The organism is Maribacter sp. 4G9 (assembly GCF_002742265.1).
Lineage (GTDB): Bacteria > Bacteroidota > Bacteroidia > Flavobacteriales > Flavobacteriaceae > Maribacter.
Genome location: NZ_MDGL01000026.1, coordinates 1 through 54168 on the forward strand (window position 1 = coordinate 1; position 54168 = coordinate 54168).

Consider the following 54168-nt stretch of genomic DNA (forward strand, 5'->3'; position numbering starts at 1 on the left):
GACCTATACGATGAAAGATATGCCGTGGAAAGGGCGAATGCATGGATGGACAGCTACCGTTCCCTGCTCAACAGGTTCGATACGACCACCGAAAGCTGGAAAGGATTCAACTATTTGGCATTCATTGCGATAGCGTTGAAAAAATTCAAGAAAAAGAAAAAAATAAAAGTTTAAACCACTTCATATTGAAAAGTGATTTCCGAACCCTTAATCTGAATGATTTTTTTTGGCTGAAAAAAGTATAGTTCCGGAAAGTCCAACCCATCAAAGTTTTGGGAAACCAAATCTTCCACGTCATTCTTTAAATCGTATGAAAGATACCCGAATATCCAATCGTTTACCTGTGACTGATATTCTTTTAAATCATCAAAAGCATGATGATGGTCCGTTGAAATTCCCGTTAGTCCATCGACGGCCAGGAGTACATCAAAGGAAGCATATGAATGATTGTGTTGGTTCGAATCCAACCAGACAATTTCATCGAAGTCTTGTGTCCAACGGAGCAGGCTTTTTTTGAACGATGCGATGTCCTCAACGTTATGAACAATCTGTTTCCTCAACAATCTTAGTCCAAGGATTTTAGAAAATCATTAAGTACTGATCGATGGGTATCGTCCAATTCGGTATCCAGAATTCCCTTTTCCCTATCAAAATTTTCACCGAAACTGGGTAGGGAAAAAGTACCTGTAACATGGGCACCAAATCTGGTAAAAAGCTTTTCGGATACTTCCAAAGCTCCTATAGCCCCACGTTTTCCCTTGGAGGTTGACATGAGCATTAGCTTCTTTTCCCTAATAAAGTTCCTATCCAACCTCGATAGCCAATCCAAAAGATTTTTAAAATAGGCCGATGGATAGCTATTATGTTCATTTACGGAAACAATAACCCCCTTTGAATATTGAATGTCCCTTTTGATCTCATTAAGGGAATTGGAAAAACCATGTTCTTTTTCATGATCCTCACTATACATAGGAAACGGACAATTAGACATGTTCATGAGACGTACTTCTTCTCCTTCGATTAGGGAGCACGTATATTTTACCAATTCAAAATTTATGGAAGAGGAGGAATTACTTCCGGCAAAAGCCAAAATAAAAGACATAGTATACCTTATGAAGTTAAAGGACTAAAATAGTCCAAAAGCCATTTAGTTACCAGTAATTTATCTAATTTCGCAGCTTAAAAGATCCAATTCCCCTGTTAATTAAGTATATAGGGTATTTAAGATTCTTTATGGACAAACGCACCACAAGGTTATTCTTTATCGATGCCATACGGGCATGGGCCATTTTAATGATGCTCCAAGGGCATTTTATAGATGGGCTGCTGGACCCCATCTATCGGGATAGTTCCAATACCGTGTATGCCATATGGAAATATTTTAGGGGGATAACGGCACCGGTATTTTATACGGTTTCGGGATTTATCTTCACGTATCTGTTAATAAAGGTTCCACAGACAGGCTGGAATAACCCCAGGGTAAAAAAAGGCATCAAGAGGGGATTGCAATTATTGTTCTTTGGCTATCTATTACGATCGAACCTTTTTGGACTTTTTAAAGGGGAAATTTACAGCTCCTTCTATTTGGTAGATGTTCTGCATTGTATCGGTTTATCAATCTTAAGTATCATTGCTATATACCTCCTCACGATAAAATTAAACAAATGGTTATTTCCATTGGTTCTTCTGTCATGTACTCTAGTGCTCTTTATTTTTGAACCGATATACAAGGGATTTGATTATAATGGTCTCCCAATATGGCTTGCCAATTATTTCACAAAGGCCAATGGTTCCGTATTTACGATAATACCTTGGTTGGGCTATGCTACGGTAGGCGCATTTATATCAATTATTTTCTCAAGATTTAAGGAAAACAACTATTTATATCCTGTTGCCATACCCGTGTTTGCCGTAATCGGAACTGTATTGATGTGGCTTTCTTCCCCATTGTTTGACCTCTCTTACAGCATCACAGGCCTACAGTTATTCTTTGATATTTCATCCAATAATTATTTGTTCATCAGACTGGGGGATGTTTTGGTCGTATTCTCCATTTTCATGTTATTTAGGCACTTTTTAACCAATAAGACAGGACTACGTCTTGGGCAAAGTACATTATCTATTTATATCATCCACTTTATAATCCTCTATGGAAGTTTTACAGGGTTTGGACTCTACCGCTTTTTCCATCATTCCTTGGGCCCATGGCCGACAGTTATAGGAGCCCTAGGTTTCATGTTTGTCTGTTCCTATTTTGCCTTAAAGTATGAGGATCATAAACCGTGGATAAAGGAAGGTTTCAATCGATTTATCTGTATTCTTAGACTTCAAACCGAGCGATTTGCCGCTGTAAGTTTTAATATGCTTAGAACGTTGACCTATCGATTGATTCAGCTTTTTGGACTGCAAAAGAATTAGTGCATCCTTTTTGGAATTGCTTTTTTCCCTTACCTTAACAACAAAATTTCATAATTATGAGTGAGAAGTCCTATAGCCCCATTGCCGTAGATTTAGAGAAGGATAGAAAATATGCGTGGTGCACCTGTAGCCATAGTAGCAATCAGCCATTTTGTGATGGTTCCCATAGGGCCCATAACAAACCACCTTCCTTAGGCTTTAGTGTGGAAGAGGACAAAAAAGCTTATTTATGCACTTGCAAGAAAACCGGAAATCCTCCCTATTGCGATGGTAGCCATAAGGGTTAGGAGTTAGAGGTTAGAGGTTAGAAAAAACATCCTTTTGAATAGTCCACAAGGATTTTTTGAAAAAAAAAAGTTATTGATATTTAGCGAAACCTTGGGAAATAAAACCCTTTGTGGGTGCCAATAAAAAACAGCCGTTTCAAGTATTTTGAAACGGCTGTTTTTAATCCATAATACTTCAAATTATATGTGCAACGCACGGTCTTCCGTGGCCGCAAGGGCAGCCTCTTTCACCGCTTCCGCATAGGTTGGATGTGCATGGCTCATGCGGGAAATATCCTCGGCTGAAGCCCTAAATTCCATGGCCGTTACGGCTTCCGTTATCAAATCGGCACAACGGGCACCGATCATATGGACTCCCAAAACCTCATCGGTTTTCTTATCGGCCAGTATCTTTACAAATCCGTCTATATCCATACTTGCACGGGCACGTCCCAAGGCACGCATTGGGAACTGACCCACTTTGTATTCCACTCCAGCTTCCTTTAGTTCCTCTTCCGTTTTACCAACGGCAGCCACTTCCGGCCAAGTATATACCACGCCAGGGATCAGGTTATAATCGATATGCGGCTTCTGACCTGCCAACTGTTCGGCTACCAAAGTACCCTCTTCTTCAGCTTTGTGGGCAAGCATCGCTCCTTTGACCACGTCACCGATGGCATATATATTGTCCACGTTGGTTTTAAGATGTCCATCGACCTCTACTCGGCCCCTTTCGTCCATTTTTACACCTGCCGCTTCCAGATTCAATCCTTCCGTATACGGCTTTCTGCCCACGGATACCAAACAGTAATCCCCTTCAAAAACCACTTCCTCTCCTTTCTTATCATCCGCCTTAACCGTAACTGTATCTCCTTTACGCGCTACGGATTTTACCTTGTGAGACAAGGCAAACTTGATTTTCTGTTTTTTCAGGACCTTCATGAGTTCCTTGGAAAGCGCGCCGTCCATTCCTGGTATAATTCGGTCCATATACTCTACTACGGTAACATCGGCTCCTAATCTACTATAGACCTGTCCTAACTCCAACCCAATGACTCCACCGCCTATAACGATCATGTGTTTTGGAATTTCCTTTAATTTCAATGCCTCGGTAGAGGTAATAATCCTTTCTTTATCAATGTTGATGAAAGGCAAACTGGCGGGTTTGGAACCTGTAGCAATGATGATATTTTTTGCTTCGATGGTTTCGGTATTGCCATCATTCCTTTTGATGTTTACATGGGTAGCATCCTTAAAACTGCCGAGACCTTCGTACACATCGATTTTATTTTTGTCCATCAAAAACTGGATGCCTTTCGTAGTCTGATCTACCACACCTTGCTTTCTGGCAATCATCTGTTCCAGATTTACCTTGACCTCTCCCGGAATTTCAATGCCATGTTCCTCAAAATGATTGATGGCATCGGCATAGTGGTGCGATGAATCCAACAAGGCTTTTGAAGGGATACACCCTACATTTAGGCATGTACCTCCCAAGGTTGCATATTTTTCTATAATCGCCGTCTTCATTCCTAGTTGGGCACATCTAATGGCAGCTACATATCCCCCAGGACCGGAGCCAATAATGGCTACATCGTATTGATTCATAAATTTTAATTTTTACTCGCTTATCGAGATTTATTCTATTCCGACGCTAATGTCGATTTTCAGTTAAAGTTCTAAAAAATCCCATGGTCTTGTCCCATGGTATTTATTATCGTAAAATTACTGCTTTTTTGAATTTTAGAGCGATATAACGGTAGATTGCTTTACTTCTTTTATGGTAAAGGAACTCTGTGTACTCCCAATATGCGGAATTGCGGTTAATTTGGACACCATAAAATTTCGATAATCCTCCATATCCCTCACATGGATTTTGAGAATATAATCGAAATCGCCGCTCAAATGATGGCACTCCACCACTTCCTGAAGTTTGAGTATCTCCCGCTCAAAATGACGGATATTGTCCCGTGTATGCTGGACCAATTTTACATGGCAAAAAGCAGTAAAACCTTTATCGACCTTGAATCTATCGATTAAGGCAACATAGGAGGTAATCACCTTGGCACGTTCCAATCTTTTAATACGTTCATAAACTGCTGTGGTAGAGAGCCCTAGACTATCTGCGTATTCCTTGGTGGTCTTTTTACAATCGGCCTGTAAAAGTCCCAATAATTTTTCATCGATTTCATCAAACTTCATATCCGAATTTTATTCTAAATATTAACACTACTAACGTGCAATATAAATTTTTATTCTAAAATATGACCTATTTTAGTTTTTTATTCTATAAATATGTATATCAATTGACAATTCATCTAAACATGTATAAATTCGATGATAAATCATTACAACTATGAGCCATAAAGAAGCTAACGATTTACAGGATTTACAATACTTTGGGGAATTTGGCGGGGTCAATCCTTCCATATCAGATTCCTCCACCTATACTTTTCTCTCCGCCAAAACGATGTTCGATACGTTTGAGGGCAATACGGAAGGTTGCTATTTGTACAGTAGGCACTCCTCCCCTTCCAACCTATATTTAGGCGAAGCCTTGGCAGCACTGGAAGGCACGGAAACGGCGAACGTTACAGCCAGCGGCATGGGCGCTATTACGGCGGTCATCCTTCAACTATGTGATTCTGGTGACCACATCATAAGTAGCAGAACCATTTACGGTGGCACCTATGCGTTTATGAAGAACTTTTTAAAGAAATTCAATATCCATATTACCTTTTTGGATATCACGGATTTGGACGCCGTGGCAAATGCCATATCCTCCAAGACCAAAATGATCTATTGTGAGAGTGTCAGCAATCCCTTATTGGAAGTGGCGGATATATCGGCACTGGCCAAAATCGCCAAAAAAAATGAAATGCCCCTCGTGGTCGACAACACCTTTTCCCCGCTTTCCATTACCCCAGCCAAATTGGGAGCTGACATTATCATCCATAGTCTTACAAAATTTATCAACGGATCCAGTGATTGTGTGGCCGGGGCAATTTGTGGTACCAAAGAATTTTGCCTAAGTCTTAAAGATGTGAACAACGGGGCCGGTATGCTTTTGGGAAGTACATTGGACAGTCTGCGAGGAGCTTCCATTCTCAAGAATATGCGTACCCTACACATCAGGATTAAAAAGCATAGCGATAATGCACAATTTTTGGCCGAAAAGTTTGAAGCCGACGGTTTAAGAGTGGTATATCCGGGATTGTCCTCGCACCCAGGTCATTTGATCATGGAAGACCAAATGAATCCGCAATATGGATATGGCGGACTCATGACCATGGACGTTGGTTCTTTGGAAAATGCAAACGCCTTGATGGAAATGATGCAGGAAAGAAAGTTGGGCTATTTGGCCGTTAGCCTGGGATTCTACAAAACCTTGTTCAGTGCACCTGGAACTTCCACATCTTCTGAGATACCCTTGGAAGAACAAAAAGCCATGGGGCTTGGAGACGGACTTATCCGCTTTTCCATTGGTCTGGACAGTGATATCCAACGCACCTACAATTTGATGAAGCAATGCATGGTAGACCTGAACATACTTGAAGCCGATACGATGAAGCGAAAGTAAAAAAACACAGGGTTGCACATCTTTCCTTTAAATCGTAATATTACGGGATAACCAAACGGAAAATTGTTGATGGCGGATCAAAATACCAACAAACATAGGGAGAACGAGCATATTGTTGATAATAAGGAACTGAGCATTTTAGAAGCAACTATACCCGTAGTAGCGCTGGTTATTATGCTGGCATACAATGTATATGTGTTTGGGGATGACGCGTTAAGTGGTTCAAATCAATTTATCCTTCTCTTGGGTGGTGCGGTAGCGGCTATCGTGGGAATCTACAAAAAAGTTCCATACAAACAAATGTTGGCCGAAGTTGCCGAAAACATCAAATCCACTTCCGGTGCCTTGCTAATATTATTGATGGTTGGGGCCTTGGCAGGAACTTGGCTCGTCAGTGGTATTATTCCGGCCATGATTTATTATGGGCTCCAAATTTTAAATCCCACTATTTTTTTAGCAGCCTCTGTCATCATTTGTGCCGTTATTTCCATAGCTACGGGTAGTAGTTGGACCACAGCCGCGACTGTGGGCATCGCATTGATTGGAATTGGCGAGACCCTGGGAATTTCATTGGGTATGACAGCAGGAGCTATCCTTTCAGGTGCTTATTTTGGCGATAAATTGTCCCCACTAAGTGACACTACGAATCTTGCGCCAGCCATGGCCGGTGGTGAGTTGTTCACCCATATAAAGTATATGTTATGGACCACCGTGCCTACCATAACGGTTACGCTTATCGTGTTCATAATTATTGGTTTCAACCTTGAAACCAGTGGTGAGGCGGATGTAGATGCCATTCTTTCTTCCATAGATGCTTCATTCAATATAAACGGCTGGCTTTTTATAGTACCGATGGTCGTTGTGGCATTGATCGTGAAAAAAACCCCGCCTTTGGCCGCTCTACTAATAGGAACCTTATTAGGGGCGCTTTTCGCCCTAATATTTCAACCCGAAGTTGTGGCAGGTATTACAGGTGCCAAGGAATTGAATTTTCAATCTGGATACGAGGGTATTTTAAAGGCAATTACGGTAAGTACCGATGTTCCAACGGACAATGCGTCATTGAGCGATCTATTCTCCGCCAAGGGAATGGCAGGCATGTTGGGAACCATCTGGCTCATTGTTTGTGCCATGGTGTTTGGGGGTATCATGGATGGAATTGGGGCACTTTCAAGAATTACAAAAGCTTTGTTAGGTCTGGCCAAGTCAACCTTTGGCCTATTCTTTAGCACCGGGATAAGCTGTATCGTTTTAAACGGAACGGCCTCCGATCAATATCTAGCCATAGTAGTTCCGGGCAAAATGTTCTCCCAAGCTTTCAAGGATAGAGGTTTGGCCCCGGAAAATTTAAGTAGAACCTTGGAGGATACCGGTACGGTAACTTCCGTGTTAATTCCATACAATACTTGCGGTGCTTACCATAGCGGGGTCTTGGGCGTAGGCGTGGCCGAGTATTTTGTATATGCCATTTTTAATTGGCTTAGCCCCATTATGACCTTCATCTTTGCGGCCTTTAATATTAAAATCAAAAAGTTGGCCCAAACAGTAAGCAGTACCTAAAATTTAAAAGTGAAAATTTATCCTTTTTTTAAAGGTTTTGGCTTTTAGGTATGGGCTTATATTTATAATTTCACAATCCAAATAAAATGAAACACTATGGCTACCGTAACTCTAAAAGGAAATGAAATAAACACTATGGGTTCTTTGCCCACAACAGGAAGCAAAGCACCTGATTTTCAACTAACAAAAAATGATTTGTCATCCGTAAATCTCTCTGATTTTCAAGGCTCGAAATTGGTGCTGAACATTTTTCCAAGCGTGGATACGGGAACATGTGCGCAGTCCGTAAGGCAATTCAACGAAGAGGCAGCTGAACTTGACAACACGATAGTTTTGTGCATCTCCAAGGATTTACCTTTTGCTCAGGCACGTTTCTGTGGGGCGGAAGGAATTCAAAACGTAGAAATGTTATCCGATTTTAGGGACGGTAATTTTGGCAGGGCCTATAACTTGGAATTTACGGATGGTCCTTTGGTATCCCTTCATTCCAGGGCTGTGGTCGTTCTCGATGAAAATGGGACCGTTTTGTATACCGAGCAAGTTCCCGAGATTGTGGACGAACCCAACTACAAGGCAGCCCTTGAGGCATTGATGGATTCCTAAATTAGGCAATATGCCCAAAGAATCCTTTCTGGTAAATAGAATAAAAAGTATAGGTTTCGCCCTTCGCGGCGCACTCTTATTGATTCGTACGGAAGCTAGCATAAAAATCCAGGTCTTTATCACGTTGGTAATGACCGCCGCTGGTTTTTATTTTGAGATTTCCAATACGGAATGGATCCTACAGATATTCGCTATTGCCTTAGTTTTGGGTATTGAGGGATTGAACACTGCAGTGGAGAAAATTTCAGATTATGTACAACCTGAATATGACAAAAAAATCGGATTAATTAAGGATATCTCCGCAGGAGCTGTCATGTTGGTTTCCATAGCGGCAAGCATTGTAGGTTGCATAATCTATCTTCCTAAAATTTTTTAAAAAAAATTGCAAGAGGCCTTAGGGGGTAAATTTGTATTTTTGCCCCCAAAGTAAATTACCTCAGGGCAGGCCCATGAGGTATTCATTTGAAACTAATTTTTAATTTTGAGGCTAGCCTATGGGTATTATTCCTTTTGGCGGTGCCAATAAAAAGTACATGGCAAAAAAGGCATCCAAATCAAAGCCAAAGGCAACATCCACAAAAAAGAAGAATCCCTTCAAGATTTCCAAGAAGAACAAAATTATTTTGGGAAGTCTTCTCGTTCTTTTTAGTATTGCCCTGTTCTTTTCGTTTGTCTCTTTTTACTTTACCTGGGAGCACGATCAAAGTTTGTTGACCGAGTTCAAGAACAGGAACGAGGAGGCCAAAAACCTGCTCAATAAATTCGGTGCCAGCATAAGCCACTTCTTTGTGTACAAAGGATTTGGTATCGCCACGTTGATAATCCCCTTTTTGTTATGCCTAACGGGAATTTATATGTTCTTAGGATTGGATAAAAAAGGGTTGGCCAAAAAGTGGATCTGGGGACTCTTGTTCTTGGTCTGGTTTTCCATCGCTTTTGGTTTCTTTGCCGTTGAAAGTCCCTTGCTTGGGGGTCTTGTTGGATACGAAATGAACGATTTTCTTCAAGATTATACCGGTAAGATTGGCGTGCTGTTGCTATTGGTTTTTGGCTTGATATTTATTTTGGTACGTCTATTTGATGTAACTCCTGAGGGCGTGGCCGAATTTTTTAAGTCGAAACGAAATGAACTATCTGCCGACTTTAAACGTTCCAAACCCAGCGATAATCCTGAAAATATTGATGATGAAATAACGGTAAGCAATGAGGATGGGGCGCAAGTATTGGTCGATACCTATACCCACAAGGAAGAAATACCACACTTGGCCAAAGACGAGGACGAGTTTAAGGTAACGGTTCCCAAGGAAGAAGAAGAGGAACTGGCCATGGAAGTGGAGCAAATTGTTGAGGAACCTGAAGAAATCGATATACTGGCCAGTAAATTGGTAGATGATTTTGGTGAATTCGACCCTACCTTGGAGCTTGGTAATTACAAATTTCCCACCATCGATTTGTTGGATGCCCATGGTGTATCCGGAGGTATTACCATTAATCAGGAAGAACTTGAGGAAAACAAGGATAAAATTGTTGAAACCCTCAAGAACTATAAAATAGGGATTGCACAGATCAAGGCCACCATTGGCCCTACCGTAACCCTATATGAAATTGTTCCCGATGCAGGTATCCGAATTTCTAAAATCAAAAACCTTGAAGATGATATTGCCTTGTCCTTGGCAGCTCTGGGGATAAGGATCATTGCGCCCATTCCCGGTAAGGGAACCATCGGTATAGAAGTTCCCAATAAAAATGCAACGGTTGTCTCCATGCGATCCGTTATCGCTTCGAGCAAGTTTCAAAAAGCGGAAATGGAACTTCCTATTGCTTTTGGAAAAACCATCAGCAATGAAACCTTTGTAGTGGATTTGGCAAAAATGCCCCATTTGTTAATGGCGGGTGCTACGGGTCAGGGAAAATCCGTGGGATTGAACGCGGTTCTGACATCGCTCTTATATAAAAAACATCCGGCAGAGGTCAAGTTCATCTTGGTGGATCCCAAGAAGGTGGAGCTTACCCTGTACAATAAAATCGAACGTCATTTCTTGGCCAAACTCCCAGATTCCGAAGAAGCCATCATCACGGACAACACCAAGGTTATCAATACCCTTAATTCCTTATGTATCGAAATGGACAACCGTTACGAACTGCTGAAATTGGCCATGGTACGGAATCTAAAGGAATACAATACCAAATTCAAGGCCCGAAAATTGAACCCGAACGACGGTCATAAATATTTGCCCTACATCGTTTTGGTCATCGATGAGTTCGCAGACCTGATCATGACAGCGGGTAAGGAAGTGGAAACGCCCATTGCCAGATTGGCACAATTGGCTCGGGCCATAGGCATTCATCTCATCGTGGCCACGCAGAGACCGTCGGTAAACGTTATTACCGGTATCATCAAGGCGAACTTCCCTGCAAGGATCGCTTTCCGTGTAACGTCAAAGATAGATTCAAGAACCATTTTGGATGCCCAAGGAGCCGATCAATTGATCGGTCGTGGGGATATGCTGTATACACAAGGAAACGATGTTACCCGTATACAATGTGCTTTTGTAGACACCCCCGAAGTGGCTAAAATCACTGAATATATAGGCTCACAAAGGGCCTATCCTGAAGCCCATGAGTTACCGGAATATGTGGGTGAAGATTCTGGCACGAGTGTTGATTATGATATTGAGGACAGGGATAAAATGTTCCGGGAAGCGGCAGAAGTAATCGTTATAGCCCAACAAGGTTCCGCCTCGCTCATACAACGAAAGTTGAAGCTTGGCTACAACCGGGCCGGACGAATCATCGATCAATTGGAAGCTGCGGGCATTGTCGGCGCCTTTGAAGGAAGTAAGGCAAGGCAGGTACTCATTCCCGATATGGCATCCCTACAACAATTATTGGATAATGAAGGCCTGTAACAAGGCATAAAAAACGAAAATAAATATTCTACCCTTTTATACAATGAAAAAGTGGAATTTCAAAAACTTTAAACTGAATATAAAATGCGAAAAATAGTATTAGTATTGGCCCTTGCACTCACAACAAACCTTTTAAGTGCCCAAACGCCAGAAAAAGCCAAAGCATTGCTCGATGAAGTGTACAACAAAGTTAAAAGCTACGACAATATTTTTGTGGACTTCAAGTTCGACCTAAAAAACGCGGAGGCGGGCATCAATCAAGAAACGAGAGGTGATGTCACACTTGCAGGCGACAAATATGTCTTTAACTATCTGGGGTCAAAACAATTGTTCGATGGTAAAAAGGTATACACCATCGTTCCAGAAAATGAAGAAGTTACCATTGAGGACCAATCCAACGATGAAGATGCCATGACACCGTCCAAAATGTTGACCTTCTATAAAGAGGGACATAACTATGAATGGGATATCCTTCAAAATGTACAGGGAAGAAAAATCCAATATGTGAAGTTGACCCCTATTGACTCCAATACGGAAATAAAATCCCGACTACTTGGTATTGATATGGGAACAAAACACATCTATAGGCTAATAGAAACTGGCAAGAACGGTACCAAGACTACTATAACTGTTAATTCTTTTAAAACAAATCAGCCCTTATCGGCTACCTTGTTTACTTTTGACGAAGCCAAATACAAGGATGAAGGTTATTACATCTTAAGAAATTAAACCATTGAGAATATTAGACCGGTATATATTATCCAGGTTTACCTTTAATTTTGTCAGTTCGTTTGTAATATTGATGTTCATCTTCATATTTCAAACGATTTGGCTTTTTATAGATGATTTGGCCGGTAAAGGATTGGATATCATAATTATAGGAAAATTTCTCTTCTATTTGATGCCAGACCTAACAGAGAAAGTATTGCCATTGACGGTGTTACTTTCTTCCATTTTGACCTTTGGGGCATTTGCGGAAAATTATGAATTTGCGGCGATGAAAGCTTCGGGCATCTCGCTTCAAAGGGCCATGTTGAGCTTGATCGTTTTTGTGACCTTGTTAGGTGGACTAACCTTCTTTTTTGCAAATTCCGTTATCCCCTTATCCCAGCGTAAAATTTACAATCTTAGAAAAAACATCGCCAAGGTAAAACCTGCGGCGGTAGTCGCCGAAGGCGTATTTAGTGATTTTGAGGGCATGAACATCAAGGTCGATGAAAAATATGGCGACAACGACCGATACCTTAGAAATGTCATCATCCACAAAAAAAATGACAGAAGCCAAAACAACGTGGTCATAAAGTCAAAACAGGGGGAATTGGTGAGTAGTGAAGATTCTGATATTGTGCAGCTCATTCTAACCGATGGCCATTATTACGATGATATAGACTCCAAAAAGAACAAGCTTAAGTATCCCCATGCCAAAGCAGATTTCGATACTTATATCATGAATATTGAAATTCCAGAGTTGAACAATGAGGATTTAGAGGCGGAGCAGGATATTAGTACGGATAAAATGAAGAATATTTCCCGCTTAAAAAAGGATATAGATTCCCTTAGAAATGATAATTATAACATTGTAAGGGCCTTTTCAAAAAGTATTGGAAATAGAATGGGAATGTTTCAACCGTTAGATCCCAGTGATACTTCGAAAACAAAAACACCCTTACAGATAACCCAGGATTCCATACGGCAGATAAAGTTGGCGAAACTTAAAAACAATCCCGCGCGCCAAGATTCCATAAAGCAGGATATCTTCCATATATTCCCCTTCTATCTCCAAATGCAAATCGTGAACTCTGCTAAAAATGCCACGACCAATGTCCTAAATTCCGTTAAGGGAAAAAGGGAGGAAATGCAAAAACGATATAAAATATACAACATGCATATACTTTCCATGCATAACAAATATGCATTGGCATTTTCATGTATCATCCTATTTTTTGTAGGCGCTCCCTTAGGGGCCATTATCCGTAAAGGGGGATTGGGCCTTCCCATGGTAATTGCAATTGTATTATTTTTGGTCTATTATTTTATTGGGGTATTTGCCGGCAACTATGCCAAGGAAGGGAACATTCACCCAATGTTGGGCGCTTGGCTTTCCACGTTGATCATGTTACCCCTAAGTATCATCCTTACCAAAAGGGCTACGGAGGACAAAGGTTTGATGAGTTTTGGAGTGGTAACGGATTTCTTCAAAAACCTAATAAAGAAAATAAAGAAAAATGGAGGTCATGACAGCTAATCTTACGGATGAGGTAAAGTTAAATACGATAGAGGAAGCTATTGAGGATATCAGAAATGGCAAGGTAATCATCGTTGTGGATGATGAAAATCGTGAGAACGAGGGCGATTTTTTGGCGGCGGCCGAATTGGCAACCCCGGAGACCATAAACTTTATGGCCACACATGGAAGAGGCCTCATCTGTGCGCCATTGACCGAAGGCAGATGCGAGTATCTTGGACTCCATCGTATGGTAAACAATAATACCGATCCGCTGGAAACGGCATTTACGGTTTCCATTGATTTACGGGGGCAAGGGGTTACCACGGGTATTTCCGCATCCGATCGGGCTAAAACTGTATGCGCCCTAACCGATGACAGCATCAAGCCCCATGATTTTGCAAGACCCGGACATATATTTCCTTTAGTTGCCAAGGAAGGGGGAGTTCTTAGAAGAACCGGACATACGGAGGCGGCCATAGATTTTGCCCGCTTGGCAGGACTAAAACCCGCAGGGGTTATCGTTGAAATCATGAACGAAGATGGAAGTATGGCCAGACTCCCACAATTAATGGAGGTTGCCAAAAGGTTCGACTTAAAAATCGTTTCCATAGAAGATTTAGTGGCCTATAGAATGGAGCACGATAGCCTCATCCAAAAAGAACTTGATTTTCCAATTACCACAAGGTTTGGGAAATACAGGCTTAGGGCTTACAAACAAACTACCAACAATCACATTCATCTCGCCTTAACAAAAGGTTCCTGGGGTCTAGGGGACAAGGTACTTACCAGAATCAATTCCACCTTGGTGAACAATGACATTCTTGGAACGCTTACCAATAATGTGGATTCACAATTGGAGAATATGTTCAACGCCATTGACCAAGAAGGAAAAGGGGCCATTGTTTTTATCAATCAGGATGTTGAGTCCATGAATATTTTAAACCGACTTTCAGAATTAAAGGAACTTCAGAAACAAGGGATTTACAAAGCGCCAAAAATAGAAATGGACGCCAAGGATTTTGGAATAGGCGCACAGATTCTTCATGATCTCGAAATTTCAAAACTGCGATTGCTCACAAACAGCCAACAGACAAAGAGAGTGGGTATGGTGGGCTATGGATTGGAAATCGTGGAGTATGTAACCTACTGAGCTAGCTTTTAAGAACGTCTCTGATAATCATTGCCATTTTCTTTGCCCTTTCTTGAACCTCGGTTTCCGTCCAACTCAGTTTTATGAGACAGGATATCGTCCGGCCGATCCAAGAATCAGATGCTGAGAAATCAGATTTTGAATAATCGGGCAGGTTCTTTTGAACTTCATCGGGCAGTTTTCCCAAAGAAGTTAAACTGGTGAGATGCTCCCATTTTCTATAATAGTGCCAATTATTATCGTACCAGTAAAAACAGGCGTCTACGCCCCCCTCACCCAGTGCCTGGTGTGCTTTTCTAGTCACGTCTTCCTTCGGTAGGAAAAAATTCAAAAAAGAATAATTCTGAACGCCCCCCATGGGAATCCTGCTAAAGGTAACCCCATCAATATTTTTAAGGGCATCAAATAGAATGTTGTAATGTTTTTCCTGTAGATCCACAAATTCATCAAGACGTGCAATCTGGGCACAGCCTACGGCCGCATTCAGTTCAGAGATTCGGTAGTTATACCCCAAAAAAGGATGGGATTCCACACCCCTGTTGGAGCCCACATGGTCATGTCCGTGATCTGAATAATGGTCGGCATTTATATAAAAATCGGGATTATTGGTAATCAATGCCCCTCCTTCCCCGCAGGTAATCGTTTTTACATAATCAAAAGAAAAGCAACCTAAATCCCCGTAACTGCCCAAGGGTTTGCCTTCAAAACTACCGCCGATAGCCTGGCAGGCATCTTCCAATAAAATCAGCTTATGTGTATCACAAAGAGCCTTTAACGCCTTTAAATCGGCCATGGAACCGCACATGTGCACGGGCATAACCACCTTAGTTTTGGGGGTGATGGCATTTTCCACTGCCAATGGGCTTAAGGTCAATGTGTCGTCCACATCGGCCAATATAGGAACTGCACCAATAGCCAAGACCGACTCAAAACTAGCCACAAATGTGAATGTAGGTAGAATGACCTCATCCCCTGCTCCAACACCGGCACTTGCCAAGGCTACCGTAAGGGCAGCAGTACCACTACTAACTACCTGGGCATGTTTGACCTGCATTCTGTGACACAAAGCTGCTTCTAACTCTTTGGCCTTCCAATGTCCATTGCGGGCCCCATCAAATCCATAACGCATCAAGACCCCTGTTTCCAAGACGTCTTGCACACTTTGCTTTTCCTTTTCCCCAAATAGTTCAAAACCTGGCATAGTAAAAATTTAAATTGAGAAGATACTTATTTTCCTTTGGATGTAAACAGACGATAAATTTCCAGTTTGTCCTCATTGGTAAACTCGTGTTCCTTGAACCAATCATGGGCCGCAATTTTTTCATTCTCGATCTGGGCCTTTCTTATAGCGTCCAAAGATACCAAATGCCAGTGAGTGCCCTTTTTTCTGGATTCGGAATAGCCAATATCCTCGGTAATATATGAAGTCTTTGGCTGGTTTATTAACCGGACGCCATTTTTCAATATCGCCAAGGTCTTGGTCAAGGCAACTACCTCAGAAAATGAGTATCGCACAAAATCGGCAAATCCATTTTGCTTTGTATTGTACACCTTATCGCCCACTTTTAACTTTTCCATGCGTTTAAAAGTTTGCAAAAGTACTGGTTGAAAGTAGTTTTCAACTAGGGAACCCCGTTCGAATTATCAACATTGTTCGATTTTGCAGCCCAACTACTTTCTTAAATTTAGACTGATTCCATATAACAAGTTGGTACTCATATTTTTATGGTCTTTCATTACCTTTATATCCAGTGAGTAAAATATTTTCCATAGTACTGTCCTTTGTAATCCTATTGCAAAGTGTTGGACTCCATTCGGACGATTTAGCCCAAATTGATGAGTTCATCGAGCATGCCAAATTCCATAGTGAACAATATGGGGACAATGTCTTGGTCTTTATCTCAAAACATTATGGTGAATTGAAAGAGGCCCATGAACTGGAGCATCAGGAAGAGAAAAAAGACCATGAACAATTACCCTTTCAGCACCAATGTCACTTAAGTTCCATAGTAGCATTTACAAACAATCCATTGGATTCCGAATTGGAAACCCCAATAATCATGGAATATAAGGCTACACATTTCTTTTACCAAGCACCTTTTTCATCTTCACATACAAAAGGGTTGCTCCAGCCGCCCCGGCACTCATAAGATCAATCAAGTTAAACGCTCATTCCGGATTGCAAGATTCGGACAATTTCAATGTTGATTATTTTATGACATATGCTTTCACATATTATTAATTTCAGTATAAAGAACAAGTTTATAGTCCTACTATTTACATGTTTTATCATAGGTTTCGGAATTTATTCCCTTCCAAAAATTCCCATAGGTGCCGTTCCTGATGTAACGAATAACCAAGTTCAGGTCATTACGACCTCAAGAAATCTTTCCACCCAGGATATTGAACAGTTTATTACCTATCCTGTGGAGTTGGAAATGGCAAATTTACCCGGTGTAAAGGAAATAAGGTCCGTTTCCAAATTTGGGCTTTCAGTGGTTACCATAGTTTTTGAGGATGACCTGGGCACTTATTTGCCAAGACAGTTAATCGCTGAAAAAATAAAATCGGCCTCGGAAAAAATCCCCTCCAATTTTGGTTCTCCGGAAATGGGCCCAATTACTACGGGTTTGGGTGAAATATACCAGTACATTCTTGATGTAAAGCCCGAATACAAAGACCAATATACCGCAGAGGATCTAAGGACGATACAGGATTGGATAGTAAAAAGACAACTCTCTGGAATACCCGGTGTCGTTGAAGTAAATACTTGGGGAGGCTTTTTAAAACAGTATGAAGTGGCCATAAATACGGAGAAACTCAATGCCATGAACATTAGTTCCCAAGAGGTATTTAAGGCAGTGGAATCCAACAATAGCGTAGCCGGAGGCGGATATATCGAAAAGGTAAACCAAGCATTTTTCATTAGGGGCGAAGGTCTTGTCAGCTCCCTTAAGGATATAGAAAACATCGTCGTTAAAAATGATGGCGAGGTTCCTGTTTATATCAAGGATGTTGCCACGGTCGGCTTTGGAAACGCTATCCGTTTTGGTGCCATTACCGGAAATGGGGAAGGCGAAAAAGTTTTGGGCCAGGTAATGATGCTAAAGGATGCCAATTCCAAAAAGGTCATTGAAGCGGTAAAGGAACGTGTTGACAATATTTCAAAATCCTTACCTGAAGGAGTATATATCAATGCCTTTCTAGATCGAAGTGAACTCATTGCCAAAACTACCTTTACGGTTACGGAAAACCTGATACTGGGATGTTTGATCGTAATTTTCGTTGTGGTATTATTGCTCGGAAATTTCCGTTCCGGTCTTGTAGTGGCCTCCGTTATTCCCTTGTGCCTGCTTTTTGCCCTTTCGCTCATGTATATCTTTGGCGTAGATGCGAATTTGATGAGTTTGGGAGCCATTGATTTTGGAATCATTATTGACGGTGCCGTGATCATCGTGGAGTTTATCGCCTTCAATGTAACCAAGAAACGGGCTGAACTAGAAGGGCTGACCAAAAGCGAACAACAGGAGCTTAGGGATGGAATAACCTATACCGGGGCCACTAAAATGATGAACTCTGCCATATTTGGGCAGCTCATCATCCTCATCGTCTTCATTCCCATCCTATCCTTGAGTGGTGTTGAAGGTAAGATGTTCAAGCCCATGGCATTGACCTTTAGCTTTGCCTTGATCGGTGCCATGCTTTTGTGCTTTACCTATGTACCGGTGGTATCTTCTCTCTTTTTAAAACCCTCCAAGACCACGGACAAAAACATTTCCGTTCGCTTGATGAATTGGCTGACCAAAAAGTACGACCCTATAATTGACTGGGCATTGCGCAGTAAAAAATTGGTCCTGGGTATTGCCGCAGCGCTCTTAGCGATTGCCGTTTCACTTTATATGTCCATGGGAGGTGAATTTGTGCCCACTTTGGACGAGGGGGATTTTGTGATACAACCAGTACTAAAAACAGGTACTTCCCTAAGCAACACGGTCGAAATCACCACAGAGATAGAGCGTATTCTTTTGGACCAGTTTCCAGAAGTTGAACAAGTGGTTACAAGGATCGGTGCGGCAGAAGTTCCTACAGACCCTATGTCCATGGAGGAAAGTGATGTTATTATCGTATTAAATCCAAAAAGTGAATGGACCTCGGCGGAATCCAAGGATGAATTGGCCGATAAATTCAAAGAAGCCTTGTCCATAATACCGGGTATGGAGGTTGAATTTACACAACCCATTGAAATGCGTTTCAATGAACTGATTACGGGGGTACGTGCCGATATTGCCATCAAGATTTTCGGAGAAAACTTGGACATTCTTGCCAAAAAAGGAAAGGAAATAGGAGACCTGATTCAAAATGTCCCTGGTGCGGCCGATATTTCCGTAGAAAAAATAGCCGGACTTCCAGAAATGAACGTAAAATACAATCGATCTAAGATTGCCCGGTACGGTCTCAACATCCAAGAATTGAACGATATGATTTCCATGGGGTTTGCCGGTAAGACGGCAGGCAGTGTTTTTGAAGGCGAAAAGAGATTCGATTTGGTCGTTAGGCTAGACAGTAAAAAACGGCAGGATATCGATAACCTAAAGAATCTATATGTGGACCTACCCACTGGAGGCAAAATACCTTTGAGCGAATTGGCGGAAATTACCTATCAAAAAGGTGCGGCCAAGATATCAAGGGACGATACAAAAAGGCGAATCGTTGTAGGAATCAACGTGCGAAACAGGGATTTGCAATCCGTTGTGGACGATGTACGGAAACTGATCGATGATAACGTAAAACTTCCCGTGGGCTATTCCATTACCTATGGAGGACAGTTTGAAAATCTGCAAAGTGCCAAAGCAAGGTTGATGATTGCGGTACCTATTGCCTTGATCTTAATTTTCATTCTTCTTTACTTTGCTTTCAAATCCGTAAAAGAAGCTCTTATGATCTATTCAGCCATTCCATTGGCGGCCGTTGGAGGCGTATTGTTATTGTGGGTCAGAGGTTTGCCTTTTAGTATTTCTGCCGGGGTGGGTTTTATTGCCCTTTTTGGTATTGCCGTACTGAATGGAATTGTATTGATCGAACATTTTAAGGAATTGAAAGCATCTGGCAAATTCAAAGATATAAACGATTTGATCAAAGAAGGGGCCAAGGATAGGCTTAGGGCGGTTCTTTTGACGGCTTCGGCCGCGGCCTTAGGCTTTCTTCCCATGGCCATTTCTACCAATGCAGGGGCCGAGGTACAGCGTCCCCTGGCTACCGTTGTCATTGGCGGACTCATCACCGCGACCATTTTGACCCTTGTAGTGTTACCTGTTTTGTATTCCTACCTAAGCAGTCATATAGAGAGAAAAGGTATGGACCTTTCAAAACAGACCAATCTTATTATAGGTCTTTTGGTCCTTTTTGGGCCATTTCAGGTGAAAGCCCAGGAACCGCCCAAGAATTTGGAGACATTGATACCCATGGCGATTGAAAACAATGCGGGTCTAAAGGCACATCAATTGGGTATGGAAGCTTCGGATGCTTTTGTGAACAGTGCCTTTGATTTTGAAAAAACGGATGTGTACTACTCCTATGACGAAAATAATTTGGCCCTTAATAATTTGCCTTTGAAAGTCTTTGGCATTGCCCAAGGTTTTAGTTTCCCTACGGTTTATTTTTCAAAACGAAGGGTGAACAAGGGGTTATACAATGTTGCTAAAAGCACGTATGATATCCAAACCAAGAACTTGGAAAAACAGGTAGTGTCCGGATACTATGAATATCAGGTCGCGCGGGAAATGGCCAATGTTCTTAACCTATTGGACAGTCTTTATGGCAACTTTTCCCAAATGGCCAACAGACGTTTTGAACTGGGTGAGACCAATTACCTAGAAAAGATTACGGCGACCTCAAAGCAACGGCAAATCCAACTAAAATATGCCGAGGCGGAACGAAATGTGGAAATCAGCTATCAGAATTTGATGAAAATTATCCAGTCCCAGGACAGCATCGTTATTGCCGAAGCACCCCAATTAAAGGTTCCCATGAAGGATGTTGCCATTGCATCGATTCCAGAGATCTCCTTTTATCAAAATCAAATCGATTTAAAACAGGCCCAGAAGAATCTGGAAAACCAGCAATTGCTCCCTGATATTGGCGTGGAATATTTTCAAGGCACCAACGACGGACTCAGCGGAAACCTGCATGGTTACCAATTAGGTCTTAAGATTCCCTTGTTTTTTGGGGGAAAGGCCTCAAGGATAAAATCGGCAAAAATTGCCGAACAAAGTGCCGAGGCCGCCTATACGGATTATGAGATACAGCTTCAAACAAAATTGACCACTTTAAAAAAGCAACTTCAGGTGCTTTCCAAATCCTTGGAATACTATGAAAATGAGGGTAACCTTTTATCCGATGAAATTTTAAAAATGGCCAACGGTAGTTTTCAAAATGGGGAAATCGACTTTTATCAATACATACAAAGCCTGGAAAGCGCCTACGACTTAAAACTAGAATATCTAAATAAACTCAAAGAATATAATTCCACGGTAATTGCCATCAATTACTTAACCTTATAAACAGTACACCATGAAATCATATATATATTATTTTCTGATATTGGCGCTTCTAGCGGGCGTCACAGGATGTGGCGAAAAAAGCAGTACCAACGAAACTTCAGCAGCATCTGCAACATCCTCTTTTATAGAAGTAACGCAGGTACAATATGACCAACTGGGCATGAAAATGGGCGCTATAGAAGAAAAATCCTTTCCGATCAGGGTAAGTGTGAACGGCATGATAGACGTACCGCCAGAAAACAGGGCCGTTCTAACCGCGACCATGGGAGGGTATATTAGAACGACTCCCTTTTTGATCGGTGATAAAGTGAGCAAGGGACAAACGTTGGTGACCTTGGAGAATCCGGAATTCGTGAACCTGCAGCAACAGTATTTGGAGGTAAACGAGCAACTTACCTTTTTAAAGGCAGAGTATGAAAGACACAAAATTATGTCCGATGAAAATATTACCTCCCAAAAGAATTTTTTGAAATCGGAGAGTGATTATAAATCCGCCGTAGCCCGGCATACAGGCTTGGAAAAGCAATTGACCATGCTCAACATCTCACCGGAACAGGTGAAAAACGGCACTATTGTGTCATCGGTTTCCATTAAGGCACCTATTTCCGGTAGCATTACCAAAGTGAATGTTTCCAGGGGCTCGTATGTTTCGCCGGCGTCCTCCATTATGGAAATCATCAATAACGATCATGTGCACTTGGAGTTATCGGTTTTTGAAAAGGATATCATGAAAGTGAAAAAAGGTCAAAGAATTACCTTTAAGATACCGGAAGCCTCTGGCGATACTTTTAATGCGGAAGTACATTTGGTAGGCACTTCCATTGATGAAAATAGGACTATCAAAGTACATGGCCATTTGGAGGACGAGGACAAGGAAAATTTCTTAACTGGAATGTTCGTGGAAGCCCAAATCATTACCGATAATATCCAGGCAAAGGCTTTGCCCAGCGAGGCTATCGTAACTATTGATGATACGGCCAATGTATTGGTTCTCGAAAAAAAGGAAGGGGATACATATTATTTTTCACAAAAAGAAGTTACCATAAAAGAAGAGCATGACGGTTTTTCGATCCTACAGGAAACAGAAAGCTTTGCACCAAAATCACAATTTTTGACCAAAGGAACCTTTAACCTGATCGGAGTGTGATTTTTTAAGGTAGAAATTGAAAGCTTTTGGAATACTTATTGACAAAGGGATAAACAAAAAGAGTAATGAATAGTAAGATAAACTTGTTAGCCATCGTTTTCCTTTTAGGTATGGCCTCCACATGTGCCCAAGAATGGCATAAAGATTTTAAGGAAGCACAGCAGATTGCAAAAGATGGGCACAAGCCGATTATCTTGGTTTTTCAAGGTTCGGATTGGTGCGCTCCGTGTATTAAGTTGGACCGGGAAGTTTGGAGTACGGAGGAATTTAAATCCTATGCCAAGGACCATTATGTCATGTTACAGGTGGACTTTCCCAGAAAGAAGCAGAATGCCCTGCCTAAAGAACAAGCTGAGGCAAATGCCAAACTTGCCGAGAAATACAACAAAAACGGCATCTTCCCTTTTGTGGTCGTTCTGGACGAGCAGGGAAAGGTGAAGGGTGAGACCAGTTACAAAAAAATGAATCCCAAGGAATACATGCAGCTTTTGGATTCCTTTACCGAATAATTTGAGGAAGTACATATTCATAGGGGTTTTGATGATGTCCACCGTGATTTTTTCACAGCGGAACTATCAACGCACCCTTAAATTAATGGGAAGTAGGTTTGACCTTACGGTCGTTGCCAATGATTCCGCCACTGCCAATAGCTATATGGATCTGGCCGTCGATGAGATTACCCGCATTGAAAAGCTGATATCCTCCTGGGATCCCAATTCCAGAACATCGGAAATAAACAAAAATGCCGGTATCAAACCTGTTAAGGTGGAATCTGAGCTGTATGAATTGATCAAAAGGGCCATTGGTATTTCCAAATTAACGGATGGTGCCTTTGATATCAGTTATGCCTCTATGGATCGTATCTGGAAATTCGATGGAAGTATGAAAACAATGCCTTCCGAGGAGGAAATAAAATCCTCCGTTGCCAAGGTGGGTTTTCAGAACATCGTTCTAGATCCGGTGGCGCAAACCGTTTTTCTAAAACTTCCCGGAATGAAAATAGGTTTTGGGGCCATCGGCAAGGGATATGCGGCGGATAAAGCAAAACAACTGTTGATGGATAGAGGCGTTCCCGCAGGCATCATAAATGCCTCCGGAGATATGAATACCTGGGGAAAACAGCCTGATGGGGAATCTTGGAAAGTGGCCATTACCAATCCCATGAACAAAAACAAGGTCTTTGCTTTGTTGCCCATTACGGACGGTGCCGTGGTCACCTCTGGTGACTATGAACGTTATGTTACCTTTAATGGCAAACGGTATGCCCATATCATCGACCCCAGAACGGGGTACCCTTCTACGGGAATCATAAGCGTAACCGTTTTTGCGCCCAAAGCGGAATTGGCAGATGCCTTGGCCACCTCCGTTTTTGTGATGGGAAAGGAGATTGGATTGGATAGGATAAACCAACTGCCCAAAGTGGAATGTATCATCATCGATGAAAAAGGAAACATTTCAAAATCCGATAATATTGAAATAGACAAACTATGATAAAAAAATTGCTAGTATTGGCCATCATGGCCATTTCCTTTGGTAGTTGTACGGTGCTCAAGGAATACGACAAGGTCAACATCAACGACCCAGATATGATCTTGGCCGAAAAACCCTGTGACCGAAACGTCACGACCATGCATTCCTACAGGGAGGCCGCGGCAGGCGCCAACGGCGGAAAAACCGGCGGAGGCTGTGGCTGCAACTAACCTATTGAAAACAAGCACTTGTCCATGACATTTTACAGAAACTATTTTGCCCTATTCTTGGGATTACTTGGCAGCATCGCATTTGCCCAAGACAACCAAAACGATACCCAATATAAAAAAAGAGTATTGGAAACCACGGAGGTAGACTTCCTTACCAGCTACTACTCACAGGATGGCGACAACGCCGCCGTAAGTGGGGGTATTGGTACCGAACAACTTACGGATGCCACGGGAACTTTTGTGGTATCCATTCCTTTAAACGATGATGATGTACTCACCATAGATGCGGGGGTTTCTGCGTATACCTCGGCATCGTCTAGTAACATAGACCCTTTTGACGGAGGCCAGCGTGCTGATCCCTTTGTGGCAAGTTCCGGTGCCTCAAGCGGCGATGTATGGGTCAACCTTACGGGTTCCTATACGCATAGTTCGGATGACCGAAATAACATCGTTTCAGGTATGCTGTCCGTATCCTCGGAATATGATTATTTCTCCTTGGGATTCGGCGGAAGCTATTCCAGGCTTTTTAACGAAAAGAACACGGAAGTAAGCTTAAAGGCGAATGTATACCTGGATTCCTGGAATACCATTTATCCCTTTGAATTAAGGGCTTTTGGAGCCAATGGCATTGGTTTCTTTAGACCTACGGAGATTACGGGAAATGTCAATTACAATCCCAATTTCACCGAGTTCGATAAAACCAACAGGAATTCCTATTCCTTGGGGATGGGTTTCTCACAGATACTGCACAGGAACCTTCAAGGCTCTTTGGACTTGGATGTGGTTCAACAGCAGGGCCTATTGTCCACCCCGTTCCAGCGGGTCTACTTTAGTGATGTGGCCAATTCCTTTATAGAAGATTTTCAGTTGGCCGATGATGTGGAAAGACTTCCCGATACCCGTACCAAAATTGCCATGGGCGGAAGATTGAACTGGTTCGTAAACGAATTGATAACCGTTCGTACCTTTTACCGATACTATTTTGACGATTGGGGCATCAATTCCCATACGGCCAGCGTAGAAGTCCCCGTAAAGATTTCGGATAAATTCACCCTCTACCCGTCCTATCGTTTTTACAATCAAACGGCAGCGGACTACTTTGGCCCCTATGAAACCCATCTATCGACACAGGAATTTTATACTTCGGACTATGACCTGTCCGAATATAATGCAAACCAATTGGGCTTTGGGGCTTCCTACACCGATATTTTTACGCAACTGCACATTTGGGAATTCGGCCTAAAGGGTATAGACCTGAAATTTTACAAATACGATCGGGATACCACCTTTACCTCCTACATCATAACTGCAGGATTCAAGTTTGTGATGGATTAATCCTAAACCATATTAGGGGTTAGATCGACAGATTTCCGGCCAGTTGTTTAAGGATGATTTCGGAGAGTTTTGCCTGAAATTTGGCGTTGCTGAAGCGCACCTTGGCATTGATATAGTTCAACTGGGCCGTTCTGAACTCAATGGGAGGAATGATTCCAATCCTGTATTTCTCGACCGTGATATCCATATTTTCCTTGGCAATGGCCTCATTATTGCCTTCGAGTTCTATCAAACTTACATTGGTTAGGTACGTTTGGTAGGTAGTTCCCAAGGTGGCCAATAAATCCTGTTCCTGTTGCGCGATAGCAACTTCGGCATTCTCTATCTGCAACTTCCCTATCTTCTCGTCCCTATTTTGGTTGAACCCGTCAAATAAATTTAGCGTGGCACCAAAACCATAGCTAAAACCTTTGGAGTTTGAGGATGTAATGAATCCCAAACTTGATTCGGACTCACTAATGATATATCCCGTGGTAGCGGTTATGGTTGGTAGCCTTGCCGCCTTAATCTGTTTTAATTCCAGCTCGGAAATTCGTTTGCTAATTTGCGAGACCAATAATTGCGGGGTTTCGCTCAGGACCATGGTTTGAAGTTCATCCAAAAGCAAGGATTCGTCCACAAAAATTTCCGGGGCCACCTCAAAATCGGTTTCCAGGTCACGCGCCAGTTGTTGGTTTAGCCGAATCTTGGTATTGACATACAATTCCTTTTGGCGCTGCATCAAGGTTTCGTCCGTATTCAAATCCACTTGGGCATTCAATACTTCCAATTTGGAGGCTTTGCCTATGGTAAACCGATTCTGGGCCAGTTCCACCCTTTGTTTTGAAATAAGTATCGTACTGTCCAAAGCGGTAAGTTGCTGCTGCTGCTGTACCAGGTCGTAATAGGTAATCATCACGGCGCCTACCGTAGACAGTATGACCTGTTTCAGTTCTGCATCCCCCAACTTTCTGTTTTCCTTCAACTGCTCATAATTCGCGAACATCCTAAGTCCGTCAAAAAGGGTCCAATCCAAGGCTACACCATAGTTCAGGCTGTTGTTTACGGCGTTATCCAATTCCTGTACGGTACCGTCCAAACGTACTTGGGACAGGTTTGTGGTTCTATTATTGTCCGTAACACTGGCCTGCACGGAAGGTAGCATGCCCGCATATCTAGGACTCACCCCATATTCATCAATTTTCAAGTCGTTTGCGGCGGTGATGATCTGGAAATTGTTTTCCAAGGCCAACTTTACTGTTTCATCAATGGTCAACACCTCTTGTGCGGTAATCAAAAAAACGTTCAAAAAAATAACTAATGAACTTAAAAGTATTCGGTTTGGCATTTTAATAGGTTTCTAAAACTTTGAACTCTGGTCGCTCCACCCTATCCTTCGACCATAAATAATACAGGGCCGGAATCACGAACAAGGTAAGAACCAACGAAAATAGTGTTCCTCCAATGATGACGACCCCCATACCTATTCTACTGTTAGAGGCCGCTCCCAGGGACAAGGCGATGGGCAATGCCCCTAGGGCGATGGTCAAACTGGTCATTAAAATAGGTCTCAATCGAGATTCAGAAGCCTTAAAGATAGCTTCGTGTTTGGACATGCCCTGTTCCCTAAGTTGGTTGGCAAACTCCACGATCAATATCCCGTTTTTGGTAACCAATCCTATCAGCATAATGGTCCCTATTTGACTAAAAATGTTCCAAGACTGACCAAAAAGCCACAGGGAAAACATGGCACCGGCAACGGCCATGGGCACGGTGAGTATGATAATAAAGGGATCTATAAAACTTTCGAATTGTGCGGCCAAAATCAGAAATATTAGCAATAGGGCCAGGCCAAAGGCAAAAAGCGTATTGGAACTACTTTCTACAAAATCCCGGGACTCCCCACCCAAATCCGTGGTGAAGGTTTCATCCAAGACTTTGTCCTTGATGGCTTCCATGGCCTCGATACCGTCATTGATGGTTTTACCGGGTGCCAGGTTCGCCGAAACCGTGGCCGACATGTATCGGTTGTTGTGGTATAATTGTGGCGGACTACTATGCTCTACGGTTTCCACGAGATTATCCAATTGGATCAATAAGCCGGCGTCGTTCTTTACGAAAATAGAGGTCAAATCCACGGGCGCGTCGCGGTCCTTTTTGTCGAACTGACCAATGACCTGGTACTGCTTTCCGTTCATCAGAAAGTATCCAAAGCGTTGGCCGCTCAAGGACAATTGCAAGGTCTGGGCCACATCCCGTACCGAAACGCCCAAAGTCTCCGCCTTTTCCCGATCGATGTTCACATAAATCTCCGGCTTGTCGAACTTTAGGTTTACATCTACAAACGAAAAGGTTTCATCCTGCTCCGCCTGGGCCATAAACAAAGGGATTTTTTCCTCCAATTTTTCAAAATTCTGTGCCTGAATAATAAATTGTATGGGGGGACCGCCCCTTCTGTTCACAGAAATAGTGGGCCTTTCGGATACATTCGACTTTCCGCCTACATAGGCCTTGACCCATCTACCCAAATCCTCGGCAATTTCATGCTGGGAACGTTCCCTTTCACTAGGGTCCACAAGGGCGACATTGGCCCTGCCACTGTTGACCGAGGAAGATCCGAACCCCGGGGAAGTCAAAACCAGACTCACCTTTTTTTCCGGTATGGAATCGTTGATTAGTTCGGTGATATCGGTCATCAATCGGTCCATATATTCATAGGAAGAACCCTCCGGCGCGGTCACGTTCAAGCGTACAAAGCTACGATCGTCATAGGGGGCCGTTTCTTTTGGCAAAAGGATATAGAAGAGGGCTATGAGTCCCAAACATCCGATCAATATGGGAAAACTCAGCCATTTCCGTTTCATGAACCCTCGTAAGCTCTCCGCATAGGCTTCGTTCATTTTTATAAAATACTTTTCCGTAAAATGATAGAATTTGGACTGTTTCTGTTTTCCGGGTTTGATCAAATAGGCGTTCAACATAGGAGTCAAGGAAAGCGACACAAAGGCCGATACCAGTACCGCCGCACCCAGCACCACCCCAAATTCCCGAAACAATCTACCCACAAAACCTTCTAAAAATATCACTGGAAGAAAAACCGCCGCCAGGGTAATGGATATGGAAATAACCGCAAAGAAAATCTCGTTAGATCCTTTAATGGCTGCCTCAATGGGACTCATCCCCTCCTCCACTTTTTTATAAATATTCTCGGTGACCACAATACCATCATCCACCACAAGGCCGGTGGCCAGTACGATGGCCAACAGCGTAAGCACGTTGATGGAGAAGCCGAACAACCACATAATAAAGAATGTGGCAATCAGGGAGACCGGTATATCGATCAAGGGCCGCAGGGCCATGGACCAGTTCCTAAAGAATAGGTAAATGACCAGGATGACCAGGATAATGGAAATCAGCAAGGTTTCCCCCACTTCGGTGACCGCCCGCTTCACAAAAACGGTGTCGTCAATGACTACATTGAGCTTGAAACCTTCGGGCAGGTCCTTTTTCAGTTTTTCGTATTCCTGATAGAAAGCCTCGGCAATTTCCAAATAGTTGGTGCCCGGCTGGGGAATGACCGCTGTGGCGACCATAGGCTGGCCGGAATCGCTCATTTTGGTCTCCATGTTCTCACCTTCCAAGGTCGCCCTACCAATATCGCTAAGTCGGACCAATTTTTCGCCATCGGCCCTAATAATGATATTATTGAACTCTTCCTCCGTTTGCAGGTTGCCAATGGTCTTCACCGCGAGCTCCGTATTGGCACCGGTCAATTTTCCAGATGGCAATTCCACATTTTGCGCCAACAGGGCGTTGCGAACATCGGCCACCGTCAATCCATACGAGGCCAGTTTTAAGGGATCTATCCATAAACGCATGGCATACCTGCGCTGTCCCCAGATTTGCACACTGCTAACGCCCGGAATGGTCTCAATCCTTGGGGTAATGACATTTTCGGCATAGTCGGACAGCTCCAGAATATTCTTGTCATCACTTTGCACCGTCATGGAAAGGATACGTTGGGCATCGGCATCGGACTTGGAAACGACCGGCGGAGCGTCCAGATCGTCAGGCAGACTGCGTATGGCCTGAGAAACCTTGTCCCGCACATCATTTGCCGCATCCTCTAAATTCTTGTCGAGGTTAAATTCGATACTTATGGAACTAGAACCCTGTACACTGGAAGAGGTAATGTTCCTAATGCCATCGATAGAATTAATGGCCTTTTCCAAAGGTTCCGTGATCTGTGACTCGATGATATCCGCGTTGGCACCGGCATAATTGGTGCGCACGGATACCTGCGCGGGGTCTATGGACGGGAACTCCCGTATCCCCAAATAGGTATAACCAATGATACCGAACAAAACAATAGTAACGTTCATTACTATGGTAAGGACAGGTCTTTTTATGCTGAGGGTAGACAGGTTCATTATTCCGCTGGGTTTAATTCCGGTTCCTCTAGTTCAACGGTTACGGGGGCCCCATTCTTTAGGGCCATCACCCCATAGGTCAATACGGTATCGCCAACACGCAATCCGTTCAAAACACGAACCTCCGATCCCGTACGGGCACCTATCTCCACATCTACTTCCTTGGCCTTTCCATTTTCAGCCACAAAAATTTTCTTTCCGTTCTGTACGGGTATCAAGGCTTCGGAAGGGACCAAAAGCGCATCATTCACCGTCTGCAAAGGCAAGACCACATTGGCATAGGCCCCCGGATACAACGTACCGTCCAAGTTATCCGCAATGGCCCGCATTCTGAGCGTCCGCGTGGCAATCTCAACTTCGGGTTCTATGGCGTAGATGGTGGCGGTATAGTCCTTGGCGGCATCGGAAGTCTTGAAGGTAAGGTTGGAGCCTTCCCGGATCTGGGAGGCATATTTTTCCGGAATGGAAAAGGTAATTTTCAGTTTGCTCGTATTCACCAGTTTGGCCACAGGCGTGGTAGGCGTTACGTAGGTGCCCACCGAAATGGAACGTAGCCCTATCGTTCCCGAAAATGGGGCCCGAATAACGGTTTTGGAGAGTTGCGCGGAAATAAGGGATGTTTCTGCACTTGCCGATTTAAAATCCGCACTGGCGATGTCATATTCCTCCTGACTGATGGCCTGTTTGTCCAACAAAAGCTGGGCCCTTCGTTCATTTTCAGAAGCCAGCTTTTCAGCCGTTCTGGCTTTTGACAGTTGCGCCTGTAGTTATATATCGTCCACCCGAAACAGCACTTGGCCCTGGCCCACTTTACTGCCTTCCTGAAAGTTGATGCCCTTCACAATGCCCGAAACCTCGCTCCGGATTTCTATTTGTTCATTGGCCTCCAAGGTGCCGGAAAGCGAGATGTTATCATCGAATTTTCTGGGGGTCAGGACCATTCCCCGCACCTTGGTTTTAGTGGATTCTGGGGATGGTTTTGACGTTTTTCCAATAGTGGCATTGGCATCGATACGATACATAATAAGACCTCCCAACCCTACAGCGAGAAGTATATACATGACATATTTGAATTTCATGGTGTAACCCTGGTAGTTTGATTTTCTTGGTCTTTCAAAGCTAGGCCTAAAACCCTTTTTTTAAAAAAAGTTATGTTTTATTTAACATGTGTTAACATATGCGATTGAGGAATATTTAAGTAAACTACCTCGGGGCAAGCCCACGAGGCATTCGCAGGAAACAAATTTTTAATTTCGAAGCAAGCCTCGGAGTATTAAACCCTTTGGCGGTGCCAATAAAAAGCCCGAATTGGGTTATTAACTAAAATAAAAGGTGATAGCAAAAAGGAAGAAGTGGTATAATGGGCCATTCTCGCTACCTTCCTGTGCTGACTGTAGCCGGAGCATTACTGGTGGCTGTAAGTTGATCAATACCACTCGAAATGATGCGAAAGGTAGCGGGCGTATATTTGGGTTGGCATCTTATTCAATATTGATTTTGTCTATTTCTTTCATCAACCTGTCCGTTTCTGAAAGTGCCACAATGATTTTTTGATAGTGCAAAATGTCGTCAAACTCCAATTTGCGGTCTTTACGGTCTTTTAGCCATTTTTGGGCGGGTTGATAACCACCAATGTAAAACTCCCAAGCTGTTTGAGGAACATTGTCAAAATATTGCGTGTCGTTGATGTAAACTTTACCGTCTTTGTATTTGGGTTTGCCAACCACATTGTCGCCATCTATTGGATATTGTGTAATGTATTGATCCACTTTTGGACTTTCCAATAAATGGATTTGGCGTATTTCTCCGCCCAATTCCACCAATTGCCAAAAGGTATTTTTGTCTTTTGGGTAGGGAACTCTCGGAAAATCTATTTTTAAAAACTCTTTGTATTTCTCTCGGTAACTTGGCGAATGTAAAACCGCATAGATGTAATCTAAAATATCAATTGGGGCAAACGTACTATTTTCTTCGTTTATAGGCGCTACATTCCCCTCCTTTGGAGGGGTGCCCTTTAGGGCGGGGTGGTCAATAAGCATCTGTATTACCCCACTCATATTATTCATAACCTCTTTAACAGGAATATGAATAACCGTTAATCCTAAACCTTCTAAAAATGAGTCCCTTTCTGCATCATATTCAACTTTATTATCGTGGCTGCTACCATCAATCTCTATAACTACATTGCAATTGGTACAGAAAAAATCGACTATGTAGTTTCCAACTATTTTTTGACGGTCAAAATCGAAGCCTTTAAATTGTTTGTTTTTAACCTGATTCCAAAATAGAACTTCCGATAAATTACCTGCTTGGCGCAGCTCTCTTGCTCTACCTTTTAGTTTTGGGTTGTAGGGTAGGTTCATGTAGTTTTGGGTATTTCTACGACCTTTTTTACCACCCCGGCTTTCAGCCACCCCTCCACTGGAGGGGAATTTTTCGTTGGTAAATGTTAAGCCTAATTGCTCCGCTATTTCCTTTACAATATCAGGGTTTAGATTTGGTGTTCGCCCCTGCACTGAGCTTGGCGAAGTGTCTGATTGGTCAATGCTTTGTTGACCGTTGGTTTCTGGGTAGAGGTAAAGTGGAAAAATTGCCGATTGTGTAGTTCTCTCACCACATTTAGTTTCCATTATATTTTTTGAGATGTAAAAATGGTCACAAGTTTCAGACTTATTGCTTCTTGCACTTACTAAGCCAATATTATCACCGTTAATTAAGTGTTGCATAACCTTTCTTACTGTTCGCCAAACTAATTTATCTTCATAAAAAACATAACGATTATCAAAAGGTCTATAAGAAATAGGTTCGATATATTTACTTAAATCAGTTTCATTTTTGATATTATCATATCCTTGCAAAATATCCCAACCTGTTTTTTTTCTTACGTTAAATTCTTTATGTAAAAATTCATCATTTCTTGGTGACGCCTGAAATTTTTTATAAAAATCTAATAATTCTGTTTTACTTTCTCTAATTACAAACTCATCGTGTGCAGTGGTTAATCCAACACCATTTATTAAAAACAAATCGTTTACCGAAAAACCTTTATCATAAGTTACTTTTGCTTCAAAATCCTTTAACACCATCAAATACATGGGTGCTACATTTGGTAATTCATTAAAACCAATAGTTTGGATTGAGTTTTCATTTAAAAAATCGTATTTAAAATCACGTTTGCCATATAAATCATAATGAAAAACTTTACCTAATTCGCTTGGCTTTTTCTTTCCTGTTTTTACAAAAACGTTAATTGAAACTCCTTGTTGAATATCAAAAACATTAGTGTCAGCACTTCCGTCTGGTGCGGTTTCTTTTTTCTTGCTGTTGCCGTGTAAATCTATGGTGTAGATTTTATCATAAGTTTTAAGCAAATGCCAACGCATTCCCCTAAAAGTTGGATTATCTAAAAATCCGTGTGGATTGATAAAAGCCAAAACACCACTTCCATTTTTTTCAATAAAATGCTGGCCATATCGCAAAAACTTTACATAATCATCATTTATCCATTTTGGGTTTCGTTCTTTTAGTTTTTCTTTTCCGCCTGGTTCTTTTTTGTAATCATCCATTAGGCTCATAATCCATTCGCCTTTATTGGCACTTTCTCCGCTATATGGCGGATTTCCAATGACACACATTACTGGTGTATCTCGTTTGATGTGGTTGGCTTCATTGGCTTCTGTACTCAACCAATTGGCAAATAGCGTTCCCGTGTCTTGGTGGTGTTCTTCTAAACTGTTGGTTAAGTACACGCGTAGGCGTTGGTTACCACCCCGCCCTGCGGGCACCCCTCCTGAAGGAAGGGAATTGTTGTAGCCTGTTTCTTTTAATAGCAAATCCAACTTTAAATGTGCCATGGCATAACTTGCCATTAGTAACTCAAAACCGTTCAAGCGTGGTAATAAATGCGTTTCTACATAATTGCTCCAAATGCCTTGTTGTCCTTGAAACTTTTTGTGAATATGTTTTACCACTTCTGCCAAAAAAGTCCCTGTTCCTGTGGCTGGGTCAAGAATCTGGACACGATGTGTCTCTATTTCTTGTTGCTTGTAGCCTGTTGTAGAACGTTTGTCTGCGGTTTGGGTGTTTACTTTTATGGTTGTTTTGCTGGTGTCGGCAAGTCCTTGCGGTAAATCAAATTCCGTTTTTAGAATGTCGTCAACTGCTCGAACAATGAAATTTACAACGGGTTGCGGTGTGTACCAAACACCACGAGACTTACGCAATTTTGGGTCGTATTCACTTAGGAACGTTTCGTAAAAATGAATGATCGGGTCTTCCATTTTCGTGGATTTCCCATAATTCTTTAAAATTTCTTCTACGTTACACGCCAAGAAGATTTCTGAAAGATTCTCAACAACCCATTTGATACGGTCGTCTATATCTGGTCCGGCTATGTAGCCAAACAGTTTTCGCAAGAAAGGATTGGATTTTGGAATCAGTTCAGCCGCTTCTTGTCTGCTAAAATTATCCAAAGTAGGGTCGTGCAAACGAGCCGCAAACATTCCGTAAGCAATGGTTTGAGCGTAAACGTCTGCAAAACCTTGCGGTGTTATGTCGTGAATCAGAATTTGCTTGAAAGCCAACATTTGCTCTTTTAGCGTACTGTTTTCTTGGTTTTCTTCATCACTGGTCAACGACTTTTCAATAATATCAGACAGCAAGCGGGCCTTGCCCGCCATCATTTCCGCTAATTTTTTTGAGCTTTTTATCGTTTGCCCCACGTGAACGCAAAAGTCTTTGATTAGATTTTCAAAGTTGCCAAAGTTCTCAGGTAAAGGTTTAATACTACCCCGTCCTGCGGACACCCCTCCTTCCGAGGAGGGGAATAGTTCTCCAATGGAAATTTTGGTAATGAATTCGCCTTCTCGGTATAGATGAAAATTAATGTAGTCCGTAAAAATCAAATTGTTTAGAGATGCCTTGTAGCGGTCAAATTGCTCCTTGTTTCCTGTTTTCTTTGTGCCGTCTAGGTCTTTGTCGCCTATGTCTTTCGCTTCAATAAATCCAACGGGAATATCTTTTTTAGTCAAAATGTAGTCAGGTGCTCCACAACTCTGTCTTTTCGGTTCGTTGGTCGCTCTGATAGTCGGCACCAAACTTTCCAAAAGTTGCTGTAAGTCGCCACGAAACGTATGTTCTGTTGCGTTTCCAAGTCTGTACCTTTTGTCTAAGTTGTCAATGTATTCTTGTAATGTCATTTATTCAATTTCTGTCAGTGCGTTGGAAAAAAAGCAATGCATGCGTTAGAACGCTGCTGCTTTGTACGTTGGCTCCTTTTTTTCATGCCGCACAGCTTGCTCATACAGATGCAAAACAAATCTATGGACTACCAATATAAAAATAAAACCAATGAAAGAAGTCCACACTCAATGAGTAATTTATGAGTAATTGTATTCAAGTAACAATTCGATTGGATTCCGCCCCCTAAGGATTTGAAGGCCTGCAAGTATTAAGCCTAGAAATTCAAATAGGAATTAAGCTTTAAAAGTTTGTGAAAGATAAAAAAAGGGTTTTATATTTGCACCCGCTAAGGAGGAATGGCAGAGTGGTCGAATGCGGCAGTCTTGAAAACTGTTGAGGGTCACACCTCCGGGGGTTCGAATCCCTCTTCCTCCGCTGAGAGACATCATCTCAAAACAAAAAACCCTGTAAATTATTGATTTACAGGGTTTTTATTTTTTTTGATATCAAATGATATCATTTAATTTCATTCTAATAGGTGCCCAATTCGGTGTCACCTACAATCTAACCAAAAAGGGACACCTAATATCATTTAAAATATTGTTATTCAGTATATTACAAAGATTATATTTTAATTTTTTTTTACTAATTTCAAGGAAAATAATGTTAAAATAGGTGTCCCTTTTATGTTATCTCTCTTATTCTACATCAAAAAGCATAAAACCGACAAAGTTGGCCGGGCAATGATCTATATCAGAATCACGGTAAATGGAAAGCGTTCGGAATTCAGCACAGGTCGCAAAATTTATCCCAACACTTGGGATGCCACCAATGGAAAGGTATTGGGGTTCTCTCAAGAAGTGCGTCAACTGAATTCGCAATTAATGAAAATACGTACCGACCTATTTCGGCATGCGGACAAATTAAAAGACAAAGGCCGACCGTTGACCGCAGTTTCCATTAAGAACTCTTACCTAGGTGTGGATAAACCCTCAAAAATGTTATTGGAAATCTTTCAAGAGCACAATGAAAGGGTTGAAAAATTAGTCGGGAAAGATTTTGCTCCTGGAACAGCAGAACGATACAAAACCGCAAAAAGTCATCTGGCCGAGTATTTACAGAATGAGCTCCGAAAGAGAGATATTCCTGTCTTAGATGTGGATCATTCCTTTATTTCAGGTTTCGAATATTATCTAAAGACAAAAAGAAAGTGCAGCCATAACACGGCAATCAAATATGTGGTGAACTTTAAAAAGATCATAAGGATCGCTTATGCAAATGGTTGGATCAAAACAGACCCCTTTGCCAATTGGAAAGCCAGATTAAAAACTGTAGAACGGGAATTCCTGACTGATGAAGAGCTCCAACGACTAATGGATCATCCTTTTACAAATGAACGGTTGGAGCATGTAAGGGATTGTTTTGTTTTCTGTTGTTTTACTGGATTGGCCTATGCAGATGTAAAAAAACTGACACATGATGATTTTGTAATAGGAATTGATGGAGATCTTTGGATAAATACCAAACGTACAAAGACAAAAACCAAAAGTAACATTCCTGTTCTTCCCACTGCATTGATGATTCTCGAAAAATACGAGCATAGTCCCTTACTTGCAGATAAAAAGGTGCTACCAGTATTGACCAACCAAAAAATGAATGCATATTTAAAGGAGATAGCTGACCTTAGTGGAATCAATAAACACCTTACCACACATTTAGCCAGGCATACTTTCGCCACTACTGTAACACTATCCAATGGTGTCTCCATTGAATCGGTAAGTAAAATGTTGGGGCATAAATCGCTTCGAACCACACAACATTATGCGAAAATATTGAACCGAAAAGTCAGTGAGGATATGCAACTTTTAAAAAGGAAGTTAAGCTTCCAGGAAAAAGTTAAATCAAAAAATGCTTAAAGTCTTCGCGGAATTGTCCCAAATCCTTACCCCAAATTCAGCGCATGGATCCTGGCCTATTTTTGTAGTGTTCGGGAAGATAAGCGTCAATCAAAAATAGGATAGGGCGCTGTCCTACTCTTTGATCTTTTCCTCACTCCATTTTAGGTAGAGTTCCTTTGCCTCTGGGCTCTCATAAAGGAATGTTCCAAATTGTTCCTTGGTACTATTCTGACCTTTTATGAATGCTGCCTCTTCTTTTTTGGCTGTCCTTGATACCTGATAGATTGAAAAACCAAGAACCAATAGGACATTGACCAACAACCCCCAAGTAAGTTTTATGGCCCAACTGGGTAAGAGAACGGACCGCTCTACTTTATGAAGAATCCTTTCCATCAGTCTTTGTTGTTCCTCAATGTTGTTTTTTTGCTTGTTGCCGTACTCCTTTAGAAGAGCATTTAATTCGCTGGTATCTGGCCTTAATGGAAGGTTTTTAAAATCCTCATGTACCTTTTCCAATCGGCAAATGCTCTTCTCAAATCCGTTGATCTCCTCGGTCAACAGTTCCGCTATTTCATCCAGTTTTGCCATATTGTTGTGTTTAGATTCCTATTCCAGTGTCCCTGACCACTTTTATGGCCAGTTTAATGGTTTTCTTTATGATGGTCTGGGTCAGACTTGTCGGGACATTCACTGTCCTTCCCAAAAGTTCCATGCTCTTGTCCTTGGCTATACGTTGTGCCATGTTCCTTTCAAAGTTCATTTGACGTGCGATCCTGCCCATGGACATCGAACGGTGCACTTCGCTTCCCTTTAGGTTGTTTCCCTTGTACTCAAAACGGAAGCCCTGCAGTTGGTTCTGCCTGTTGATGCTGAGAATGACCTTCACGTTGTTCTGCTCCATCGATTTGATGTACCGGTCAAAGTCCCTTGGCCGGTCCCTGGCCATAACCTTTTCATGGATCTTTTGTATTTCAGAGCGGAGCTCCTGCATCCTATACAGTTTTTCCTGCTGTACCTCCCTTACCGTGGTCAGGTCCATCTGTTTGGCCACCCGTTCCGCCATCTGTTGACTACGTTTTCCGATGAAGCTGTCATTGTAGGCCTTTCCATGAAAGTTTATCCGGTTGGCATACAGATGAACGTGCACATGTTCCTTGTCCCTGTGGACAAAGGCAACGGCCTGGTGCTGCTTGAGGTTCATTTCCTTGATAAACCGCTCGGTCATTTCCTTGAGCCGTTCCTTTTCCAGTTTCCTGCCGTCCTCGATGGTGGGACTGAGCACAAAGCTGAGCGTATTCTTCCTACAAAGCTCGTTCTGTTCTTGGATGATCCTGAACTCCTCGGTGATTTCCCTTGGGGTCTCCCCGGCCAAGTATTGGCTATGGACGATCTCGGCTTCCTTCTCCTCGTTCATTCCATAGCTTATGGAGGCTGCAGTGTGCGATATGGATTTTCCCATGCCTATCATTTCTTGAAGCTTAAAAGGTGTTGTCGTATCTCTTTGGCCAGCTGGGCCGTTTCCTCTGCCAACTTTGGGTTCCGCTTTCGGAACATGTTGGTGATCAACTTGAAGTTCCGTTGGTATTTGACCAATAGTTTATAGGCCTCTATCTGTTCGTCCGTCATCCTTTCAATTATCCTATCATCGAATGCGGCTCGGCGGCAGTACTCACTGAGGGAAAGACCGCTCTTTCGGGCCTTGACCTTCAGCAGTTTCTTCTCGTAGACCGAGCATCGGAACTGGACGAACTCATTTTTCATTTTTATTTTATTCTTTGCGACCTTCGGGAGCCAAAGCAAGATTTGTCATGACAATGACACATCTTGAATTCGTTTCCGAACTTCATCTTCAGTGCTTTTTACCATCCATTCGTTCATATCCTTGAAACCCTCATAGAGGAAGGATATATCCCTACTGTTCGGGCACTTTTCCAATAAAAGTTCCGTCATCTCCATCCCTGTTCTATCCCTGTCAAGAAATAGCTCTACGTTTTCATATTCCCCTATTTCTGCAATCATCCGTTTAACAAAGGCCGTGGAGTTCAATACCAAAAGATCATGGGTTTTATGAAGTTCTGGTCTAAGTTCCAACAGGGAGAGCATATCGAACATGCCTTCCGTAACGGCCAATTTCTTTGATCTGTTCCCGATCATCGTAACATCCTTTGGTGACGTGGACCCCTTCCCATATCTGTTTCGCAGTTCCCAACCTTCCGACCTGTTCCGGAGTCCTATTCCAAAGTACCGCCGTCCCTCAAATAGATAATGAACCTCTTTACAAATAGTCGATGCCGTTGCAATGGAAATTCTCCGTTCAAATAGATAGTTTAACAGCCCGCAATGACGGATAGTACGTGCATGGATAACCTTTAGTCCTTCATCTTTCCGGCTGCCGTTCGAGGGCCGCTGTTGAAAAGAAAAAAAGCTCTGGTCCTGTTCAAAAAACATTAATGCTTCCTTTACCGACGATTTGGTGATTTTACACACCAAATCGATAACATTGCCTCCGATTCCTTCCCCATGGTCGTACCATCTATTGAGTTTCTTGGACACCTTGAAAGAGGCTTGGGTCTCGGTCCGGAACGGGCTCAGGAACCAAGCTTCTTTTTCAGTCGACCTGGTCGGAAAGTGCCCGAGTTTTGCCAGCGCTTTTTCGATGGGAAAAGCTCGGGCTCTTTCACATGTTAACTTGTTCGTTCTTTCTTTTTTCATAAGCCGAATGGTTTTGGGTAAATTTTTGATATTTTGATGAAAAACTATCGGAAAGCCAGTATTTGCAATGGTTTCCTTGGCATCGTTTTCTTCATCGATTCATCGTTTTCATATTTTTCTGTTTTTTTCTGTCATCGTTTTATTTTTTGATGAACAAATGATGATATAATGATGACGGCCTCGACACCGATAGCCATTGGGAACAGCTCAATCCGTCATCGGTTCATCGAAATTTTCAAGCAAAAAGGATTTTTCCACGGTAAAGTAGCGGCCCTTGGCGTCCAACAACTGCATGGAGGCGTCCTGCCAGATGACCGGTTTTTGATAGCTCAGGGAATTGTCCCTGTTCTCCAATTTCCAGTCCCTTTTCAACAGCCTTCTGAGTTGGGTCAGATCGGTCCTTATCCGTGTCCGGTTCAACAACTGCAATGCATCCAAGGGGCAAAGGTGTATTTCCTCGGTATCGAACTGTTCCATGGCCCCAAGAAGAATCGTGGCAAGTTCCTTTTCAACCCTGTTCCGATTGTTCTGCACCAACTTTCTTAATGCGGCCGTTCTAATCTGTTTTGGGGTAAACCACATTCTAGTGGTATGCCCGGACGATAACCGCCGTTTTTGCAGATAATGCAGGAAGGCAGGTATTTCGGATACGAGTTGCTGGAGGAAATCCGTTTTCTCCTTTTTGAGCGTTGGTATCTTCAGTACCCAAAAACGGGTCTCGTTCCCGTCTATCTTGATAAAATTGTCCTCGTTGTTGCTACAAAGGACGAACTTGCCGAAGAACTCCACTTCCCGTTTGTCCTTTCCCTTGGCTTCCAGTTTGTTGATATTGGTCGTGCTCAGGTACTTGATGCGCTCGGTAAGCTCTTCCTTGTTGAACAATACCTCGTCGATACAGATGAGCAGCTTGTTGGCCCAGTCCGCATTGAACTGGCTGCTGAAACTGTCATTGGTCAGGTAGGTCATATTGTTCTCGAAGATGGCCTTCAAACACTTTAAAAAAGTGCTCTTGCCCGTGGAACGTTCCTTGGAGACCAGGCAGAGAATGGGCAGTACCTGTACCGGTTTTGTATAAAGTAATTGTAGGTAGTCCAGTCCCAGTTCAAACTGCTTCCCGAAAATATGTTCTACAAAATTTAACGAATGTTGACAATCCCCATTTTTAGGGATGGCCGGTAACGGGGAATAGGTATTGTAGAACCCCTTATATTCCTGTTTGAAACCGATGTGGCTCGGGATACAGGTGAAGCCATCGTACTTGGGCACCTTGCCCAGGTAGTCCTTCCCGTGGTCCTGGCGGATGGTCTCGATGTTCCAATGGACCAAGATCTCGTTGAAATGTCCGGCGATGGTCGGTGCCTGTACCAATTTGTAGTACGAAGTGCCCACCCTTAAATAAGGAATTGATTTCATATGATAAGGTTTTAGAGGCCAAAGGTGATTCCCGAGGCGTATGATAGATTGATAAAATCCAGGATCGGTATTACCTAACGAAGAGGTTCCGCTATAGTTCCGGTTTCGGGAACGGGTCTGCGTTCGTTCTGGAGCAGCCAATCGACGATCTTCTTCCTTTCGAAAAAGATCAGTTTTCCGTTGGGCTTGGAGTGCGGGATATGCCCCGCTGCGGTAAGTTTGTACAGATAGCTTCTGGATATACCCGTATAGTCACAGGTTTCCTCAAAGGTCAGTACCTCTTTATTGGCCATCAACAGCCTTTCCAAACGGTCGAGCCGTTCGAGTATCAAAAAATTGTCCATTTTGTTTCTTTTTGGATTAAAAAATGAACAAAAGCGCTTTTGTTTTCTTATAGAGAATTCCTGGTATAAAGGTAAAGAGAAGGAGGTGTCCAAGTTAGGCCGATCAACTTATCTTATTCACAAATATTTGATATACAAGTACTTGTATCGAATCAGAATAAATGAAACCAAATAGTATAAGGTAAATAAAATCTGGTTTCAAAACGATTCAAATGGTACCGTTTGCGTTTTTCTAAAAACGAAGGGATTCTGGAGTTATCAACAAATGAGATTGAAAGATTAAGAAAATAGGGGCTTAAAAAAGCAAACTTTCTTGTTTGAATGTTTCTAGTTTTAATGCCTTCAGCAGAAAGCTAAAAAAATTGGAAAAATACTTTCCTGAAAACAGTTAAATTAATGGGATTTAAAACCATTTTCTTTCAAAAGAATCTAGTTACAAGAGCTCTTTCAGTTAAATACTAAAAGAAAATTTGTCAAGCAATATTCTTTCTATTTAGCAAAATTTAATAACATGCAATAATAAAATATGTTGGGTAACAGAGGAAAATTCAACCGTATTTAAAAAGCTCCTTGAAGCTAAAGAATATTCTCTCGGCAACACTTAAGTCTTCGGTAATAATCTCAGCATTTCCAAGCATCTCCTGATCAAAGCCAATGTCTATATCATAAGACGTTAAAGTACCTTTGGGCAATGAAATGTAAATCGCATAATTGCCGTGAGTATCAGGAGAAATTGAAATATTCTTAACCTTACCTAAAAGCATTCCGTACTGCTGATAAGGGAAGTTGTCTAATTTCACTAAAACTTTCTGCCCAATATTAACCTTCCCGGCATTCTGTGATGGAATTATCAACTGGCCGACCAAATTGATGTTTTCAATAGGTAGGGTGGAGAAAAGAACATCTCCATTCTTTACGAATTGGTTAACACCCCAATACTGTTGGAAACTAACAATGCCCCTTATTGACGATACCAACAAATAATTATTTTCCCAATCTAGAATTGCTTTTTTCAAGAGATTATAAGATTGGGCTAAGTTTCTCGAAAGCCTCGTTCTATCTTCTTCCTTATTTATATAAGTAGTTTTTAATTGTCTATTAGCCGAAGAAATGGCCTCTCTCATTTGTGAAATAGAAATAGCCATGTCACTTATATTCTTCTGCATTTGGATGAACTCCAATTCTTTGGATTCGTATTCCTGTTGAGAAATCACACCTTTATCAAATAGCTCTTTATACCTTTTAAAATCCGTCAGTTTCAGTTCGAATTCCTGTTCTAAGAGTTTCTTTTGGGTAATCCGATCAACTAAGCGAATCTTGATTTCGCTCAACGATTCCGCATCTCCTCTCAGTTGGTTGTTATAAGGTTCAAGGTCTTTCATCAGAGTATAGTCCACATAGCTTTTTTCAAAATTGCCGTAGGCATTTTCAATATCTCCCAAAATAAGATATCTACTATGTTGAATAGGAAATGAAAACTTGGCTAGATCAAACCGTAGGGTATCCAATATTCTTTTAAGGTAAAAGACATCTTCATAATCGGCTGTGTTTTTTATGACAGCCATTGGTTGATTTATCTCAACCGTATCTCTGTCTTTAACGAAAATTTTTTCGAGCTGACCATTATACCGAGCTATGATTCTCTCTGTTGGTTGCTCTGTTGTAATCAAAACTTTAGCTGTAACAAAATCAGGATACCTGATAATAAATGACAATGCAATCAAGAGAACTGCAAATATAAAAATTAACGTAATCCCCCAACGGACTATCCACGCAGGAGGATTGGTCAAAATTTCTTGCACCTCTTCTGACCTTATGTTTAGGCTATTCGACTGTGTATTTTCAGGCATCTTTTTTAATACTTAGTTTTTCCAAGGAAAGTTGATTTTTTACCAAACTATAGTAAATCCCTTTTTGGTTAATTAACGATTCATGATTACCTATTTCTTTTACTTTTCCATTACTTATTACCACAATTTGATCGGCATTCTTGACAGTGCTTAGGCGGTGGGCAATGACAATGGCAGTTCTATTTTTAAAGAATGCATTCAGATTTTTCATAATTATGCGCTCATTCTTTGCATCTAAAGCGGAAGTTGCTTCATCAAAAAATAGAAAATGCGGATTTTTATATACAGCTCTGGCAATTAATAATCGCTGCTTTTGTCCAGTACTCATTCCAATTCCTTCATTGCCGATTTTGGTATTGAAACCTAAGGGCAGTGATTTAATAAAGTCATCAATGTTCGCTGTTTTTGCGGATCTTAAAAGTCGATCTTCGTCAATTGTATTGTAACCCACAGCGATGTTTCCTGCAATCGTATCGTTGAACAGGTATCCCTCCTGCATGACCACTCCCACATTCGCCCGCCAACTTTTAGGGGAAATATCACTTAGGTTATGTTCGCCATGATAAACACTTCCTTTAGTCGGCTCATAGAATTTTAACAGGATTTTCATTAAGGTAGTCTTTCCACTTCCACTAGCGCCAACGATTGCCGTCGTTTTATTTGCCGGGATTGTTAAGCTCAATTTGCTTAAAACATTTTCGTCATTTCCATGGTATCTGAATGCTACATCTTTAATGACAAGGTCATTGTTTAATTCAATATTTGAAATGTATGTTTTGTCTGGATTTTCCTCATCTAGTTTGTCATGGATTTCCCCCAACCTTTCCAAGCTGATTTTGGCATCTTGGGCAGCCCTAATGAAAGTTACAAGTTGGGTAATGGGAGCATTTAACTGCCCTATTATATATTGGATGGACAACATCATACCAAGGCTGATAGAACCTTTGATTACAAGTACTGCTGACATGAACGTGATAAGAATATTTTTCGCTTCGTTAATGAACGAAGATCCTACTTCCTGCGTTTGCTCCAAAGCGAGATTTTGCATATTCACTTTAAATAATCGTGCTTGGACAAATTCCCAACCCCATCTTTTTTGTTTTTCAGCATTATTCATCTTTATTTCCTGCATACCGCTAATAAGCTCAATGACCGTACTTTGTTCCATACTCAATTGAGAAAACCGCCTGTGGTCTAGTTCTTTTCTGCGTTTAAGAAAAAATAAAATCCAACCGATATATAAAAGGCTCCCGAACGCAAATATTAAAAAAATAGTAAGGTCATAGTAGATTAATACTGCTCCAAAAACCAGTAGATTCGCTAGAGAAAACAATGTACTTAAGGTTGAACCGGTCAGCAAATTCTCAATACGATTATGGTCATTGATTCGCTGCATGATATCACCGGTCATTCTTGTGTCAAAATAAGATATCGGCAGGTTCATTAGTTTGATGAAAAAATCGGAAACCAGGGAAATGTTAATACGAGTGCTCAAGTGTAGTAAGATGAAACTCCGGAATACCTCAACACTAGTACGACCAATAAAGAGCATAATTTGAGCCAGGAGAATCAAATAGATGAAGTTGATATCTTGATTTTGAATGCCGACATCTACAATACTTTGAGTCAGAAAAGGAAGAATGAGTTGTAAAAGGCTGCCTACTAGAAGTCCAATACATAACTGAACCAAAAGATTTTTATATTTGAAGAGATATTGATAAAGAAATAGAAAAGAACGTTTATCATTACGCTCCCATTTTTGTTTTCTGAATTTTGGTGTTAGTTCTAACAACAAAGCGATACCTTCTTTCAAATTTTCCGTAGCATTATTACTTATCCAATGAGAAATAAACTCATCCTTTGAATAGGTTATTAGCCCGAAGGCAGGGTCGGAAAGGTAGACAGTATCATTTTTGATTTTATAGACAACTACAAAGTGAGCCTTGTTCCAATGAACAATCAAAGGTAATGGAGCTTCTTTGAGTTTGACATAGTTCATTTTTAGGCCCAATGACTTAAAACCGATAGCCTCGGCGGCATCACTGATTTTGAGTAAATTGCTTCCTGCCCTCGTAGTTTCGGATAGATTTCGAATTTCACGCAAGGAAATAAGTTTTCCGTAGTATTTTGAAATAATCCGTAGACATGTCGGCCCACAGTCTTTGGAATCAGGCTGCCTGTAGAAAGGAAAGGTCTTTTTCATAAACAGAACTTTGTACTAACAAGTAGTAATCGATTATGAACCATAATCGATTAAAAAACGAGCTCGGAGAAGATTTGAAAATCAAATTCTTCTTTCTATTAATATGCGCAAGGAATAACGTTTTCCTTAAATATTAAGACTCTGAACATTTTTTAATTATAAAAGTTGAATACCACAAATTTTGTGTGAAACCAGAAAGACATTTTCAATTTTCAAGGGTGCTCGCAGCTTTCGTATATTATATGAATAATTATAGATGTAAACGTCGCAAATCCATTTGAAGATACTTAAAAAGTGCGTAATATCCTATTGATATATAGTAATTCACCTACACAAATTTTGTCTTTTACTTTAAATATCATATTTGATTTAAAGTACTATATACCCTAAATGAATAGTGGGATAGATAGGCGAATACAAACGATTTAGAATTCGCGCGAACTCAAGAAACTATTGAAAAACAAAGTTATAGGTCAGAGACAATAGCGGACTGTTCAATATGGAAAGTTCGAACGCACCCAACGGACTGTTTCCAAAGACTTCCCCATTTTCGGAACCATTTCGTTGGGTATAATAGATACTATAGGGGTTTTTTCTGCCGTATAGATTATAGATAGTAAACGTCCAATCGCTCTGCCATCTTTTTGATTCCCTTTTTACACCTTTTACGTTCCAAGAAAAATCGAGTCTGTGGTAGGTCGGTAAACGTGAATTGTTACGTTCTAGGAACAAGGGTGCCTGTATTCCTTCTAACGTCACGATTCCATTCGCGGCCGTGTAAGGTCTGCCTGTCTGTGCCGTGAAGTTGAAACTCCACGTATTGTATGGGTTGGATTCGAAATTTATCGTTCCGTTCAATACGTGAGGTCTGTCGAAATCTGAATTGAACCATTGATTGTTATTGATGCGATCGCCGGGCTTCTCGATTTGGGAACGCAAAAGACTTCTAGACCACGTATAGTTGAACCATCCGTTAATTTTTCCAGTTTGTTTTTTGAAACTGAGTTCTACTCCATAGGCCTTTCCTTTGCCCTGTACAACGTCACGATTAATGGTTTCACCAAGAAAAAAATCAGCCCCCGGTTTATAGGTCAAGGTATTGGTAACATCCCTATAATAACCTTCCACGCCCAATTCTATTTTATTGCTATTTAGGTTTTTATACAGACCAAGACCATATGAATCACTTCTTTGGGGAAGAACGTTAGGATCTGAAGTCTTCCATCTAGAAGTCGGTATGGGTGTGGTGCTGTTATAGATATTCTGCAGATATTGGTTTAGCCTGGCATAGCTTGCCTTTAAAGAAGTGGTTTCTCCCAATTTTATATTTAGACCCACTCTCGGTTCCAGACCGTTGTACGTTTTAACGCCTGCCCCTTTTTCAAATTCGGTCGTACCCAATAATTCCCCACTCAAATCATCGAAGAAGTTTTGCGTATAAGGTCCGACGAGTACAAAATGGTTAAAGCGAAGACCTGCGGAAACAGAAAGATTTTCAAAGGGTGTCCAATTGACATTGCCATACCCTCCGAATTCATAACTGGATTCCTTTTCCAGAGAAACGGGCAATACGTCCGCCGAACCTGGATCAAGCTCTCCGGGGTTGATAGTATACCGATTTGCCTGTGCCCCGACATAGTAGTCCAAATTCGAACTCACTTCTTTCGAATATTCCGAGATGAAGCTCAAATAGTTGATTTTCGATTTGTAGGTAACCTCATTATTGCTATCCCGTTCGGGAAAAATGATTTTAGGTGTATAATCACTGGCAATTACTATTGTCTTTAGCCTTGAAGTATCATCAAAGGTATGGGACCAGTTTAACGTGCCATTCAATGTACTGAAGTCGTACTGGTTGTTCTCGGCATTGATATTTTGGATTGCCGTGACCAAATCCAGTTGATAAAAATCCTTTGAATAAAATCCGGTAAAGGTGACTTGATCGTTATCAGAAGGGAGGTATAAAAGTTTAAAGGTGCTATCGTAAAATCTAGCCTTCGTATTTTTCAATCGCTCTGAAAAAATGGGCAATAGAAAATCGGTCACCCCCGCTCGAACTCCTGCCAGTAGCATCAGTTTATCCTTTATTAAAGGGGTTTCCAAATTCAATCTACTCGAGACTAGCCCTAATCCCCCACTAAGTTTTAGTTTATCGACGTAAGGATTATTGACCTTTATATCGAGTACCGAGGTAGCCCTGCCCCCGTAGCGCGATGGAATATTCGCACGGTATAATTCGGAAGAGGATATGGCATCGGGAGTGAAGACGGAAAAAAGCCCGAATAGGTGGGTTGGGTTAAAGACAGGGGCATAATCATATAAGATAAGATTCTGGTCCAAGGAACCTCCACGAACCGATAGGCCGTTGCTGATTTCCCCGGCATTGTTCACACCGGCCAAAAGTGTCATGGCACGGAGCACGTCGAATTCGCCTACCGCGGAAGGAATCATTTTCAACTCCCGAGGTGTTAACTCTACTACCCCCATTTGTGGCAAGGTGAGATTTTCGTTCATTTTCTTGGCTCTGACAATGACCTCCGACAGTTCTTCTTGTTTTTCGTTGAGCGTTATTTCAAGGAAAACATCTTTATTGAGCTCTATTTGATGTACCTCCGTCCAGAAGCCGATATAAGATATCGTAACGCGATAGTTGTCTTCCGGCAGGGAGATGGAGAAAGCCCCGTTGGCATCCGACAGCCCGCCGCAATTGCAAGGAGCAATCGATATTTCGGCATTTTCCATGGACATACCTGTATCTGCATTATCTATTTTTAGCGATAGCTCGTATTCTTGGGAATATCCTATCTGAAAACATACCAGAATAATCAGTACGGAAAAAGAGGTATATGTTTTCATTATCATACTTCTGTATTCTTTTTTTGGTGTAATCGAAACCCTAATTCTCAATCCAACCTTCGGGTTCTATACTCGTCCTGAACCTACCCTCAACACAAGGCGCAATGGTAACGTTAGGGTCGAATGGGGGGCTTGGTTCGACACTTATCGGCGGCTCAGGATCAATTTCATTATCTAAAATGTCCGTTCTGTCTATGAAGATTGAAGCACTGGATGTCGATGTGGCGGTGAACCTACCCAAGACGATTTCATCTTCGTCATTAACGTTATAAATATTCCCTACAACTGCAGCCGGAGGAGGGGCATCGAAATTTCCGTTGTTATCGACCACATCCTTGAGTCTTTTATAATATTGAAATGCATCGAAAGATAATGACAACTGATCCACATAAACTAAAATATCTTCTTTTGTATATAAAAGTACATTGGCGATAGGTAGAGAATTAACCGTATTGCCATTCGTAAATTCATCATCAAATATTTCTATTGATTCATTGTAACGTATAGTCCAACACTCTTCATCGCACTGATATGTAAAATAGGGTGCTACAAACCTAGTTCGGGAATCATCGATACAAAATCCGTCTCTCAAAATACTCCCTGTGCAAACTTTACAAATAAATAGATTCTCGAACGAACGAAAACGCCAGAAATAGTAATTCTTTTCATCAAGAGGGTCAGTGAAGCTAACAGACAATGAATGACCTGGAACGAAACTTTCCGAAGCCTCCCTGAATTGCAATTCACTTTCAAAAGTTGCCGAGATGTCTGAAATAGGAACAGGTGCCAGTACGGTCTCAGGAAATGAGCGGTAGGAAGTTCCATCCGCAAGTGTAACATTTATTTCCCAAGATTGTCCAGTGGTTACTGCAAAATCAAGGGGCGGCACATAGATATCCGCCTGTTCCTGTAAAGGCACAATATCCCCAGTATTCAGATTATTAAAACTTACTGTGGCCCCCTCTTGAAAAATATTTTTAATTAATCCGAATTCCGAACTAGTCCTGTTGATAGTCACATATGATGTGCCAGCGGACGAAGATGCCAATCCCTCTATGACGATGAGGCCGTCCACAAAGTCATATTCGGGAGCTACTGGGTCGATACAGCTAAAAAAAAGTAGGGGAAAAAGATAGAGTAAAGGGATAAAGCGTTTTATTCTATAATATTTAGTGAGCATGAATAAAATTTTATAACGATTGCTTAGACCCCATTTCCACTACAAAATATAAAATACTCGTTTGAATTAATTGTTACCAACTTCAAAAGATTCTTTTAAAGATACTGTTTTAGTTTCTAAATTTTCTCAGCTTTTCAGCAAAACGAAGATAACAACAAGACCTATCTATGGCTTAAAATAAAGTTAAGCATTTTAAAAAGAAGCAGAAATAAAACAAAAAAAAGGTATGTGAACAGTTGTTTTTATACCAAGTCACATACCGTTTCAATTAGTAGCAATACCACATGCCTCCTCGACTAGCGCAATAAGATGGTCCAGATTGACAATGAACTGTCGGCTCGTTCGTGCCATCATTACAAACTACACCGCCTCCAATAACTTTTTTCTGCTCGTTCTTAGTCAACTCCACTCCTAAACTAAACTTTTTCATGATAATGATATTTAAGTTAAACATTCTACTTACGGTAAGATAGTAAAGTAATCATTATCTTACAATAAAATATTGCTAAATCTTATTATATTTGACATAATAATCTTACTTTATAATAATGATATTACTAAAGGCCAACCTTTTTATAGTGTCATATATAAGACGCTGATATTGAAGATTTTCGACTGTAATATGCTCTTCAAAGTGTTCGCTTACTTTCAATACTATTTGTCTAATCTGCTTTTCTTCTTTAATGGACTTAAGTATAATTTCATCAATTCCGTCAAGGTAGGTTTCATGAATTTCAAGACGTTTTACATTGTAATTCAAAGTGACACAATGACTAGATTCTTCTTTTTTAAGAATCTTGTCAAAGGTCTTGAGATGCGGTTCTTCAACTATTAATTTCCAATTCCACTTTAAGTCCAATATTTTTAATCCTTCTGTGTAAATCACTTCTCTATCCATCCAATTACGGGTAAAATGAAAATTTGAAGATTGTCTATACCTATTAAACTCATCATAATATCCGTCATCAGGTATTATCTCATTAATAAGTGTCTCAAATAATTCTCTACATTGTTTATCAAGACTATAGATTTCTTTCAATTGATTTGGGGCATTCTCCTCGTATACCAATTTTATAAGTTCATAATGGGTGTTGATAGGTCTAGAGTAATAGTACTCTGTAGCATCGATAGTTCTTTTGTAAGATTTCAAGAAATCACTTTTAGAAAGTTCTGTTATTCGGTTATCGACTTCTCCCAATGTAGTGTATGGATCTTGAATATCAGTGTCCTCATTAATCCTGATATAATTGTAAAACCTCGTGTTAAGGACAATGTTTTTATCTTTACATAACCTCAGAATATTAAAGTAAAAATTGGGGAATTCAATTTTCAACCTATTGGCCAAATGATCTAGAATATGAGGTAGTTTTTTACAACCCCCAACAAGGTGAATCATTTCAACGTTTGGCACGTCAGCAAAACGAAGATAATCTTGATAGAGCGGGTGTTCGACTGGGGTCGGCATAAAATAAGTAATCGGAACGTTCTCTTCTGTCGAAAGATAATAGAGTGATATCTGTTCAACCAAAAAATTAAGACTTCCTGTTTTGACTAGGTCTAAATTTGTCTTATTCGATTCTATAAAATCTATTGCTTCCTTACAATATTTTTGAATGAATGATATGTTAGACCCACCAATAATCCCCGCATTACTTGAAAATATATTCTTGTGAATATTTACTCCTTTTAAATGGGCAGGTATGACTTTGAAGTTTTTCTCTACTTCGTCCAAAATCTCTTTATTAAAAAAAAGATCCTTCTCAAGATTAGATGCAATAAGCTCAGAGTCAAGTAAGGGTTGAGGGAATCCTTTCCAAAGAAAAACATCCCCATCTACGTGGACAAAAGGTTCCTTCTGAAGACTGTAGGTTCGAATTTTTGCCACTGAAAAAAGTTGCGGATGAATTTTGAACGAATCATCAAAAATTACATGCACATCGGTATAAGGTAATTTAAGGATGTCAATCAATACTTGTTTTCCTGTTTCATCCGTATAGAGCTCCACTTGGTCATAAAGTCTTGTAAGCAACAAACAACTTAGCGACCATGACATCCAATGATACTCCGGCGAAAGCCAACCTGCGCGGATTTCCAAAGGAGATTGGTTTTGAAACGTTCCGCTCCAAAAAGTCTGAACTATTTTCACATAAAAACTTATTATATGTACATAATATACCTTTTAAAAGTAAGAAAAATAGTATATTTTTAATAAATGCATTGTAACCGGACTCCTACTAGTTCTGCAGATTAACATAACACCTACGAAATGGAGTTTTACAAAATCGCCAATGACTTTCTAAACTCAGCGGGAGTAAGTGTTAGCATAAATTACCTGAGAGAACGTCTGGAATCACACCCGCAATACCCCGCCCTTATATCACTTACTGACATTTTGGATGAATTTCAAATTGAAAATACTGCCATTCGTATACAACAAAAGGAAAAATGGAAAGAGTTGGAGACTCCGTTTCTAGCTCACGTCGTTTTCGCGGATGGACGAACAGATTTTGAGCTAATAAGTAGACAAAAGGATGTCGGTTCCGTAGAGTGTTTTTTAGGTAGGTGGACGGGTATCGCATTGACTCTTGGAGCAAATAAGAAAATCAAGCATGAACAGCATAACGAACAGTATAAAAAAGAAAAATCTAGTAGAATAGTAAAACGGAGTATTATATCATTGACAACATTGCTTTTCGTCATAAAGCAAATGATATTTTTTAATCCAGTTGTATTTACCCATTTCATGCTTTCAATTATTGGCTTGGGAATATCTTGCGCAATTATTGCCCGTAGTATGGGTCTAAAAAGTAACATTGCGGAATTGTTTTGTAAAATAGAAGAATCCGGGTGCAATAAGGTCTTGAATTCTAGACTTGGTAGGTTTGCGGGCAATATAGGATTGGGAGATATCACCGCCATTTTTTTTGGTAGCCAGATGATTTACATGACCTTCTCAACTCATTTTGAAACTTCGCAAAATCTTATCCTTTTATCATCGATTCAGGCATTCGCATTTGTCTTCACCCCCGTATCCTTAATTTACCAATGGCGATTGAAATCTTGGTGTAGGTTATGCCTCACAATCGTAGCCATCATATGGGCGCAATCGGCGAATTTTATTTGGCATCTTTTCATACTGGAATCTTATTCACTTGAAAAGATACACCAACCGTTAGAAACATATCTTTTATTTGCCATAAGCATATTTTTTGCGAGCTTTTGGATTATTGTAAAGCCATTAATAATTAAGGAAAGGGAAAATCTACCTCAAAAAATTAGAATTAGGAAATGGCGACAGGATCCCGGTTGGTTCCATGCATTGTTACCACTACATAAAAGAATCGATGATACCATTTGGGATAAGGAAATTTTCTATGGCAACCCCAAAGGGTTATTGCAAATAATAATTGTAAGTAATCCATATTGCGAGTATTGCGCAACTGCACATTCTGAATTGGATGCAATTTTAAAAAAGCACCCTGAGGATATTGGAGTCCGTATTCGCTTTACACTTAAGTCATATACTCCAAGTAATGAGAACTATAAAGCGGTCTTTGAAATTCTTAACAGCTATGAACAGCTTGTTTGGAAAAGAAAGTTGGATCATGAAAGTGAGTCTATGAGAAGAATCATTTCAGATTGGTATGAGCATCCTGACCTATCGGTTTGGAAATACCACACACACCATTACCAAAATCACAATATAATTGATGGTTTAATTAAAAAATCGATTGCCTGGGCTCGAGCTATGGAAGTGCATCAGACACCGGCATTTTTCATAAACGGCCATGAAATGCCGAACCCTCACACTTTTAGGGACCTGTTTTTATTTATTTCAGACTATATCGAAATTCTACGCAGGGAAAATTCCGTTTTACCCTAATCATATTTTTGTCTTTTTCAATAACTGAGAACATTTTAAAAGAAGTGTATTATTAACAAATTGAGTTTATATTAATACATATTGGAGAGATTCCCTAAAAAGCCATTCTAAGAATCACCCTTCTCAATCTAGACGACTTTTATTTAACGTATCTCATTTCTGATGTTTTAAAGTAGTTTCGGTAATTTACCTTTTATGGCACTTAGATTCCTTAGCTAATACTGAAGTTGAAGAAAAATATATGTAATCCCTTTTCAAAAAATCTATACTATGAAGGGTGAAAAAAACATCAAAACGGACCAGTTTGTATCAAATAATTACAAGGTTAATTTAAAACCAAGTTTGCGTGCAAATTGAGTGCAAATAAAAAAGGTTTCAAAAGTAAAACTCTTGAAACCCCTGTGTTTATTGGTGGAGAATACCGGATTCGAACCGGTGACCTCTTGCCTGCCAGGCAAATTAGGATTCCTAGGTAGAAATGTCACTAAATGAACCATTGAAAGGTCTTAATATCATAGTTAAATAGGTCGTCTATTTAAAATCTTGACTTCTTTACATGGCATAGACCAATTTGAAATTCTGTCGTTTTGAGGCTTTTTAATATAGAAGTGGTTTAAACTTTTATTTTTTTCTTTTTCTTGAATTTTTTCAACGCTATCGCAATGAATGCCAAATAGTTGAATCCTTTCCAGCTTTCGGTGGTCGTATCGAACCTGTTGAGCAGGGAACGGTAGCTGTCCATCCATGCATTCGCCCTTTCCACGGCATATCTTTCATCGTATAG

General features: G+C 41.1%; 41 protein-coding genes, 1 tRNA gene and 2 pseudogenes. 21 read left to right on the plus strand and 23 right to left on the minus strand.

Translation table 11 applies throughout. From position 1 onward, the window contains the following. Window positions 1–174: pseudogene (locus tag BFP75_RS02845) on the plus strand (IS5 family transposase); the annotation flags it as partial. Here the strand turns inward: BFP75_RS02845 and BFP75_RS02850 are convergent. Continuing rightward, window positions 171–560 carry a hypothetical protein gene (locus tag BFP75_RS02850; protein ID WP_123803308.1) on the minus strand — a complete coding sequence of 130 codons (390 nt, stop codon included), beginning with the start codon at window positions 558–560 and terminating at the stop codon, window positions 171–173. The pseudogene BFP75_RS02845 and the gene BFP75_RS02850 overlap by 4 nt on opposite strands. Before the next feature lie 5 nt (window positions 561–565). Continuing rightward, complete coding sequence (locus BFP75_RS02855; RefSeq protein WP_099543166.1) at window positions 566–1102, minus strand: NADPH-dependent FMN reductase; 537 nt, start codon at window positions 1100–1102, stop codon at window positions 566–568. 131 nt (window positions 1103–1233) lie between these two features. Here BFP75_RS02855 and BFP75_RS02860 point away from each other — a divergent pair, with 131 nt between their 5' ends. Both BFP75_RS02860 and BFP75_RS02865 read left to right on the plus strand, forming a co-directional pair. Next, a complete protein-coding gene (locus BFP75_RS02860) occupies window positions 1234–2418 on the plus strand; it encodes a heparan-alpha-glucosaminide N-acetyltransferase domain-containing protein (protein WP_099543167.1) in 1185 nt (394 codons plus the stop codon). A gap of 56 nt (window positions 2419–2474) precedes the next feature. Continuing rightward, complete coding sequence (locus BFP75_RS02865; RefSeq protein WP_099543168.1) at window positions 2475–2705, plus strand: CDGSH iron-sulfur domain-containing protein; 231 nt, start codon at window positions 2475–2477, stop codon at window positions 2703–2705. A 180-nt stretch (window positions 2706–2885) separates the two neighbouring features. Here the strand turns inward: BFP75_RS02865 and lpdA are convergent, their stop codons facing one another. Both lpdA and BFP75_RS02875 read right to left on the minus strand, forming a co-directional pair. Then, complete coding sequence (gene lpdA, locus BFP75_RS02870; protein ID WP_099543169.1) at window positions 2886–4292, minus strand: dihydrolipoyl dehydrogenase; 1407 nt, start codon at window positions 4290–4292, stop codon at window positions 2886–2888. A gap of 135 nt (window positions 4293–4427) precedes the next feature. Further along, window positions 4428–4886: an Lrp/AsnC family transcriptional regulator gene (locus BFP75_RS02875; protein ID WP_099543170.1), complete on the minus strand. Its 459-nt coding sequence runs from the start codon at window positions 4884–4886 to the stop codon at window positions 4428–4430. A gap of 154 nt (window positions 4887–5040) precedes the next feature. Between BFP75_RS02875 and BFP75_RS02880 the strand changes: the two genes are divergently transcribed. From BFP75_RS02880 to ribB, 8 genes are all read left to right on the plus strand, one after another. After that, on the plus strand, window positions 5041–6264 hold the full coding sequence (locus BFP75_RS02880) for an aminotransferase class I/II-fold pyridoxal phosphate-dependent enzyme (protein WP_099543171.1): 1224 nt from the start codon (window positions 5041–5043) through the stop codon (window positions 6262–6264). 69 nt (window positions 6265–6333) lie between these two features. Further along, window positions 6334–7824, plus strand: a complete 1491-nt coding sequence (nhaC, locus tag BFP75_RS02885) for a Na+/H+ antiporter NhaC (RefSeq protein ID WP_099543199.1) — start codon at window positions 6334–6336, stop codon at window positions 7822–7824. A 96-nt stretch (window positions 7825–7920) separates the two neighbouring features. Beyond that, the gene (tpx, locus tag BFP75_RS02890; protein WP_099543172.1) at window positions 7921–8427 is read left to right on the plus strand and encodes a thiol peroxidase; all 507 of its coding nucleotides are present in this window, start codon (window positions 7921–7923) and stop codon (window positions 8425–8427) included. 10 nt (window positions 8428–8437) lie between these two features. After that, window positions 8438–8803, plus strand: coding sequence for a diacylglycerol kinase (locus tag BFP75_RS02895; RefSeq protein WP_099543173.1), 366 nt, complete (start codon window positions 8438–8440; stop codon window positions 8801–8803). Between the two features lie 157 nt (window positions 8804–8960). Beyond that, complete coding sequence (locus BFP75_RS02900; RefSeq protein WP_099543200.1) at window positions 8961–11336, plus strand: FtsK/SpoIIIE family DNA translocase; 2376 nt, start codon at window positions 8961–8963, stop codon at window positions 11334–11336. Window positions 11337–11420: 84 nt separating this feature from the next. After that, a complete protein-coding gene (locus BFP75_RS02905) occupies window positions 11421–12065 on the plus strand; it encodes a LolA family protein (protein WP_099543174.1) in 645 nt (214 codons plus the stop codon). A 73-nt stretch (window positions 12066–12138) separates the two neighbouring features. Then, a complete protein-coding gene (locus BFP75_RS02910) occupies window positions 12139–13581 on the plus strand; it encodes an LptF/LptG family permease (RefSeq protein WP_240531676.1) in 1443 nt (480 codons plus the stop codon). Next, entirely contained in the window at window positions 13571–14713 is a 1143-nt protein-coding gene (ribB, locus tag BFP75_RS02915; RefSeq protein ID WP_099543176.1) for a 3,4-dihydroxy-2-butanone-4-phosphate synthase, read from the plus strand. Before BFP75_RS02910 ends, ribB begins: the two co-directional genes overlap by 11 nt. A gap of 1 nt (window position 14714) precedes the next feature. Here ribB and BFP75_RS02920 read toward each other — a convergent pair whose 3' ends face one another. Together BFP75_RS02920 and BFP75_RS02925 are read right to left on the minus strand one after the other, a co-directional pair. Continuing rightward, window positions 14715–15914 (minus strand): DegT/DnrJ/EryC1/StrS family aminotransferase, encoded by a 1200-nt coding sequence (locus BFP75_RS02920; RefSeq protein WP_099543177.1) that lies wholly within the window; start codon window positions 15912–15914, stop codon window positions 14715–14717. A gap of 26 nt (window positions 15915–15940) precedes the next feature. Continuing rightward, the gene (locus BFP75_RS02925) at window positions 15941–16291 is read right to left on the minus strand and encodes a pyruvate kinase (protein ID WP_099543178.1); all 351 of its coding nucleotides are present in this window, start codon (window positions 16289–16291) and stop codon (window positions 15941–15943) included. 173 nt (window positions 16292–16464) lie between these two features. On the opposite strand from BFP75_RS02925, the gene BFP75_RS02930 reads away from it, so the two are divergent. The 7 genes from BFP75_RS02930 to BFP75_RS02960 all read left to right on the plus strand — a co-directional run bounded on the left by BFP75_RS02930 (window position 16465) and on the right by BFP75_RS02960 (window position 25455). Then, window positions 16465–16863, plus strand: a complete 399-nt coding sequence (locus tag BFP75_RS02930) for a hypothetical protein (RefSeq protein WP_099543179.1) — start codon at window positions 16465–16467, stop codon at window positions 16861–16863. 72 nt (window positions 16864–16935) lie between these two features. Then, window positions 16936–21273, plus strand: coding sequence for a CusA/CzcA family heavy metal efflux RND transporter (locus tag BFP75_RS02935; RefSeq protein WP_099543180.1), 4338 nt, complete (start codon window positions 16936–16938; stop codon window positions 21271–21273). Between the two features lie 10 nt (window positions 21274–21283). Continuing rightward, a complete protein-coding gene (locus BFP75_RS02940) occupies window positions 21284–22420 on the plus strand; it encodes an efflux RND transporter periplasmic adaptor subunit (protein ID WP_099543181.1) in 1137 nt (378 codons plus the stop codon). A gap of 65 nt (window positions 22421–22485) precedes the next feature. Beyond that, window positions 22486–22929, plus strand: a complete 444-nt coding sequence (locus BFP75_RS02945; protein ID WP_099543182.1) for a thioredoxin family protein — start codon at window positions 22486–22488, stop codon at window positions 22927–22929. A 31-nt stretch (window positions 22930–22960) separates the two neighbouring features. Further along, window positions 22961–23911, plus strand: a complete 951-nt coding sequence (locus BFP75_RS02950) for an FAD:protein FMN transferase (protein WP_099543183.1) — start codon at window positions 22961–22963, stop codon at window positions 23909–23911. Then, entirely contained in the window at window positions 23908–24120 is a 213-nt protein-coding gene (locus BFP75_RS02955) for a DUF4266 domain-containing protein (protein ID WP_099543184.1), read from the plus strand. Before BFP75_RS02950 ends, BFP75_RS02955 begins: the two co-directional genes overlap by 4 nt. A gap of 24 nt (window positions 24121–24144) precedes the next feature. Next, window positions 24145–25455, plus strand: a complete 1311-nt coding sequence (locus tag BFP75_RS02960; protein ID WP_099543185.1) for a DUF3570 domain-containing protein — start codon at window positions 24145–24147, stop codon at window positions 25453–25455. A 19-nt stretch (window positions 25456–25474) separates the two neighbouring features. Here the strand turns inward: BFP75_RS02960 and BFP75_RS02965 are convergent, their stop codons facing one another. The 5 genes from BFP75_RS02965 to BFP75_RS02990 all read right to left on the minus strand — a co-directional run bounded on the left by BFP75_RS02965 (window position 25475) and on the right by BFP75_RS02990 (window position 35062). Then, window positions 25475–26782 (minus strand): TolC family protein, encoded by a 1308-nt coding sequence (locus tag BFP75_RS02965; RefSeq protein ID WP_099543186.1) that lies wholly within the window; start codon window positions 26780–26782, stop codon window positions 25475–25477. Window position 26783: 1 nt separating this feature from the next. Beyond that, the gene (locus BFP75_RS02970; RefSeq protein WP_099543187.1) at window positions 26784–29864 is read right to left on the minus strand and encodes an efflux RND transporter permease subunit; all 3081 of its coding nucleotides are present in this window, start codon (window positions 29862–29864) and stop codon (window positions 26784–26786) included. Continuing rightward, window positions 29864–30619 carry an efflux RND transporter periplasmic adaptor subunit gene (locus tag BFP75_RS02975; RefSeq protein WP_317044505.1) on the minus strand — a complete coding sequence of 252 codons (756 nt, stop codon included), beginning with the start codon at window positions 30617–30619 and terminating at the stop codon, window positions 29864–29866. Before BFP75_RS02975 ends, BFP75_RS02970 begins: the two co-directional genes overlap by 1 nt. Window positions 30620–30631: 12 nt before the next feature. Further along, entirely contained in the window at window positions 30632–30925 is a 294-nt protein-coding gene (locus tag BFP75_RS22600) for a biotin/lipoyl-binding protein (RefSeq protein ID WP_317044504.1), read from the minus strand. 420 nt (window positions 30926–31345) lie between these two features. Next, complete coding sequence (locus BFP75_RS02990) at window positions 31346–35062, minus strand: type ISP restriction/modification enzyme (RefSeq protein WP_240531677.1); 3717 nt, start codon at window positions 35060–35062, stop codon at window positions 31346–31348. A 333-nt stretch (window positions 35063–35395) separates the two neighbouring features. On the opposite strand from BFP75_RS02990, the gene BFP75_RS02995 reads away from it, so the two are divergent. Further along, a tRNA-Ser gene (locus tag BFP75_RS02995) sits at window positions 35396–35480 on the plus strand. 251 nt (window positions 35481–35731) lie between these two features. After that, window positions 35732–36961, plus strand: a complete 1230-nt coding sequence (locus BFP75_RS03000; RefSeq protein WP_099543188.1) for a site-specific integrase — start codon at window positions 35732–35734, stop codon at window positions 36959–36961. Window positions 36962–37075: 114 nt separating this feature from the next. On the opposite strand, the gene BFP75_RS03005 is transcribed toward BFP75_RS03000, so the two are convergent. From BFP75_RS03005 to BFP75_RS03055, 11 genes are all read right to left on the minus strand, one after another. Next, complete coding sequence (locus tag BFP75_RS03005; RefSeq protein ID WP_099543189.1) at window positions 37076–37531, minus strand: DUF6730 family protein; 456 nt, start codon at window positions 37529–37531, stop codon at window positions 37076–37078. 10 nt (window positions 37532–37541) lie between these two features. After that, window positions 37542–38402, minus strand: coding sequence for a relaxase/mobilization nuclease domain-containing protein (locus BFP75_RS03010; protein WP_240531678.1), 861 nt, complete (start codon window positions 38400–38402; stop codon window positions 37542–37544). A gap of 5 nt (window positions 38403–38407) precedes the next feature. Then, entirely contained in the window at window positions 38408–38743 is a 336-nt protein-coding gene (gene mbpA / locus BFP75_RS03015; protein ID WP_240531679.1) for a mobilization protein MbpA, read from the minus strand. A gap of 6 nt (window positions 38744–38749) precedes the next feature. Continuing rightward, window positions 38750–39655 (minus strand): toprim domain-containing protein, encoded by a 906-nt coding sequence (locus BFP75_RS03020; protein WP_099543191.1) that lies wholly within the window; start codon window positions 39653–39655, stop codon window positions 38750–38752. Between the two features lie 207 nt (window positions 39656–39862). Then, window positions 39863–41068, minus strand: a complete 1206-nt coding sequence (locus BFP75_RS03025; protein WP_099543192.1) for a primase-helicase family protein — start codon at window positions 41066–41068, stop codon at window positions 39863–39865. A gap of 74 nt (window positions 41069–41142) precedes the next feature. Beyond that, a complete protein-coding gene (locus tag BFP75_RS03030; RefSeq protein ID WP_099543202.1) occupies window positions 41143–41412 on the minus strand; it encodes a helix-turn-helix domain-containing protein in 270 nt (89 codons plus the stop codon). A 548-nt stretch (window positions 41413–41960) separates the two neighbouring features. After that, window positions 41961–43262 (minus strand): HlyD family secretion protein, encoded by a 1302-nt coding sequence (locus tag BFP75_RS03035; protein WP_099543193.1) that lies wholly within the window; start codon window positions 43260–43262, stop codon window positions 41961–41963. Continuing rightward, on the minus strand, window positions 43255–45465 hold the full coding sequence (locus BFP75_RS03040) for a peptidase domain-containing ABC transporter (protein ID WP_099543194.1): 2211 nt from the start codon (window positions 45463–45465) through the stop codon (window positions 43255–43257). The genes BFP75_RS03035 and BFP75_RS03040 overlap by 8 nt, the downstream gene beginning before the upstream one ends. Before the next feature lie 450 nt (window positions 45466–45915). Next, entirely contained in the window at window positions 45916–48321 is a 2406-nt protein-coding gene (locus tag BFP75_RS03045) for a TonB-dependent receptor domain-containing protein (protein ID WP_240531680.1), read from the minus strand. Window positions 48322–48361: 40 nt separating this feature from the next. Then, entirely contained in the window at window positions 48362–49501 is a 1140-nt protein-coding gene (locus BFP75_RS03050) for a DUF4249 domain-containing protein (RefSeq protein WP_099543196.1), read from the minus strand. A 535-nt stretch (window positions 49502–50036) separates the two neighbouring features. Further along, window positions 50037–51647, minus strand: a complete 1611-nt coding sequence (locus BFP75_RS03055; protein WP_123803310.1) for a DUF6734 family protein — start codon at window positions 51645–51647, stop codon at window positions 50037–50039. 120 nt (window positions 51648–51767) lie between these two features. Between BFP75_RS03055 and BFP75_RS03060 the strand changes: the two genes are divergently transcribed. Continuing rightward, complete coding sequence (locus BFP75_RS03060; protein WP_099543198.1) at window positions 51768–53384, plus strand: thioredoxin domain-containing protein; 1617 nt, start codon at window positions 51768–51770, stop codon at window positions 53382–53384. A gap of 613 nt (window positions 53385–53997) precedes the next feature. Here the strand turns inward: BFP75_RS03060 and BFP75_RS03065 are convergent. Next, window positions 53998–54168, minus strand: a pseudogene (locus tag BFP75_RS03065) (IS5 family transposase); the annotation flags it as partial.

Bases quoted from the DNA above. Each gene is read 5' to 3' on its own strand.
- BFP75_RS02855 (WP_099543166.1), bottom strand. From the start codon at position 1,102: ATGTCTTTTATTTTGGCTTTTGCCGGAAGTAATTCCTCCTCTTCCATA.
- BFP75_RS02860 (WP_099543167.1), top strand. From the start codon at position 1,234: ATGGACAAACGCACCACAAGGTTATTCTTTATCGATGCCATACGGGCA.
- BFP75_RS02865 (WP_099543168.1), top strand. From the start codon at position 2,475: ATGAGTGAGAAGTCCTATAGCCCCATTGCCGTAGATTTAGAGAAGGAT.
- lpdA (WP_099543169.1), bottom strand. From the start codon at position 4,292: ATGAATCAATACGATGTAGCCATTATTGGCTCCGGTCCTGGGGGATAT.
- BFP75_RS02875 (WP_099543170.1), bottom strand. From the start codon at position 4,886: ATGAAGTTTGATGAAATCGATGAAAAATTATTGGGACTTTTACAGGCC.
- BFP75_RS02880 (WP_099543171.1), top strand. From the start codon at position 5,041: ATGAGCCATAAAGAAGCTAACGATTTACAGGATTTACAATACTTTGGG.
- nhaC (WP_099543199.1), top strand. From the start codon at position 6,334: ATGGCGGATCAAAATACCAACAAACATAGGGAGAACGAGCATATTGTT.
- tpx (WP_099543172.1), top strand. From the start codon at position 7,921: ATGGCTACCGTAACTCTAAAAGGAAATGAAATAAACACTATGGGTTCT.
- BFP75_RS02895 (WP_099543173.1), top strand. From the start codon at position 8,438: ATGCCCAAAGAATCCTTTCTGGTAAATAGAATAAAAAGTATAGGTTTC.
- BFP75_RS02900 (WP_099543200.1), top strand. From the start codon at position 8,961: ATGGCAAAAAAGGCATCCAAATCAAAGCCAAAGGCAACATCCACAAAA.
- BFP75_RS02905 (WP_099543174.1), top strand. From the start codon at position 11,421: ATGCGAAAAATAGTATTAGTATTGGCCCTTGCACTCACAACAAACCTT.
- BFP75_RS02910 (WP_240531676.1), top strand. From the start codon at position 12,139: ATGTTCATCTTCATATTTCAAACGATTTGGCTTTTTATAGATGATTTG.
- ribB (WP_099543176.1), top strand. From the start codon at position 13,571: ATGACAGCTAATCTTACGGATGAGGTAAAGTTAAATACGATAGAGGAA.
- BFP75_RS02920 (WP_099543177.1), bottom strand. From the start codon at position 15,914: ATGCCAGGTTTTGAACTATTTGGGGAAAAGGAAAAGCAAAGTGTGCAA.
- BFP75_RS02925 (WP_099543178.1), bottom strand. From the start codon at position 16,291: ATGGAAAAGTTAAAAGTGGGCGATAAGGTGTACAATACAAAGCAAAAT.
- BFP75_RS02935 (WP_099543180.1), top strand. From the start codon at position 16,936: ATGCTTTCACATATTATTAATTTCAGTATAAAGAACAAGTTTATAGTC.
- BFP75_RS02940 (WP_099543181.1), top strand. From the start codon at position 21,284: ATGAAATCATATATATATTATTTTCTGATATTGGCGCTTCTAGCGGGC.
- BFP75_RS02945 (WP_099543182.1), top strand. From the start codon at position 22,486: ATGAATAGTAAGATAAACTTGTTAGCCATCGTTTTCCTTTTAGGTATG.
- BFP75_RS02950 (WP_099543183.1), top strand. From the start codon at position 22,961: ATGATGTCCACCGTGATTTTTTCACAGCGGAACTATCAACGCACCCTT.
- BFP75_RS02955 (WP_099543184.1), top strand. From the start codon at position 23,908: ATGATAAAAAAATTGCTAGTATTGGCCATCATGGCCATTTCCTTTGGT.
- BFP75_RS02960 (WP_099543185.1), top strand. From the start codon at position 24,145: ATGACATTTTACAGAAACTATTTTGCCCTATTCTTGGGATTACTTGGC.
- BFP75_RS02965 (WP_099543186.1), bottom strand. From the start codon at position 26,782: ATGCCAAACCGAATACTTTTAAGTTCATTAGTTATTTTTTTGAACGTT.
- BFP75_RS02970 (WP_099543187.1), bottom strand. From the start codon at position 29,864: ATGAACCTGTCTACCCTCAGCATAAAAAGACCTGTCCTTACCATAGTA.
- BFP75_RS22600 (WP_317044504.1), bottom strand. From the start codon at position 30,925: ATGTATATACTTCTCGCTGTAGGGTTGGGAGGTCTTATTATGTATCGT.
- BFP75_RS02990 (WP_240531677.1), bottom strand. From the start codon at position 35,062: ATGACATTACAAGAATACATTGACAACTTAGACAAAAGGTACAGACTT.
- BFP75_RS03000 (WP_099543188.1), top strand. From the start codon at position 35,732: ATGTTATCTCTCTTATTCTACATCAAAAAGCATAAAACCGACAAAGTT.
- BFP75_RS03005 (WP_099543189.1), bottom strand. From the start codon at position 37,531: ATGGCAAAACTGGATGAAATAGCGGAACTGTTGACCGAGGAGATCAAC.
- BFP75_RS03010 (WP_240531678.1), bottom strand. From the start codon at position 38,402: ATGGGAAAATCCATATCGCACACTGCAGCCTCCATAAGCTATGGAATG.
- BFP75_RS03020 (WP_099543191.1), bottom strand. From the start codon at position 39,655: ATGAAAAAAGAAAGAACGAACAAGTTAACATGTGAAAGAGCCCGAGCT.
- BFP75_RS03025 (WP_099543192.1), bottom strand. From the start codon at position 41,068: ATGAAATCAATTCCTTATTTAAGGGTGGGCACTTCGTACTACAAATTG.
- BFP75_RS03030 (WP_099543202.1), bottom strand. From the start codon at position 41,412: ATGGACAATTTTTTGATACTCGAACGGCTCGACCGTTTGGAAAGGCTG.
- BFP75_RS03035 (WP_099543193.1), bottom strand. From the start codon at position 43,262: ATGCCTGAAAATACACAGTCGAATAGCCTAAACATAAGGTCAGAAGAG.
- BFP75_RS03040 (WP_099543194.1), bottom strand. From the start codon at position 45,465: ATGAAAAAGACCTTTCCTTTCTACAGGCAGCCTGATTCCAAAGACTGT.
- BFP75_RS03045 (WP_240531680.1), bottom strand. From the start codon at position 48,321: ATGAAAACATATACCTCTTTTTCCGTACTGATTATTCTGGTATGTTTT.
- BFP75_RS03050 (WP_099543196.1), bottom strand. From the start codon at position 49,501: ATGCTCACTAAATATTATAGAATAAAACGCTTTATCCCTTTACTCTAT.
- BFP75_RS03060 (WP_099543198.1), top strand. From the start codon at position 51,768: ATGGAGTTTTACAAAATCGCCAATGACTTTCTAAACTCAGCGGGAGTA.